This is a genomic window from Faecalibacterium sp. Marseille-P9312, assembly GCF_902497445.1.
Lineage (GTDB): Bacteria > Bacillota > Clostridia > Oscillospirales > Ruminococcaceae > Faecalibacterium > Faecalibacterium longum.
On the sequence record NZ_CABVEW010000009.1, the window covers coordinates 56,303 to 106,527 of the forward strand.

The following is a 50,225-nucleotide window of genomic DNA, read 5'->3' on the forward strand; positions in this document are numbered from 1 at the left end:
CGGCACCGGAACCCACGAAGACGGCCTCATAACCGTACTCACCCATCAGCTCGTCGATGGTGAGCACCTTGCCGATGACCATGTTGCACTCGAAATCGACGCCCATCTTCTTGAGGCCGTCGATCTCCTGCTGGACGATGGCCTTGGGCAGACGGAACTCGGGGATGCCGTACATCAGCACGCCGCCGGCCACGTGGAGGGCCTCATAGACTGTGACCTTATAGCCCAGCTTGGCGAGGTCGCCTGCGGCGGTCAGGCCGGCAGGGCCCGCGCCGATGATGGCGACCTTGTGGCCGTTGGACGCAGGCACGACAGGGGCAGTGTGGACATTCTCACGGTGCCAGTCGGCCACGAAGCGCTCCAGACGGCCAATGCCGACGGGCTCGTTCTTGATGCCGCGGGTACACTTGCCCTCGCACTGGCTCTCCTGCGGGCAGACGCGGCCGCAGACGGCGGGCAGGGAAGAGGAACGATTGATGACCTGATAGGCGGCTTCGAAGTCGCCCTCGGCCACATGGCCGATGAACTCGGGGATGTCGATGCCGACGGGGCAGCCGGTCTGGCAGGGTTTGTTCTTGCAGTGGACGCAGCGCTTGGCCTCGTTCACGGCCATCTCGGCGGTGTAGCCCAGAGCCACTTCCTCAAAATTCTTGTTGCGGACGTTGGGGTCCTGGGTGGGCATGGGACACTTTTTGGGGTCCATATTGAAAGCCATTTTACATTCCCTCCTGAGTCTTGAACAGATTGCAGGCCTTTTCCCGGGCCTTGGCCTCAAAGGGGCGGTACATGGTGCCGCGGGCCATTGCCTCGTCGAAATCCACGAGGTCGCCGTCAAAGTCGGGGCCATCCACGCAGGCGAACTTGGTCTCGCCGCCCACGGTCAGGCGGCAGCCGCCGCACATGCCGGTGCCGTCGATCATGATGGGGTTCATGGAGACGATGCTCTTGAGGCCGTGCTTCTGGCAGGTCTTGACCACAAACTTCATCATGATGAGCGGACCGATGGTGATGACCAGGTCGTACTGGTTGCCGGCAGCCACCAGCTCGTCGAGGGCAGCGGTGACGACGCCCTTGGTGCCGTAGCTGCCATCGTCGGTCATGATCCGCAGCTCGTCGCTGCAGGCCTTGAACTCATCCTCGAGGATGAGCAGGTCCTTGCTGCGGAAGCCGACCACGCTGTGGACAACGCAGCCCTGCTCGTGGAGTTCACGGGCGATGGGCAGCGCAATGGCGCAGCCCACGCCGCCGCCGACGACGCAGACCTTCTTCAGGCCTTCCACCTCGGTAGCGCGGCCCAGCGGGCCGACGAAGTCGTGGACGCTCTGCCCCACTTCGAGGCTGTTCAGCTCCATGGTGGTGCCGCCGACGATCTGGAAGATGATGTCCACAGTACCCTTCTCGCGGTCATAGCCTGCGACGGTGAGGGGGATGCGCTCGCTGTCTTCAAACGGGCGCACAATGATAAACTGGCCGGGCTTTGCCTTTTTGGCAATGAGCGGGGCTTCAATGACCATCTTTGTAACGGTGGGGTTCAGCGCCACCTTTTCCGTGATCTTGTACATTGCGTTTGCTCCTTATTCCTATATTCTCCCCTGCATGAAAACACGCCTGTTCCTCGGTGCAGCAGCCCGAAGCGGCAGGCGCGAAAGTTCAGCAACGATTTGACAATCTTAATTATAACGACATTAAGAAAGGAAAGCAATTAAATTTTCTTCGCGTCAGCTGCGGCAAACTTGAACGGCGGCGCAGCTTTGTACGCAGTGGGGAGACGGAAATGTCCCTTTTTTCAAAAAATGCAAATTTGTAGTTGACAAGAGGCGAAAGCTGCGGTATAATAATCGACGTCGCCGGGAACGCCCGGCGCGCCACAATGGATATGCGGCCGTAGCTCATCTGGTAGAGCGCCACCTTGCCAAGGTGGAGGTAGCGAGTTCGAGCCTCGTCGGCCGCTCCATTTTTGTGGAAGTTTAGCTCAGCTGGGAGAGCATCTGCCTTACAAGCAGAGGGTCAGCGGTTCGAGCCCGTTAACTTCCACCATGTGGCCCGGTAGCTCAGTTGGTTAGAGCACCAGCCTGTCACGCTGGGGGTCGTCGGTTCGAGCCCGATCCGGGTCGCTTCGTCGGAATGTCAGCGGCTTGTCGGGCAATCTTGCAAGCAAGATTGCAGTGACAAGCGCTGAAATTCCTCCTCTTCCCCACAAAACCTTGCATTCGCAAGCTTTTGCGGGGACCCCGATTCAGGAGATGGATTCGGGGAAGTGCAGGGATAAATGCACTTTCTATGCCTCTGTAGCTCAGTCGGTAGAGCAGGGGACTGAAAATCCCCGTGTCATTGGTTCGATTCCGATCGGAGGCATCCCTAAACGGTGCAGTGATGTGCCGTATCTGCGGCCGTAGCTCATCTGGTAGAGCGCCACCTTGCCAAGGTGGAGGTAGCGAGTTCGAGCCTCGTCGGCCGCTCCAACATGAAGCCATCGTTTGTGCAGAGATGCACGACGATGGCTTTTTTCAACAGAAACTGCATCAAATGTTGACAATGCAGTGTGCTGAGCCGTATACTGAGACTATCGTGCAACAAACAGAGGCGGGCTGACCGCCTGCGGGAGTTCGGCCCGCGGGCGTTGGCTCGCCTCTGTGCTATGGGAAAGGGAGGGAAAACCAGTGATATTCGGCAAGTACATCAACCGCTATTATCTGCGCCACGCGCCCGCGCTGCTACTGGGCATCCTTGCGCTGCTGATGGTGGACTATATCCAGCTGCTTGTGCCGCAGCTCTATCGTCTGGTCATCAACGGCGTCAACCTTGGACAGGTGGTGGTGAGGGGCGAGACGATGCCTTTCACGAAAGAGGTGCTGTTCCAGCACATCTGCCTGCCCATGATATGGATCGTGCTGTTCATGGTGGTGGGGCGCTTTTTGTGGCGCATCTGCTTCTTCGGCACCAGCATCCGGGTGCAGGCGGATCTGCGGGAGAAGATGTTCGACCACAGCCGCCGTCTGTCCCAGCAGTACTATCAGGTGAACAAGGTCGGCAACCTCATGAGCCTCTACACCAACGACCTCGACACCATCCAGGAGTGCTTCGGCGACGGCATCCTGATGTTCTTTGACGCATTGGTGCTGGGTCTGCTGGCCCTCTACCGGATGTGGTGCATGGACAGACGCATGACCATGCTGGCCCTCATCCCGGCAGCGTTCATGTTTGCCATCGGCACCGTGATGGGCAAGACCATGACCAAAACGTGGGAGAAGCGCCAGCAGGCGTTCTCTGACCTGTCCGACTTTGCGCAGGAGAACTTCTCCGGAATCGCGGTCATCAAGGCGTTTGTCAAGGAGCTCAAAGAGCTCATCGCTTTCCGCAAACTCAACAAAGACAACGAAGAGGTCAACGTAAAGTATACCCGCATCTCGGTATTGCTCGAAGTAATGGTGACCTTCTTCGTGGAGTCGGTCATCTGCGTCATCCTCGGCTACGGCGGCTATCTCGTCTACAAGGGAAATTTCAATGCGGGCCAGCTGGTGGAGTACATCGGCTATTTCGAGGCGATCGTCTGGCCCATCATGGCGATCTCAATGCTCATCGAAAAGACCTCCCGCGGCAAAGCCTCCCTCAACCGCATCACCGAGCTGCTGGATGCACCCATTGATGTGGCCGACCGCGCCGGTGTGCCGGACCTCGAAAACCCCAAGGGCGGCATTGAGTTCCGCAATCTGACCTTCCGCTACCCGGACGGCGAGTTCGATGTGCTGAAAAACATCTCCTTCACGATCCAGCCCGGCGAGAGCGTGGGCATCGTGGGCAAGACCGGCGCAGGCAAGACGGCGCTGGTCGATTTGCTCCTGCGCACTTATAACGTCCCCGACGGCACCCTTTTCGTGGACGGGAAGGACGTCAACGGCGTCTCCATCCACTCGGTGCGACAGGCATGTGCCTATGTCCCGCAGGAGAACTTCCTCTTCTCGGATACCATCGCCCACAACATCGCCTTTGGCGTGGACGATGCTACCCCCGAGGACATTGAACGGGCAGCCAGCCTTGCTGACGTCCGGGATAACATTGTGGACTTCAAGGATGGCTACGAGACTGTCCTGGGCGAGCGCGGCGTCACCGTTTCGGGCGGTCAGAAGCAGCGCATCTCCATCGCCCGCGCCCTGCTGAAAGATGCGCCCATCCTGATCCTCGACGACTCGGTTTCGGCGGTGGATACCAAGACGGAAAAAATCATCCTCGATAACCTCAAGCAGAGCCGTGCAGGCAAGACCACTCTGCTCATCGCGCACCGCATCTCGACGGTGGAGGGACTGGACAAGATCATCTTCCTCGAGGATGGCAGAGTGGAGGCCGTCGGCCCCCACGACCAGCTCTATGCATCCTGCCCGGAGTACCGCAAGATGGTCGATCTGCAGAAGCTTGAAGACGAAGTGGGAGGTGGCAACGCATGATGAGTCTGAATCCGCTTCTTCTCGTGGGCGGCGTCATCGGCACCGTGTCGGTGCTGCTGCTCATCGCCTACGCCTGCGTCAAAGACAAGAAAACGGCTATGGGCTTCGAGCGCAGCATGGCCGACGGCGAGATCCTGCGCCGCCTCTTCGGCTACGCCAAGCCCTACCTCAGGCAGTTCGTCGTCGTGGGCTTTCTCGTCCTCTTCTCCATCTCCTACGACATCGCGTCGCCCCTCATCGTGGGCTACATCGAAGAGCTTGTGGTGGGCGATTTCGAACTGAAAAGCCTCTATGTCAGTGTGGCCGTGTACGCGGGTGTGCTGGTCTTCTCGATGGCCAGCACCTATTTGCAGGCCGTCATTCTGCAGCGTGTGGGCCAGCGCATCATCTCCGATTTGCGTGAAGACCTTTTCAACCACATTGAAAGCCTCTCCCACGGCCAGCTGAACGACATCCCGGTGGGCAAGCTCGTCACCCGCGTGACCAACGACACCAACGCCATCTCGATGATGTTCACAAACCTCTTCGTCAACCTCACCAAGAACGCCTTCGTCATTTTGGGCATTCTGGTGGCGATGCTCTGCCTGAACTACGAGCTGACCCTGATGGTGCTTTGCTTCGTACCCTTCATCCTCCTGTTCACGGTCATCTTCCGCAAGTTCTCCCGCCGCGCCTACCGCAAGGTCAAGGACGCGACCACCGACATCAACACCTACCTCTCCGAGAATCTCTCCGGCATCAAGGTCACCCAGATCTTTGGCCGCGAGGACGAGAAGATGGAGGAGTTCCGCCAGAAGAGCCAGACCCTCGCCAAGGCCACGCAGGAGCAGATCTTCGTCTTCGGCGTCTTCCGTCCGCTGGTGTATATGCTGTATATCAGCTCGATCCTCTGCCTGTTCTATCTCGGCGGCATGGGCCATCTGAACCATGTCACCTTCCTCGGGCAGACCATTTCCAGCGGCACCATCGTCACCTTTTATATGTATATCTCCAAGTTCTTCACCCCCATCCAGAACCTCGCCGAGCAGTTCAACTGGCTGCAGTCGGCGCTGGCGTCGTCGGAGAAGGTCTTCTCCATCATGGACATCCAGCCCCAGATGGTGGACGCCCCCGATGCCGTTGAGCTGGACGAGGTGAAGGGCGACATCGAGTTCCGGGACGTCTGGTTCAGCTACATCCCCGGCGAGTGGGTGCTGCAGGGCGTTTCCTTCCATGTGGAGCCCCGCCAGACCGTGGCCTTCGTCGGCTCCACCGGCTCGGGCAAGAGCACCATCCTCTCCCTCATCTGCCGCAACTACGAGTTCCAGAAGGGCGAGATTTTGATCGACGGCATCGACATCCGCAAAATCAAGATCTCCTCCCTCCGCCGTCACTTCGGCCAGATGCTGCAGGACGTCTTCCTCTTCTCGGGTACTATCCGCAGCAACATCGTCCTGCGGGAGGAGAACATTCCGGACGAAGAAATCATGAAGGTCTGCCGGTATGTCAATGCCGACCACTTCATCAACAAGCTCGAGCACGGTCTCAACGAAGAAGTCCGGGAGCGCGGCAATAACTTCTCGGCGGGCCAGCGCCAGCTGCTCAGCTTTGCCCGCACCATCCTGCATAAGCCCAGCGTCATGATTCTGGACGAGGCCACCGCCAACATCGACACCGAGACGGAGCTTCTGATTCAGGATTCGCTGGAAAAGATGCGCAGCGTCGGCACGATGCTCATCGTGGCACACCGCCTCTCCACCATCCAGCACGCAGATAACATCATCGTGCTGTCGCGCGGCAAGATCTTGGAGCAGGGAACTCACCAGCAGCTTCTCGCCGCACATGGCCGATATTATCAGCTGTACACGCTGCAATACCACAAAGAACAAATGGATAAACAGTAAAGCAAAAGCAGGTGCATCCAGCGGATGCGCCTGCTTTTTTGCATAGGCTCAATATTGATACGGCACGATGTCCGGCTGGTCGGGGCGGTGCTCGCCGATGACTTTTTCCATCCAGATCATGTCGTACCAGCGCCCGAACTTATAGCCGCAGTTGTGGAAGGTACCGGCCAGTGTGAAGCCCAGATGTTCGTGGAACTGGGCGCTGTTTTTGGTGAGGTATTCGTCCTCCACCTGCGGGTAGCCGATGCAGGCGTAGAGGTTGAGGGCACCCATGGCCTTGAGCCGGTCGGCCAGCGCCTCATAGAGGGCGCGGCCCAGTCCGCCGCGCCTGGCGTCGTGGTCGAGGTAGATGGTCAGCTCTGCGGCCCAGTCGTAGGCGGCACGTCCCACAAAAGCGTGGGCATAGGCGTAGCCCTCGATGCGGCCATCCCGCTCGATGACGAGGTAGGGGTATTTTTTCATGATGTCCCGCATCCGGCCCTCGAACTCGGCAAGCGACGGCACATCGTACTCGAAAGTGATGACCGTGTGTTCGACGTAGTAGGCGTAGATTTCCAGAATGCGGGGTGCGTCGGCCAATGTGGCGTTGCGGATGGTAATATTCTGCATTGTCTTTTACCTCTGTAAAGAATGGCTGGCACCTGCCCTCGTAAGCGAGGCCCGGCCTTTTATGGTAGTGTGTGCTTTTGGCAGGCAGTACAAAGTGACCCGACTTGCCAAGGGCTCCCCTGATAGGGGAGCTGTCTGCGAAGCAGACTGAGAGGTTAGAACATCGTAATGATAAGCGCACACAGCGGCAGGAACACGATGCTGAGCAGGGTGGTCAGCACGACGCTGCCGGCGGCAAACTGCTCATCGTGGTGGAACTGGACGGCGAACACCGAGGTGATGGATGCAGCCGGGCAGCATTCCAGCAGCAGGATGACCTGCGTGACCATGCCGTAGCGGAAGAGCCCCAGCGCGGCGAAAGCTGCGATGGTCAGCACCGGAATGAAAAGCATCCGGACCACGGTAAGCTTCCAGATGTGCTGATCGGTGAGGGTGCGGTGCAGGTCGCCCGAGGCGATGAGCATACCGGTGATGAGCATGGAGAGGGGAGTGTTCATGTCGCCCAGAAGCTCCATGGGCTGGACGATGAGGTCGGGCAGCGGGATCTGGAGCAGGTAGAGGACGAGACCCACGACGATGGCGTAGATGGCCGGGCAGTGCAGCAGGCTCTGGGCGACCTTTTTGGGGTCGGAGCTGCCGCTGACCATGCTGTAGCCCACCGTCCAGAGCAGGAGATTGAACATGGTGAAGAAGGCGCTGGCATAAAGCAGGCCCTCGGAGCCGAAGAGTGCCGAAATGAGGGGCAGGCCCATGTAGCCCGCATTGGAGAAAACACAGGCGAACCGGAAGATGGGCGTCCGGCTGTCCCTGCTGCGGGCCGTGAACAGCAGGGTGATGATGAGTCCCAGCAGGATGGACAGGGTGCTCAGGGCGAACGCGGCCATGAGGTTGTGCAGAATTTCAGCGCTGAACTCCATGCGGTAGGAGTTGATGATCATGGCCGGGACGACGAGGTTGACCAGCAGGTTCGAGAGGGTCTGCTTGCCCTCGGGGCGGAGCAGGCCGGTCTTGGCACCAAGAGCCCCCAGCCCGATGAGGATGAACAGTTCCGCCACCTGCTGGGCGGTGATGACAGCGAGGTCCATAATAAGATCCTTTCCTTACAGGATGACGTTCTTGATGAGCAGCGAAACACTGCCGTCCTCGGCGTGGAGAAATTCCACCGCAGAATCCTCAGAGAGGATCTCGGTAGGGATCTTTACCTCGATGCCGCTGGCGGTGTGGATGCTGCGGCTCTCCATCCGGCGGATGCGGGCGGGGGAGACAGTGACGGGCTGCTGGGCCTGCGCCGGCTCGAGGACGTCGCTTTTCTCCACATAGTCGTCGAAGGGGACAGCCGCCAGCGGGTATTCCTCAGCAAGCTGCCGGCGCACCTGCTCGACCGTCACCTTGTTGTCGTTGTCAGCGGCCTGATTGGCAATGAGCATGGCCACCTGTGCCTCCACATGGGGCTCATCCTGATAGTTCTCCTGCACGGCCTGGACGGCGGCGTCCTGAATGGCCTGCAGCTTTTTCTTTTCCGGCTCGGCGGTGGTGTACTGGAAAACGACGGTGGAGAGGTAAAACTCCTTGTGGCCGTCGATGTCGAACTTTTTCTCCAGCAGCTTCATGGAGTAGTCGGTCAGGTCCACCAGTGCGCCTTCCTCCACCTTGCCGCTCTGGGTGGGCAGGCAGGCCCGCTGCTGGATGATGGAGTTGACCGGCGCACCGTCTACGCTCTCGGTGTAGTGGGTGTAGCCGTTTTTATAGTTGAGCTTGAGGATGCCCAGCCACGGCTGGCCGTCTCGGGTGAAGTCCACCACGGCGAGGTCGGCCCCCGGAATGGTGGTATGAGCGTGCATATAGTCGAACAGGACGCCCGCAATGCGGCAGGACAGGTCGATAAAGTCCTTGTTCTGTTCCAGCTCGTACCGAAATGCCGAGTCCGGCAGGGGGCGGCACTGGCGGATGTCGTCGCTGGCAAGCAGCTTTTCGATGTGGTATTGCAGATAGGCCGTCTTTTCGGCTGTCATCTCCATGCAGCTGCCGCTGAGCACGGGGGCATCCAGCGTGGTATCCAGAACGTGGAGAATGGCCTGATGTACGATGATCTCCATAGGTGAACCTCTTTTTTGTATACAAGAAATCTCAAATCACCTGTCAGTATAACACAACCCGGCCCAAAAGGCGAGAATGACTTGAAGCTCTGTGGCAGAAATGTTATACTTGGCCCAGAAACACCTATTATATAGGGCAAAAGAAGGGAGACTTCCGGTATGGAATTTCGGGAAAAGCCGATGCAGAACCTCATCCGCATCAAGGAGAAGGAGATCTGCAAGAATGTGCAGGCGCTTTTGCTGGACGGCGAAAGCATCGTGGGCGCATACAAGACGGTGCGCGATCAAGCCGTTTTTACGAGCCACCGCATTTTCATGGTGGATATGCAGGGCGTTACCGGCACCCGGCAGGAGATCTTCGTCCTGCCCTACCGGAAGATCGTCCACTTCGGCATCCAGACGGCAGGCTTCGGCGACCCATTGCAGACTTCGGAACTGACGGTTTGCTACGCCGACGAGCACGAGATGAAGTTCGGCTTCATCGGGCAGGAAGAGCTGCTGGCTGTGGCGCAGGCCATCAGCCGGTGCATCCTGTAAAATAAAAATGCAACAAAACGGGACAGCCCTGCTCTGAGATGTGCCAGAGCAGGGCTGTCCCGTTTTGCTGTGATGATGAATAATGAAGAATAGATGATGGCGTTTTCAGCAGGCGCGGCCAGCCTCGAGCATATAGCGCAGGAAGCCGGTGACATCAGCGGGGTCGCTCACGCTGATGCTGAAGCCCTTCTTGGGAGCGTCCAGGGTCTGGAAGATGGCGGAAGCCTCGTTGTCCTTCTTGAGGTCGCAGGTGGAGCCATTGTCCAGGTGCAGGATGACGCTGCCGCGGCTTGCGGCGACCTGTTTCATGAAGCGGTTTTTATCAAAATATTCGATGCGAAGCATAATAAATACCTCCGTGTTCGGTAAAGTGTGTAAGACTTCTGTAAAAGCCTTGTGGGTCGGGGTGCGGGCGGCATCGCGGCCTTGGAGCTGTGGGACAGTGCGCAAGACCCTTGGAAGTGGGTTGTATCTGCCCCGTTTCAGTGCTATACTGAGCTTATCAGCTCCGATGAAATAATACCACGAAACCGGCACAAATGATAGAACAAAAACACATACTTTGTACAACAAAATCGGCTTTGATAAAAAATCTTCAATGTATTGGGGAAAGGAATTGGCGAATATGGCACTAAATATCAGCTCCAACATCGTCGCCAGCGAAAAGGGCAGGGAACTTGTGCAGCACGGCAGCGCGCTGTTTCCCATCGCCTGCTATGCCGAGGATCTGTCCAGCTATTCGGTGGCGTGGCACTGGCACGAAGAGTTTGAATATGTGCTCTGCACGAAGGGACCGCTCCATGTGGACGTCAACAAGACCCGCCTCACCTTGCAGACCGGGCAGGGAGTGTTCATCAACTCGGGCGTCCTCCACGCGGTGGAGCAGGCACCGGAAGGCACAGCCCTGCTCCACTCGGGCGTGTTCCATCCGCGCCTTGTGGGCGGCATGGATACCATCTTCTGGCAGAAGCTCATCCGCCCCATGACCCAGCCCGACGCCCCGCCATTTTTCCTTCTGGATGGGTTGGTGCCGTGGCAGAAACAGGTGCTGGACTGTCTGCACGAGAGCTGGAAAGCCGTGTCGGATGAGCCATTCGACTACGAGAACCGGGTGCGCTACTACCTCTCGCTGGCCCTGCGGCTGCTGAGCACCCAGTGCGTGGGCGGGCGGACGAAAGTCTCCCAGCAGGAGCAGATCGCCTCCGAGCGGATGAAGCAGATGCTCCGCTTCGTGGAGGAACACTACGCGGAAGAGCTGACAGTCCAGCTCATCGCGGGCAGCGTGGCCCTCAGCGAGAGCGCCTGTCTGCGCAGTTTCAGGCAGATGCTGGGCATCACGCCCATCCAGTACGTCAAGCAGTACCGGGTGGAAAAGGCCGCTGAGCTGCTTCGCTCCACCCGGCTCAAGACCGGCGAGATCGGCGCGGAGTGCGGCTTCACCGATGGCAGCTACTTTATCAAGATCTTCCGGGAGATAAAACACTGCACTCCCAAAGAATACCGTATGAAATTTTGTTGAGATGTGAAAAAAGGAGAAATCTACCCCGTGCAGAGTACATTGACATCCGGCCCCATCACCGGCAGCATCCTGCTGGGCCTCTGCATCCTGATGGTGCAGGGCCTCGTGAACAGCTTCGGCATTGGTTACTATCTGGTGAAACATAGAAAGGAGACACTATGAAGATCGAGCACATCGCCCTGTACGTCAACGACCTCGAAGCCGCAAAGGACTTCTTTGTGCGCTATTTTGACGCCGTGCCGAATGCGGGCTACCACAACCCGAGGACGGACTTCCGCTCCTACTTTCTCACTTTCGCGGACGGCGCACGCCTGGAGCTGATGAACAAACCCGGGATGTCCGACGAGCCGAAGCCTGCCGCCCGCACCGGATACGCGCACATCGCGTTCAGCGTCGGCAGTCGGGAGAAGGTGGATGCGCTGACGGCTCGCCTCAAGGCCGACGGCCTCGAAGTCCTCAGCGGCCCCCGCACCACCGGAGACGGCTATTATGAAAGCTGTGTCCTTGCGGTGGAAGGAAATCAGATCGAGATCACGGTGTAACACAAAAGAGCAGAGCCTGCGGTGAAAACCCGCAGGTCTCTGCTCTTTTTATTTGCATATCAGCCCAGAAGCACCACGATGCCCGCCACGGCCAGCGAGATGATGAGGAACATATTTTCTGGGCCGAATATAGCACAGGGGCCGGGAAAAACTACAAAAAGCCCGAAATACACGACGAAAATATTGTATTGGTTGCGCAACGACCTGTGAAAGAAATGAGAAAACTAAAACTTTTTAGATAAAACCATTGACAATCCCGGACGGCCGAGTATAATGACCTTGTTGAATCACTCAAAACGTTTAACTAAACAACCTGAGATGATTCGTCCGTATCAGACACAATATCACAACACATACAAGATAAAAGGAGAAGATCACCATGACTTTTGAGGATATGAAGAAGATCGTCGTTGACACCCTGAACTGCGAGGAGGAGAAGGTCACGATGGAGGCCAGCCTGACCGAGGACCTCGAGGCCGACAGCCTGGACGCTGTGGAGCTGAACATGGCTCTGGAGGATGCCTTCGGTGTCTCCATCCCCGACGAGGAGCTGGCCAACATGAAGACCGTCGGCGACATCTTCAACTACCTGACCGCACACGCTGAGGCATAACGATGAACGACATCAGAGACCTGCTCCCGGGCCGGATGCGGGAGCGTACCTTCCAGCTCAAAGCCCGGCGGGACACCGGTGTGGCGTGGCATGAGCCGCAGTTTGTGGAATGCAAGCAGTGCGGCCGCCGTGCCACCCGCCAGATCTGGGCCAAGAGCCTTTTCGTCTGCCCCAACTGCGGCAATCACCAGCCCATCGGCGCGTACTACCGCCTGAGCCTTGTGCTGGACAGCGGCAGTTTCCGGGAGCTGGACGCAGAGCTGGCCCCGCAGGACGTGCTGGGCTTTCCCGGCTACACCGACAAGCTTGCCGCCCAGACCCAGAAGACGGGCCTCAGCGAGGCCGCTGTCGCGGCAGTGGGCCGCATCGGCGGCGTGTCGGTGGTGGCCGCCGTGCTGGACAGCCGCTTCTTTATGGGCAGCATGAGCACGGCCGTGGGCGAGAAGATCACCCGCGCCATCGAGTACGCGGCGGCGAAAAAACTGCCGCTGGTCATCTTTTCGGCCAGCGGCGGCGCCCGGATGCAGGAGGGCATTTTCAGCCTGATGCAGATGGCCAAGACCAGCGCCGCCATCGAGCGCTTTTCGGCTAAGGGCGGGCTGTACATCAGTGTGTTGACCCACCCCACTACCGGCGGCGTTACCGCCAGCTTTGCCAGCCTTGGCGACATCATGCTGGCCGAGCCGGGCGCACTCATCGGTTTTGCAGGCCCCCGCGTCATCGAGCAGACCATCGGCGAGCGCCTGCCCGAGGGCTTCCAGCGCAGCGAGTTCCAGCTGGAACACGGCTTTGTAGACAAGGTCGTCCCCCGCAGTGAGCTCCGCGCCACCCTCATCCAGCTGCTGCAGCTCCACGCAGGCGGGAGGAAAACGGAATGATAAAAGAACTTCTGGAGCAGCTTGCTCCTTTGGACGCCCAGATCGCTGCCCTGCGGGGCGGCGCACAGGACGAGGAGAGCCAGATGGCCGCCATCACGGCCCACGCCTCTGAGCTGGCCGAGCTGGCCGTGGAGGAGGATGAGATCCTCCGCTGCTGCGGCCCGCTGACCGCCGAGGACCGGGTCTTTCTGGCCCGCCATCCCGAGCGCCCCCACATCGACGAGACCATCAATGCTCTGTTCACCGATTTCTTTGAGCAGTGCGGCGACCGTCAGTGCCGGGAGGACAGCGCCATCCTGGGCGGCATCGCCCGCTTCCACGGGATGCCTGTGACCGTCATCGGCCACCGCAAAGGTTCCACACTGGAAGAGAACATGGCCTGCAACTTCGGTATGCCGGGACCGGAGGGCTACCGCAAGGCCCTCCGTCTCATGAAGCAGGCCGAAAAGTTTGGCCGCCCCATCATCACCTTCATCGACACGCCGGGCGCATACCCCGGCAAGGAGGCCGAAGAGCGGGGACAGGGCGAGGCTATCGCCCGAAACCTGATGGAGATGAGCGGTCTGACGGTTCCCGTCATCGCTGTCGTCACCGGCGAGGGCTCTTCCGGCGGCGCACTGGCGCTGGGTGTGGCAAACCACATCCTCATGCTGGAAAATGCCGTCTACTCGGTGCTCAGCCCTGAGGGCTTCGCCAGCATCCTGTGGAAGGATTCCTCCCGCAGCGGCGAAGCCTGCGAGATCATGAAGCTGACCGCACAGGACCTCTACAAGGACGGCATCGTCGAGGAGATCATCCCGGAGCCTGTGGGCGGCGCACAGCGCAGCCACGCGGCCCTGTTTGCTGCCATGGATACGGCTCTGAAAAACCACCTCACCGCCCTCTGCAAGATGAGCGGCAAGGCATTGGCCGACCAGCGGTACAAAAAATTTCGTCAGATCGGAGAAGCGAAACGAGAATGAACGGTTTGCAGTTGATCGCCACCGGCGGAGCTCTGCCCGGCCGCACGGTCACCAATGAAGAGTTGAGCCGCACCGTGGACACCAGCGACGAGTGGATCACCACCCGCACCGGCATCCGCGCCCGCCACTGGTGTACGGAGGAAGAATCCGCCGCCACGCTGGCCATCGCGGCGGCAAAGCAGGCGCTGGAGCGCAGTGGTCTTTCGCCGCAGGATATTGCCTGCTGTGTCTGCGCGACCCTTTCGGCCCCTGACGCCACCCCAAGTGTGGCCTGTCAGGTGCAGCGGGCGCTGAATCTGCCCGAAAACCGCCCCGCGCTGGATGTCAACGCCGCCTGCTCGGGCTTCATCTACGGCACCGCCGTGGCCCGCGGCCTGATGGCGACGCTGGGCGGACGGTACGCCCTCGTGGTGGGCTGCGAAGCGCTGTCCCGCCTGATGGACCAGACCGACCGCTCCACCTGTGTGCTCTTCGGCGACGGTGCGGGCGCAGCGATCTTTGAACTGTGCGACGCACCGTTTGCGATCACGCTGGGCGCACGGGGCGACGAGGCTATCCACGCAGGAGGCCCCTGCCGCACCGGCTCGGCCCCCATCAGCATGGACGGGCGTGCCGTCTTCCGCTTTGCGGTGGACGCGCTGCCCCGCTGTCTGCACGCGGTACTGGACGAGACGCAGCTGGCACTGGACGATGTGGACTGGGTGGTCTGCCATCAGGCCAACAGCCGCATCATCGACCACTGTGTGAAAGCGCTCCACGCCGACGCCGCAAAGTTCTACAAGAACATGGACCGCCACGGCAACACCAGCGCGGCCAGCATCCCGGTGGCCCTCAACGAGATGGCCGAAGCCGGTCTGCTCAAAGCCGGGCAGAAGGTATCCTGCATCGGCTTCGGCGGCGGATTGACCTGGGGCGGGATGCTGGTGACGTATGAACCTCTCCGTCAGCGCTGATGCGCTGACACCTCCCCTATCGAGGGGAGGCCTTGGCAGGCCGGGCCACTTTGCACTGATTGCCGAAAGCTTTTTATGGCGCAAAAGAGCGGGCCTTGCTTACGAGGGCAGGAACTTCTGGACAAACGCACCTTGTCAAGCCGGTGCTGACCTGGACAACAGGGCACTACCGTTTCCGAAATACTGAGCTTTGCTCGTCCAGCGTGGACTTGACCGGCACGCCAGTGGCTCCCCTATCAGGGGAGCTGTCTGCGAAGCAGACTGAGAGGTTCTTCCCGGGTGAGCGCTCTAAAGTAAAACCTATCAATAGGACGATTTACATGAAATTACTCAACGAGATATTAGGCACGAAATACCCCATCATTCAGGGCGGAATGGCCAACATCGCCACCGGCGAGTTTGCCGCTGCCTGCTCCAACGCCGGTGCGCTGGGCCTTATCGGCGCAGGCGGCATGAACGCTGAGACGCTGCGGGAGAACATCCGCCGCTGCAAGGCGCTCACCGACAAGCCCTTTGGCGTCAACATCATGCTGATGCACCCTCAGGCCGACGAGTTTGCGAAGATCGTCGTGGAAGAGGGCGTCAAGGTCGTCACCACCGGCGCAGGCAACCCCGGCAAGTACGTCCCCATGTGGAAGGAAGCCGGTATCAAGGTCATCCCCGTGGTGGCGGCGGCCGTTCTGGCTAAGCACCTTGCCCCTCTGGGCGTGGATGCCGTCATCGCCGAAGGCACCGAGAGCGGCGGCCATGTGGGCGAGATGACCACCATGGCCCTTGTCCCCCAGGTGGTGGATGCTGTAGATGTCCCTGTCATCGCGGCGGGCGGCATCGCCGATGGCCGCCAGCTGGCAGCAGCCTTCGCACTGGGAGCCTGCGGCGTTCAGGTGGGTACCTGCCTGCTGGTCAGTGAGGAATGCCCCGTCCACGAGAACTACAAGGCCGCGCTTCTGCGCGCCAAGGACAGCGACACCATCGTCACCGGCCGCATCGGCGGCACCCCCGTCCGTGTGCTGAAAAACCGGATGAGCCGCGAGTATGTCCGGCAGGAAAAGGCCGGTGCCGACAAGATGGAGCTGGAAAAATACACGCTGGGCAGTCTGCGGCGCGCCGTCTTTGAGGGCGACACCGCCACAGGCAGTCTGATGGCCGGTCAGGTGGCCGGTATGCTCCACGAGGTGCGGCCTGTGGCTGAGATCCTCGACGAGCTGTGGGAGAGCGGGAGGCAGCGGATGCATTCGCTGAGCGAGTTATGCTGACCCTCGCAGGCAAGCCGCTGGCCGTGCCTGTCTTACAGGGCGGCATGGGCGTGGGCGTTTCCCTCGGCGGGCTGGCCGGTGCGGTCGCGGCCTGCGGCGGCATGGGGTGCATCTCCACCGCCGACACAGGCTACCGCGAACCCGATTTTGCCCGTGACCCTTACGCAGCGAATCTCCGTGCGCTGAAAAAAGAGATCGCCAAAGCGAAAGAGATCGCAGGCGGCGCGGGACTGGTGGCCATCAACGCGATGGTCGCCACCCAGAACTACGCCGACGCCGTCCGCACGGCTGTGGAGGCAGGTGTGGATGCCATCGTATCGGGTGCGGGCCTCCCGCTGGAGCTGCCCGGCCTGGTGGAAAAAGCGGATGTTGCGCTGGCACCCATCGTGTCCAGCGGACGTGCTGCAAAACTCATCCTCCGCCGGTGGGCAAAAGCCTTCAACCGCACCGCCGACTTCGTGGTCATCGAGGGCTGCAAGGCTGGTGGGCATCTGGGCTTTTCGGAAGAAGAGCTTCTGGCCGGAAAATGCCAGACCCTCGACGAGATCCTGCCCGAAGTGCTGGCCGAGGTGAAGCCTTTCGAGGCTCAGTTCGGCCACGACATCCCGGTCTTCGTGGCCGGAGGTGTCTACACGGGCGAGGACATCGCCCACTATACTAAGATGGGTGCTGCGGGCGCACAGCTCGCCACCCGCTTCATCCCCACCTACGAGTGCGACGCCAGCCAGACCTATAAAGATGTCCTGCTGGCGGCCAGGCCCGAAGATGTGCGCATCATCCACAGCCCTGTGGGAATGCCGGGCCGTGCGCTGGCCACTCCGCTGGTGCAGAAGCTTGAACAGGGCCTGCGCTTCCCGCCGAAGCACTGCGCCCGCTGCCTCAAAGCCTGCGAGCCGGCCAAGGTGCCTTACTGCATCACCCACGCCCTCATCGAGGCCGTGAAGGGCAATGTGGAAGAGGGACTCTTCTTCTGCGGGGCCAACGTGGGCCGTCTCGACCGGATGCGCAGTGTCCGGGAGCTGATGGATGAACTGATGGATGATTGGAGGAAACACCAATGAAGCTTGCCATTCTGTATGCCGGTCAGGGCTCTCAGCACCCCGGCATGGGCAAAGACCTTTACGAGAGATACCCCGCGTTCCGGGAGGCGTTCAACGCCGCAGACCTTGACTTTGATTTGGAGAGCGTCTGCTTCGACGACCCGGAAGGCGTTTTGAATCTGACTCAGTACACCCAGCCCTGCATGGTGGCCTTCGCCGCCGGTGTCACGGCTGTCCTGAAGGAAAACGGCGTCAAGGCCGACTATCTGGCCGGTCTGTCGCTGGGCGAATACTCCGCGCTGGAAGCCGCCGGTGTCTTCACGGCCAAGCAGGCTGTGGAGCTGGCTGCCTTCCGCGGCAAGGCCATGGCCGACGCCGCCAAGGGCATCGAGTGCGGCATGACCGCTGTGATGAACCTTGACCGCGACGCACTGGCAAAGTGCTGCGAAGAGGCGTCCGCTCTGGGCTGTGTCCAGATCTGCAATTACAACTGCCCGGGCCAGCTGGTCATCGGCGGCGAAAAAGCCGCCGTGGAAAAGGCCGCTGAGCTGGCAAAAGCCGCAGGCGCACGCCGCTGCATCCCGCTGAAGGTCAGCGGCCCCTTCCACACCAGGCTGATGCACCCCGCCGGTGACGCACTGGCAAAGCGCTTTGCGTCTGAGCATTTCGGCGAGATGGAGACGCCTGTCCTTTTCAACTGCCTCGGCCACGAAAAGGCAGACAGCGACAGCATCCCCGCTCTGCTGGAAAAGCAGGTGCAGAGCAGCGTCTACATGGAAGATACCCTCCGCCGTCTGGGCGAGCTGGGCGTCACCGACATTCTCGAAGTCGGCCCGGGCAAGGCCCTGAGCGGCTTCGTGAAAAAGACGCTGGGCGCAGACGTCCACTGCACCGCTGTCGAGACGGCAGAAGAGCTGGAAGCTTTCCTCACCAGCTGGAAGGAGGCACAGGCATGAGCGAAGAAAAGCTGACCCGTGCCGCCGTCGTCACCGGCGGAAGCCGGGGCATCGGCCGGGCTGTCTGTGTCGCACTGGCAAAGCAGGGCTGCAACGTGGTGGTCAACTACTGCCACGGTGAGGCCGCTGCCGCCGAGACTGCCGCACTGTGCAAAGAGCTTGGCGTCGAGGCCGTCACCGTGCAGGCCGACGTCTCCACTGCCGAGGGCTGCAAGAAGCTGTTCGAAGAGGCAGTGAATGCCTTTGGTCGGGTGGATATTCTCGTCAACAACGCGGGCGTCACCCGCGACAACCTCATCCTCCGCCTTTCCGAGGAGGACTTCGACACCGTCCTGAACGCCAACCTCAAGGGTGCGTTCCTCTGCTGCAAGGAAGCTGCACGCCGGATGGTGCGCCAGCGCTATGGCCGCATCGTCAACCTGAGCAGCGTGGTGGGTCTGCGGGGCAACGCAGGCCAGACCAACTATTCCGCCAGCAAGGCGGGCCTCATCGGCCTGACCAAGAGCCTCGCCAAGGAGCTGGCCAGCCGGAACGTCACCGTCAACGCGGTGGCCCCCGGCTTCATCGCCACGGATATGACCGCCGCTCTGCCGGAGGCTGTCCGCACCGAGATGTGCAAGACCATCCCGGAGGGACGCGCCGGCCAGCCGGAGGACGTGGCAAACGCGGTGGCTTTCTTCGCCGCCGAACAAAGCAGCTATCTCACCGGGCAGGTGCTCTGTGTGGACGGCGGCATGGCAATGTAAAAAGGAGCTTTTTCTATGGAAAAACGCAGAGTCGTCATCACCGGTCTTGGCACCGTGAACCCTCTTGGAAATAACACCGCCGACAGCTGGGCCGCAGCCCGCGCAGGCAAGTGCGGCATCGGCCCCATCACCCAGTTCGACGCCAGCGAGTTCAAGTGCAAGCTGGCAGGCGAGGTCAAGGGCTTCGACCCCGAGACCGTCGTGGATAAAAAGGAAGCCCGCAAGATGGCCCGCTTCACCCTGCTGGCGCTGGGCGCTGCCGCTGAGGCCATCCAGGACAGCGGCATCGACTGCGAAGCCGAGGCCGAGAACATCGGCGTCATCGTGTCCAGCGGCATCGGCGGCCTGCCCACCATCGAGGAGCAGCACAGCCGCGGCGAGGAAAAGGGGATGGAGAAGGTCAGCCCCTACTTCGTCCCCATGGCGATCGCCAACATGGCGGCAGCACAGATCGCCATCCGCTTCGGCCTCAAGGGGATGTGTACCTGCCCGGTGACGGCCTGCGCAGGCGGCACCAACGCTGTGGGCGATGCGTTCCACCGCATCCGCGACGGCTACGAGCCGGTCATGGTCTGCGGCGGTGCCGAGAGCTGCATCAGCCCGCTGGGCATCGGCGGCTTTACCAGCATGAAGGCCCTCTCCACTGCTGCGGACCCTGATGCAGCCAGCCTTCCCTTCGACGCACGGCGCGGCGGCTTCGTCATGGGCGAGGGCAGCGGTGTGCTGGTGCTGGAAGAGCTGGAGCACGCCAAGGCCCGCGGCGCACACATCTATGCCGAAGTCGTGGGCTATGGCGCCAACTGCGACGCCTACCACTTCACGGCTCCCGCACCCGGCGGCGCAGGCGCCATCGGCTGCATGAAGCTGACCCTCAAGGACGGCGGCATTGCCCCCGAGCAGATCGACCACATCAATGCCCACGGCACCGGCACCCACATGAACGACAGCTGCGAGACTGCCGCCATCCACGCCGTCTTCGGCGACCACGCCAAGGACATCGCCGTCGTCAGCACCAAGAGCATGACCGGCCATCTGCTGGGCGGCGCAGGCGGCATCGAGGCCGTGTTCACCGCACTGGCCCTCCGCGACCAGTTCGCGCCCCCCACCATCCACTACGAGCAGCCCGACCCGGAGTGCGATCTGGACTATGTGCCGAATGTGGGCCGTGAGATGAAGATGGAGTACGCTCTGAGCAACAGCCTGGGCTTCGGCGGACACAACGCCTGCCTGGCCTTCAAGAAGTGGGAGGGCTGAGCGATGGCAGAACCCCGCACCGTGCGTGAAAACGCAAACAGCCTGACCAGCGAGGAGATCGCGGCCATCCTGCCCCACCGGTATCCCTTCGCCCTTGTGGACCGCATTCTGGACTACGAGCCGGGTCAGTGGGCCATTGGCCGCAAGTGCGTCACCCGCAACGAAGAATTCTTCTGCGGCCACTTCCCGGGCCAGCCGGTCATGCCCGGCGTCCTGATCCTCGAAGCGCTGGCCCAGACCGGCGCTGTCGCGGCCCTGAGCCTGCCCGAGAACAAAGGCAAGCTGGCCCTCTTTGGCGGCATCAAGAACGCCCGCTTCCGCAAGCAGGTCACCCCCGGCGACGTGCTCACCCTTCACTGTGAGCTGGTCGAGCAGCGCGGCCCGGTGGGCATCGGCAAAGCGTCCGCCTATGTGGACGGCAAGTGCGCCGCCACCGCAGAGCTGACCTTCGTATTAACGTAAAAAAGCATAAAAACAGAGAGGATAGTCATTCCTGAACTATCCTCTCTGTTTTTTTTTTTTATGCTTGATGAATTTATTTGACTGTGAGCCGTTTCCAAAAGGCTCTCCCTCTGGGAGAGCTGGCGCGTAAGCGCCTGAGAGGGCAAGCCCGTTGCGAAAGGGGCAGCGCGTTGCGATAGGCAGACTCTTTGTCGGAGGGATACTATCGCTGCGCTTATATTTGATCGTCAGCATCCTTGCCCTCTCCGTCACCTTCGGTGACACTGCCCGGGTTGCGGCTCCCAGCGTTTGCTTCGCTGCCGCTCGCATCCTGCTGGCCGCGGCCCCAACAGCGACTCCCTGTTTCCGCCACTGGCGGCGGTCGTCGTTGTTGCTCCTAACGAGGGGAGGCTTTGGCATTCCGTAAAGCTTCACCTCTTCGCCAGAGGCTCCCCTCGGTAGGGGAGCTGTCGAGCGAATGCGAGACTGAGAGGTTATCCCTTCGTCGCATACGTCACATCCAGCACCGGGCCGAAGGGGTCGAAGACGAGGCCCTCGATGCCGTTGGCCACCAGCAGCCGCTTCTGCTGGGTGAAGAGCGGTACGGCCACGGCCTGCTCGAGGAGCTGGCGCTCACAGGCGGCCAGCAGAGAGCAGCGGGTGCTGCCGGTGGCTGTGGCACTGGCCGAGAGCTGGGTGGTGTAAAGGGCGTCGCTGTAGCCGGTCAGCCCGCCGCCGATGGGGGAGAACTGGGCCAGCGCGGTGTAGACACTGCCGCCCTCGGCCTGCACGGGGGCGAGGGCGATGGTGTAGCTGCCGTTTTCGAGCCGCTTCTGGAACTCCTCCGGCTCCACCTCTTCCACCGAGAAGAAGAGCGAAAATTCCTTCTGCCATGCGCTGTTGATGAGCTCGGCGGTGTCACTGAGGCCGCTGCCGGAGGGCAGCAGCAGGGAGACGCGGCCAAAGTCGGAGGGGGAGACGCCGCCGTCGCGGGCGGCGATGTAGAGTGCGCGGGGGTCGCCGAAGGCCGGGCGGACATCGCCTGCCGTCTGCCGGTAGTCGATGCCGTCCACGGTCAGGCCGTCGGGGATGAGGCCCTTTGCCTCCGCGAACAGCCCGCCGCCGGGGACTTCCGCCGCCGAAGCGGCTGCACTGCCCAGTGCCTGCCGAAGCTCAGTGGAAGCAAAGATGGAGTCGCAGTTGAAGAGCAGCGCCCATGTGGTGTCGGAGTAGGACACGCTCTGCAGCGAGGTGGGGGTGCCGCTGTCGTCGAGGGCGGCGGTGCATTTTTCGTTGTTGATGAGCTCTTCGGCAGACTGGCCGGAGCTCGTGGTGTTCTCCACGAGGCGCAGGCTGTCGATTTGATTCCCCGAAGCCGCCCGGCGGAGGAAAAGGCCGCTGGACGTCCAGTTATAAAGGTAAAAGTGTCCGCTGGAAAGGGTGGAAGCGCTGGTCAGACCGTAGGTGCCTCGGGTGCTGTCAAAAAACGCTTCGTCGCAGGGCATCGCGCCGGGCAGCGTCAGCTTGGAGAGAAACGTCTCGTCGGGCGAGGAGAGTCGGAACACCAGTTTCAGCGGTTCCGCAGCGGTGACGCCCAGCGCGCTGGCGGGCTTCTGACCGGCCAGAACGGCGGCGCTGTTCTCGAGGGCAGAGAACTCCACGGCGTAGGGGGAGTTGGTGCCGGGGAGGAACATCCGCTGGAACGCGAAGACGAAGTCCTCGGCGGTGATGGCGTAGTCGGAGGGATCTCCCTTCGAGGCGGTATAGGTCAGACCGTCCTTCAAATAGAATGTATAGGTGAGCCGGTCGGCAGATACCTCCCACCGCTCACACAATTCCGGCGCGAGGCTGCCGTCCGGTGTACGGCGGACGAGGCCGCTGTAGAGGTTCTCGCAGGCGATGATGTCCGAGGCGCTGGACGCCACCTGCGGGTCGAGGTTCGCGGGGATGGAGTCCACGAACCAGGTAAAGCTGTTGGAGCCGGAGCCGCAGGCGGTCAGGCTCAGAACGAAAAACGCAGCCAGCAGGGCCGCGACAAAGCGAAGCTGTTTCAAGAAATGCATCCTTTCGGGTCGGTGCGGCCCTGTTTGTCTCAGAAAGTGATAAGAAATAGGAAAACTGCACCCGGACAGGCGCAGGAAAATTCTGGTGTCGAGTCGGCGCAATGCTGTTGATGCTGCGCCAAAAATCGAAATCGCTATAAGTGTAACAGAAACAGGCAGAAAAGACAATCGACATTTTGTTGATTTGGGTGGACATTTTGAGCCACGGTTTGTGTTTTTCCGTTGCCAATCGGAAACAAATGGTCTATAATGGGGGACGGCAATGCATTTTCTCCTGCGGCTGTGTGCGGAGGGGGTGCTACGGTAATATACATTTATAGAGGAGGTTCTTTTTTATGCAGAAGGAACAGCAGGAGCTTGCAAACCTCATCAAGGGCAAAAAGGTTGCCTTTATCGGCGCGGGCGTCAGCCATAAGACGCTCATCAAGGAGTTCGTGGAGCTGGGTGCGCACGTCACCCTCTGCGACCAGAAAAAGAGCGTGGAAGATTTCGGCGACTACGCCGCCACCATCAAGGAGCTGGGCATCGATCTGAGCCTCGGCGAGAATTACCTCGACGGCTTCAAGGGGCAGGACATCATCATGCGCACCCCGGGCTTCGTGGGCTATTTCGAGAAGCCTTTGCAGGACGCCATGGCCGCCGGCACCATGGTCACCAGCGAGGTGGAGCTGTTCTTCCAGTTCTGCCCCTGCGAGATCGTGGCCGTGACCGGCTCTGACGGCAAGACCACCACCACCACCCTTATCTCCAAGTTCTACGAGGCCGCAGGCCGCAGGGTGCATCTGGGCGGCAACATCGGCGCAGCCCTGCTGCCCATGCTGCCCGAGGTGAGCCCCGACGACGTGGCCGTGGTGGAACTGTCCAGCTTCCAGCTCATCAGTATGCACCAGAGCCCCAACATCGCCGTCGTCACCAACGTGACCCCCAACCACCTCGACCACCACAAGGATATGCAGGAGTACATCGACGCCAAGCGCAACATCCTGCTCTACCAGAAGCAGCCCTGCCGCGCCGTCCTCGGCTATGAGAACGAGATCAGCCGCTCCATGCAGAAGGACTGCAAGGGCAAGCAGGTCTGGTTCACCCGCCTGCACGAGACGGACAACGGTGCGTTCCTGCGGGAGGACGGGATGCTCTGCATGGCAGAGAACGGCGTCGTGACCCCCTTCCTCGCCCAGAAGGACGTGAAGCTGCGGGGCCTGCACAACATTGAGAACCTGCTGGCCGCTGCCGCCGCCGTCTGGGGCGAGGTGCCTGTGGAGGCCATCCAGCTGGTGGGCAGCAGCTTCACCGGCGTGGAGCACCGCATCGAGCCGGTGCGCGTGCTGGACGGCGTCACTTATTATAACGACTCCATCGGCACCAGCCCCACCCGCACTATCGCCGGTCTGCGCAGCTTCGACCAGAAGGTCATCCTCATCGCAGGCGGCTACGACAAGCACATCCCCTACGAGCCGCTGGCCCCTGAGATCACGGCCCATGTCAAGAACCTCGTGCTGATGGGTGCTACCGGCCCCCGCATCGAGAAGGCCGTGCGCGAAGACCCGAACTTCAACGAGGCCGAGCTGCCCATCCAGCACGCCGACAACATGCAGCACGCCGTGGAGCTGGCCCGCGCCTGCGCAAAGCCCGGTGACATCATCATTCTCTCGCCGGCCAGTGCTTCTTTTGACCTCTACCCGAACTTTGAAGTGCGCGGCCGCGAGTTCAAGAGCATCGTCAACGCGCTGAAGTGATCGCCCAAATCAAAATGCCCCGCCAGAAGCAGCGCTTTTTGAACGCCTGCCGGGGCAAGCTCTGTCTCGGGGCGACCATGCCGCTGGCGTTCGCCCTCTTCGGCAAGAGCCAGCCGGGCCGCTTTTTCGCCGGGCCGACGCTGGCGCTGGATGTCGGCGGCAGCACCGCGTGGCTGGCGGGTCACGCCAACCCCGAGGAGCTGGCGGGCTTTCTGGCCTTCTGCGGCTGTGAGGCCGTGGTGCTGGATGAAGCCGAGTGTCCGCCGCCCACGGGCTGGAAGCGGGCCAAGACGCACAGCGTCTTCGGCCTTGCGCCGGGGCGTCAGCTGCCGCTGCCTGAGGCGGACGCTTCCCTCTGGCAAAGTCTTGCCAAAAACACAGAACCTGCCGCCGGAAAAGCAGCGGATCTGCTTTTCCCTGACAGGCCCTCAAAACGGGACGACTTTTACTCTGAGCTCTGCTCCAAGCGCAGCCGGGGCCTTGCCCGGGTCTGGACGCTGGAACGGGAAGAAAACATCATCTGTACGGTGGGAGCCTACGCGCTGGCAAATGGTCAGGCATACATGGCCTGCGGCGAGACCGTGGAAGCTCTGCGGGGCAAAGGCGTCGGCGGGCGGCTCATCGTCGAGATGGCAAATGCCCTCGCCGCCGAAGGCTGGATGCCTGTCTTCCTGTGCAGCCCCGAGCGGGTGCATTTCTATACCCGGCTGGGCTTTGAAAAGATGGGGGAGTATGCACGATATGAAGTACAATAACAATTAAGGATTCATTATAATGTCAATGTTAAATCACTTTTTCGATTATAAACCCGAAGTTCTGGCGCTGGATGAAAAAGCCCTCGAGCTCTGCCAGCCCTACTTCAAGCAGATGGAGGACATCCGCGACTACAACCAGCTCAAGATGCTGAAAGCCTTTGCGGACACCCAGATGTCCTCCACCGATATGCTGGGAACCACCGGCTACGGCCTGTGGGACACCGGCCGCGCCAAGCTCGAGCAGATCTTTGCCGAGGTGATGGGCGCCGAAGATGCACTGGTGCGCAGCCAGTTCCAGAGCGGCACCCACACGCTGGCCGTGGCCCTCTTTGGTCTGCTGCGGGCAGGCGATACCCTGCTGGCCGCCACGGGCCGTCCGTATGACACGCTGGAAGGGGTCATCGGTCTGGATGGCAAGGGCAAAGGCACCGGAACCCTGATGGATTACGGCATCAAGTACGACGAGGCCCCGCTGAAGGCCGACTTTACCCCGGACTATGAGCTCATCGCCCAGAAAGCCCCGGGCGCGAAGGTCTGCCACATCCAGCGCAGCCGCGGCTACCTGCAGCGCAACGCCTTCGACCTCGACACCATCCGCAAGGTGGCCGACACCGCCCGCGCCGCCAACCCCGACATCATCATCTTTGTGGACAACTGCTACGGCGAGTTCACCCAGAAGGAAGAACCCTGCCAGGCCGGTGCAGACCTCGTGGTGGGCAGCCTCATCAAGAACCCCGGCGGCGGCATCGCCCCCACCGGCGGCTATATCGCAGGCCGGAAAGACCTCGTGGAGCTCTGTGCCTACCGCCTGAACGCCCCCGGCCTCGGCAAGGAGCTGGGCTGCACCCTCGAGACGCCCCGCGATATGTATCTGGGCTTCTACTACGCCCCCGGCGTGGTCTGCGAGGCCATCAAGACGGCCATCTACGCCCAGTGCCTGCTGGAACTGGTGGGCAAAAAGCCCATCCCTCGCTACTGCGAGGCCCACAACGACATCGTCACCTGCTTTGATGCCGGTACGGCGGACGCCCTCATCGGCTTCTGCCGGGGAGTTCAGGCCGCAAGTCCCGTGGACAGCTACGCCGCCCCGGAACCTTCTCCGGAACCGGGCTACACCGACGAAGTCATCATGGCCAGCGGCAGCTTTACCCAGGGCAGCACCATCGAGCTTTCCTGCGACGGCCCGCTGCGTGAGCCGTATACCTGCTACCTGCAGGGCGGCCTGAACTTCGCCGCCAGCCGCGCAGGCGTCCTGCTGGCTGTGCAGAATGCGTATTTTAAGGACTGAACCTCTCAGTCACCTTCGGTGCCAGCTCCCCTCTCGAGGGGAGACTAAGATGAAAAGGATCAAAAAATGCCACGATTAAGCGACCGCGTCGGCACCTTTACCGACTCCGTCATCCGCCGGATGACCCGCATCAACAACCAATACGATTCCATCAACCTGTCGCAGGGCTTCCCTGATTTCGACCCGCCGCAGGAGCTGACCGACGCGCTGGCCAAAGCCGCCCACGACGGCCCCCATCAGTACGCCGTGACCTTCGGCGCGCAGAACTTCCGGGAGGCGCTGGCAAAAAAGACCAGCCCGGCCCTCCACCACGAGGTGGACCCCAACACGGAAATCTGCGTCACCTGCGGCGGCACCGAGGCCATGATGGCCGCCATGATGACCATCTGCAACCCCGGCGACAAGGTGATGGTCTTCTCGCCGTTTTATGAGAACTACGGCGCAGACGCCATCCTCTCGGGGGCTGAACCCATCTACATCCCGTTGGTGCCGCCGGAGTATGAGTTCGACTTGAGCCTCATCGAGAAGGGCTTTGCCGAGGGTGCCAAGGCGCTCATCCTCTGCAACCCCTCCAACCCCTGCGGCAAGGTCTTCCGCCGCGACGAGCTGGAAGCCATCGCCAGGCTTGCCATCAAGTACGACGCTTTTGTGGTGACGGACGAAGTGTATGAGCACATCGTCTATGCCCCGGCAGAGCACATCTGCATGGCCAGCCTGCCCGGTATGTTCGAGCACACCATCACCTGCAACTCCCTCTCAAAGACCTACTCCATCACCGGCTGGCGTCTGGGCTACCTCATCGGCCCGGCCTACGTCATCGAGGGAGCCCGCAAGGTGCATGACTTCCTGACTGTCGGTGCAGCCGCACCCCTGCAGGAGGCCGCCGTCGCCGGTTTGACCATGCCCGCAAGCTATTATGAAGGGCTGCGCGCTCTTTATACCGAGAAGCGCGACCACTTCCTTGCCGGGCTGGATGCCATCGGCCTCAAGCACAACGTCCCGCAGGGTACTTATTTTGTCATGATAGACATTTCAGATTTCCTCGCCCTGCCCCAGTTCAAGGGCTGGACCGACCTGGAATTCTGTGAGTGGATGATAAAAAACATCGGTGTGGCGGCTGTCCCCGGCTCGAGCTTCTTCAAAGAGCCGGTCAACCACCTCATCCGGATGCATTTTGCCCGCGGCACCGACGTGCTGGACGAGGCGATGCATCGTCTGGCAAAGCTGACGGAGCTGCTGAAATATAGCAGTTTGCGTTTTTAATGCACAAGCAACAGCCGCAAACTGCATATCGCAAAGATGCAGTTTTGACCGGCACTATTTTTGAAAATTGCGATAAGAAAGAGGACATCATGCGATTTTTTGCGTGATGTCCTCTTTCTTTATCGAGAGATAGATCTTATCAGCGGCCTTACCCTCTCAGTCTGTAAGTAAGGGGAGCCGCAGCGTGAAAATGCTGCCCTTGCCGACTTCACTTTGCAATGTGATCTCGCCGTGGTGGAGGTGGGCCAGCTCCTGCGCGATGGTCAGGCCGAGGCCGGTGGAGTCGTGTTTTTTGTCGGCGGTGGTATGGAAGTATCGGTCAAAGACGGCGCTCTGGTCTTCCGGCGCGATGCCGCAGCCGGTGTCCTGTACGCTGACACAGGCCGTTTCGCCCTCGGCGCGGCAGTCCACATGGATGCTGCCCCCGGCGGGAGTATAGTGGATGGCGTTGGTGACAAGGTTCTGGATAATTTGCTGTAACCGCACGCTGTCGCCCCAGACAGGCAGAGGAGTGTCGGCGCTGACATGGAGTTCGACGCCCTTCTGGTCGGCCTCGCTCCGGCAGGCGGCGCAGACGGCGGCGGCTTCTTCGTTGAGGGCGGCGCGGTCTTCGTTGAGCAGGATCTGCTTCTGCTCGAGCTTTGCCGCGAGGAAGAGGTCTTCCGTCAGCCGCCGCAGGAATTCAATGCGCTGACGCAGAGCCGGAAGCAGGGCCGGAAGGGCCTCGGGAGCCGATTCCAGCGTTTCCAGCCCGCCGCTGACGGCAAAGAGAGGGCTGCGCAGGTCGTGGAAGATGTTGAGCATCATGCTCTTGCGGGCCTCGGTCTCGGCGGTCAGCTCTTTTGTCCGCTCTGCCACCCGGGCGTCCAGCTCCCGGGCCAGCTGCTCGGTGCGGTCGAAGAGGAGAGCGAACCGCCGGCAGACGAACACCATGCAGCCGATGGCAAAGGGAAGGTCGTAGAGGCGGGCGCAGCGCAGCAGGTAGAAGGGGACAGACTCCACAAAAAGCACGCTGTCCAGCCCGGGCATCAGCGCCCAGACCCGGAAGCCGGTGGTGACAGCACCGGGCAGGAGCATCAGAGCGGCACCCTCATAGTCTGCGTTCACGGCGGCCATTAAGTAATAAAGGCAGAGGCACATGCCCGCTACCAGCATCCCGACCCGCAGCGGGGGATAGCTGCTCGTGGACAGCGCAAAGAAGACGACGCATCCGGCGGCAAGCGCAAGGAGCCCCCGCCCGGAGCGGGGCAGTTTTACCCCCAGCAGCCCTGCCGCCAGCAGTGCCGAGGCCAGCACAGTGAGGGAGAAGAAGGAGCGGAGGATGCGCTGGAGCAGACGGTTCCGGATGGCCGGGAAGAAGAAGACCATCAGCGCCCAGACGCTCATAATGACGAGGTAGAGCAGAAAGTACCCCAGCTCCGGCAGGTGCTTATAGTGGTAGAGTGCCAGCAGCACCATCCCCATGGTCACAAAGGCCGTCAGAGCGATGAGCTGAGTCATGGTGCGGAAGCGGAATGCCCGGGAGGCGAAGGCGGAAGTCATCAGCCATGTCTGGGGGCTGCGGCCGCAGGTGAACACCAGCTCCACCGTCTCGCCGGGCGTGACGTCCAGTGCATACAGCTCCCCCGAGCGCTCGAGGCTGGTGAGGCTCTCAGGGGCCAGCGGCGCCGCTGTGTTGGTGACGCAGAGGGTGAGGGACGGGATGTCTTCCCCCACCGTGAAAGTAAAGTGCCACTGGCCGGGGGCTTCCTGCCGCCAGCCGTCCAGCGCGATACCCTGGGCGGCGTGCTGGGCTGTGAGCACACTGCCGCTGTGCAGATGCTCGAACTGCGCGTTGCCCCAGATACCGGCCAGCACGATAGAGGCCGTGAGCAGGGCGGAGAAAATCAGAATGGGCCATTTTTGCTTCATGGCGATGCCTCCCCTTGTAGATGTGCAAAAAATAAGGTATACTATAGTATATCAAATCGTGCGAAAAAAGGGGAGGGCTGACAGGATGATCCGCGTATTGTTGGTGGAAGATGACCCCGTGATCCGCGACACCACATGCTATTTTCTGAAAAGTCAGCAGAATTTTGAGGTGGTCTGTGCAGAGACAGGCGGCGACGCTTTGAGCCATGCGCGGGAAAAGTTCGATGTCATCCTGATGGACATCCTTCTCCCGGACACCAACGGCGTGGACCTCTGCCAGCGTCTGCGCAGCTGGCACCACTGCCCCATCATCTTCACATCCTGTCTGGACGATACCGATACCATCGTCCGCGCGCTGGAAATGGGCGGCGACGACTTTCTGGCAAAGCCCTATCATAACAAGATCCTGCTGGCCCGCATCATGGCCAACATCCGCCGGGTGCAGATGGACGGCGCAGAGCCCAGCGTCAACGGCTACCACTGCGCGGCCTTCACGCTGGATGCCAACAGCCACAGCGTGGAGAAGGATGGCCGCAGCGTCCATCTGGCCGACATGGAATATCGCATCCTCACCCTCTTCGTCCGCTACCCGAACACCTTCTTCACGGCCAACGAGCTCTACCAGAAGATATGGGGCAAGGAAAGCCTCGGCGATGTGCGGACGGTGCAGGTACATATCCACAACCTCCGCAGCAAGATAGAACCCGACCCGGCAAAGCCCGTCTACTTAAAAAATGTCTGGGGCAAGGGTTATGTCTTCCAGCCGGACGGCGGCAAGGTTTAAGAATCGTTTTGATGAGAGCGCCGACTTCTTAAGGAAACTTAAGCGGTCGGCGCTCTTTTTGGACTTGTTAAGCAAATAATTAACGAGAATGTCCAGAATTGAACGAAGAAATGGCCAGGATGTTTAAGGATTCTTAAAAGACAGACCCTTGAATTTGTGTTAAATTATTATCGAACGATGTGGGCGGCAGTGCAAGAAGGTCTGCCGCTGCACGGAGCTATGAGAAAGAATAGAGAAGAAGAAAAAGACACGAAGAAAGGAACCACGCAAAATGAACAAGATCTCCCGCAAAGGTTTTCTGAAGATCGCTGCCGCAGCCGCCATGTCTGGTGTGACTGCCGGTGCTCTGGCTGCCTGCAATGCTGCCAGCTCTTCCACCGCCGCACCTGCTGCTTCCGGTGCAGCAGGCACCTACATCCCCGGCACCTATGAGGGTACTGCTGAGGGCATCTCTTCTACCGTCAAGGTCACCATGACCTTCTCCGACAGCGCTGTGACCGACGTTGTGGTCGATACCTCCGGCGAGACCGCTTCCTACGGCGCTGCTGCTGCCGACCAGCTGCGTGAGCAGCTGATGGCTGCAGGCTCTGCTGAGATCGATGGCGTTTCCGGCTCCACCATCACTTCCGACGCTGTCATGAAGGCTGCCAAGAGCTGTTACGCTCAGGCCAAGGGTGAGGCTACTGTGACCTCCGTCCAGCTGCCCACCGGTGACGAAAACGATTGGCTGGGCAAGGAGCCTGACATCGACGAGGCTGCCATCACCGAGACCGTGGACACCGACATCCTCATCGTGGGTGCTGGCAACGGCGGCATGGGTGCAGCTGCTTACGCTGCTGCTCACGGCCTGAACTTCCGCGTCATCGAGCAGAACGGCAACGTGCAGGATACCCGTCACTGGGTCGGCGCTGTGGACGGCTTCGGCGCACAGGCACAGGGCATCAAGATGGACCGTGCAAAGCTGCTGAGCGAGATCTCCCGCTACGCTTCCGGCAAGTGCGACCAGCGCGTTGTCAAGACCTGGATCAACGAGTCCGGTGAGATGATCGAGTTCATCCGCTCCATCATGGAGGACAAGTACGGTGTCAAGATGGTCTACACCTACGGCGATGAGGCTAAGTGGCCTGCCGAGAATGCCGAGCACAACACCGACTATATGTACCCCGAGATCGAGTACACCTATGACCGCAGCTCCGGCGCAGCCCGCAACGAGCTGCTGCTGCAGTACATTCAGGAGCTGGGCTACGATGTGGACTTCAAGACCTCTCTGGCAAAGCTGGAGAAGGACTCCACTGGCCGCATCACCGGCATCATCGCCCAGAGCACCGAGGATGACCACTTCATCCGCTACAACGCCAACAAGGGCGTTCTGCTGGCCTGCGGCGGCTTCCCCGGCAACCCCTACATGATGGAGCAGCTGGACCCGCTGGGCACCTCTGTCACCACTGCCTGCTCCTACTCTCCGGCCGATAAGGGCTACGGCATCCGTGCCGCTGTCTGGGCCGGCGCAAACCTCGACAAGGAAGCTGCGCCCATGCTGTTCGACCGCGGCATCGTGGCTCCCGGCGTGGACGGCGGTTATGTGGCAAGCGACTCCGCTTTCGGCGGCAAGGCCTTCCCTGGCCCCATCCGCCAGTACAACCCCGGCACTCAGCCTTTCCTGAAGGTCAACCGCAACGGTGAGCGTTTCGCCAACGAGAGCAGCCCCTACAACGACATCGTCTACGCTGCTGCTCATCAGCCGGGCCGTGTCTACGCACAGATCTGCGACGCAAACATTCTGGAGGACGCAAAGCGCTTCCACACCATCGGCTGCTCTGCCCAGACCCGCAATGCCGGCGCAGAGTATATCCAGAAGCAGATGGACAATGCAGAGAAGGAGGGCGTCTTCTTCAAGGCCGACACCATCGAGGAACTGGCCGACAAGCTGGGCTTCACCGGTGAGGCCAAGGACACCTTCCTCGCTACCGTTGAGCGTTACAACGAGCTGTACGACAAGCAGAATGACGAGGACTTCGGCAAGCCGGCTTACCGTCTGAGCGCCATCCGCACCGCTCCCTTCTACGGCTGCTGGCTGGGTGCCTCTCTGCTGTGCACCGAGCAGGGCATCGCCATCAACGATAAGGGTCAGGCTCTGGACAACGACAACAAGCCGATGCCCGGCCTGTATGTCACCGGCGATATGTCCGGCTCCTTCTTCGCCAACAACTATCCCTGCCTGATGGCAGGCGTGGCTATGGGCCGCACCCTGACCTACGCCATCAAGGCCATCAAGCAGATGGGCGGTCTGGAATAAGTCATCTCTCAGTGGTATCTGAGCGCATAAGATAAAAAGACACCGCAGAAGTGTGAAAGCTTCTGCGGTGTCTTTCTTTGTCGAAAACCCTCTATACACAAAACCACAAATGGCAGAAAAGTCTTAAAAACAGGCTCAGCACACGGCCCGATGGACGGGCAGCGGCTCCACGATGTCGGGATGGATGCCCTCACGGTAGTCGAGGTCGCCCTGGTCGAGGCCGCGCAGCAGCACTTCGGCGGTGGCGATGTTGGTGGAGATCGGCACGCTGTGCATATCGCACAGCCGCAGCAGGTTCTGCTCGCTGCTGCTGCCGCTCTCGGCCTTGAGCGGGTCGCGGAAGAAGAGCACGAGGTCTACTTCGTCGCAGGCCACCCGGGCCGAGATCTGCTGGATGCCGCCCAGCTTCCCGGAGAGGTAGCAGTGTACGGGCAGGCCGGTGGCCTGCGCCAGCATCCGACCGGTGGTGCCGGTGGCAATGACTGTGTTGCGGGATAGGATGCCGCTGTAAGCTGTGCAGAACTGCAGCGCCAGCTCTTTGCGGGAATCATGTGCAAGAATAGCAATCGTCATAACGCTCTCTCCTTCATTCCAAGTATAGTGTTGTGAGTGGGCGGATATGCTCGGAAGAGTGTTCTCCGCAGTAAAACGGTCTGAAAAGTTGAAGTCTTGTGGAGAACAATTCTCGATAAACAGACTAAACCAGTGAGATTGTGTCGAATCACACTCTCATTTTAAATTTAACCCGCAGAAGGCCCGTATGTCAAGAGGTTTGTTGTGATTTTTGCAAGATAAAATGGCAAAAGTATGACTATAGCTTTGTGGAGAATGGAGAAAATTTGGATACAAGGAATTATTCTCAGATGAATTTGCAAAACTTTTTCAGCCAAAAGTGTGCTTGATAGAAAAACGGTCCATCTCGATGAAACAAAAATACAGGCCGGGGCATTTGGCCCCGGCCTGCAGAGAAAATTTTTACCGAAAGGGGGATGCGTCCCGGAAAAACCCGAAAATTACCGGGTCTGACCGTTGCCGTGGATGATGTACTTGTAGCTGCACAGCTCGCCGAGGCCCATGGGTCCCCGGGCGTGGAGCTTCTGGGTGGAGATGCCCATCTCACAGCCAAGGCCGAACTCTCCGCCGTCGGTGAAGCGGGTGGAGCAGTTGACGTAGACGGCGGCACTGTCCACTGCCGCCGTGAAGAGGGCAGCGTGGGCGTCGGTCCGGGTCAGGATGGCTTCGCTGTGGCCGGTGGAGTGAGCCGCGATGTGGGCGATGGCTTCCTCCACGCTGTCCACGACTTTCACCGCAAGGATGTAGTCGAGGAACTCGGTGTCGAAGTCCTTCGGCCCGGCGGGGGTGCCGGGGATGAAGGCGGCGGCGCGCTCGTCCAGCCGCAGCTCCACCGGGTGCAGACCCTTGGCGGTGCGGTCGGGGCCGAGGCGCTGGGCCAGCTTCGGCAGGAACTCAGCGGCGATGGCGCTGTGGACGAGGCAGACTTCCTCGGCGTTGCAGACGCTGGGGCGGCTGGCCTTGGCGTTCTCGATGATGTCCAGCGCCTTGGTCTGGTCGGCGGTGTCGTCCACGAAGATGTGGCAGATGCCGGTGCCGGTCTGGATGCAGGGGACTTTCGCGTTCTCGACGCAGGCGCGGATGAGTCCGGCCCCGCCGCGCGGGATGAGCAGGTCCACATAGCCGACGGCGGTCATCAGGGCGTTGGCCGAGGCATGGGTGGTGTCCTCGATGAGGCAGACTGCTGTTTCAGGCAGACCGGTTGCCCGCAGGCCCTGCCGCAAGGCCTGAACGATGGCGTTGGCCGAGCGCCACGCCTCTTTGCCGCAGCGGAGGATGCAGGCATTGCCGCTCTTGATGGCGAGGGCGGCAGCGTCGCTGGTAACGTTGGGGCGGCTCTCGTAGATGATGGCGATGACGCCCATCGGCACGGCGGTCTTCTCGATGACGAGGCCGTTGGGACGCTCGATGCGGCTCAGCACCCGGCTCACCGGGTCGGGCAGGGCGGCAACGTCCCGGATGCCCTTGGCCATGGCCTCGATGCGCTGGGGCATCAGGGCGAGGCGGTCCAGCATGACGTCGCTGATGCGGCTCTTGGCGGCGGCCATGTCCTCGGCGTTGGCGGCGAGGATGGCGTCCATGGATTCCGGTGCGCAGAGGGCATCAGCCATCCCGAGAAGGGCAGAATCACGGGTGCCGCTGTCCGAAAGGGCAACGGCAGTCTTGGCCCCGCGGGCGGCTTCCAGAATTTCCTGTGTGGTCATGTTATGCCTCCTGTCTGTGGGCCGCAAAGCGGGTGCCTGCGGCACGGCCCTCGGCGATGTCATAGAGCAGTTCGGGGTGGGCGCCGTTTGCGATGACCATGTCAGCTCCGCTGGAGGTCACCATCCGGGCGGCCCGGAGTTTGGTGGACATTCCGCCGGTACCCAGCGCTGAGCCGGCTCCGTCGGCCAGCGCCATCACCTCGGGCGTGATGTCCTCCACCAGCGGGATGAGCTTTGCGTCCGGGTGGGTGTGGGGGTTGGCAGTGTAGAGGCCGTCGATGTCGCTCAGCAGCACCAGCAGATCAGCCTTGATGCAGCAGGTGACGATGGCGGCGAGGGTGTCATTGTCGCCGATGGAGGTGATCTCGTCGGTGGCGACGGTGTCGTTCTCGTTGATGATGGGCAGTGCGCCCAGCTCCAGCAGACGGGTGAGGGTGTTCTGGATGTTCTCGCGGCGGCTGGCGTGCTCGATGTCCACGCCGGTGAGCAAAATCTGCGCCACCGTGTGGTCGTAGGCGCTGAACAGCCGGTCGTAGGTGTACATCAGTTCACACTGACCCACGGCGGCACAAGCCTGCTTGGAGGACATATCGGTAGGGCGGGCGGAAAGCGACAGCTTGCCCACACCCATGCCGATGGCACCCGACGACACGAGGATGACCTCATGTCCGGCGTTCTTCAAATCGCTGAGCACTTTCACCAGCTCTTCGGTGTGGCGGATGTTCAGCCGCCCGGTGGAGTGGGCCAGTGTGGAGGTGCCGACTTTGACTACGATGCGCATAGATCAACCCTTTCCCATCTCTTTGGTCTTGTTGTAGGAGGCGATGACAGCGTCCATCACCGCGCCCCGCAGGCCCTTTTCTTCCAGCACCCGCACGCCCTGGATGGTGCTGCCGCCGGGGCTGCACACGGCGTCCTTGAGTGCGCCGGGGTGCTGGCCGCTCTCAAGCACCAGCTTTGCGCTGCCCAGGACCATCTGGGCGGCGTACTCCTGCGCCTTGGCACGGGGCAGGCCGCAGGCCACGCCGCCGTCGGCCAGCGCCTCGATGAACTGGTACACCCAGGCCGGGCCGCAGCCGGACACGCAGCTGGCCGCGTCGATGAGGCTTTCCGGCACAGCATCCAGCCGCCCGGCGGGGGCCATCAGCTTCAGGAACTCGGCCTCTTCCTCGGCGGTGACGTTGGAGGTGCAGTACTGGATCATACCGGCCCCCACCGAAGCGGGCGTGTTGGGCATGATGCGGATGACGGGGCAGTCGCCGCCCGCCATCTCCTGAATACGGGCGATGGACAGGCCCGCCGCCATGCTGCACAGCACGAAGCGGCTGGGCCGTTCGGCCAGCGTGAAGCGGAGCGGTGCCAGCAGCTCCTCCATCATCTGGGGCTTGACGGCTAAGAAGATGAGGTCGCAGCGGCCTGCCACCTCGTCGTTGATGGTGGTGTTGCAGCCCAGCTCAGCGGCCAGAGCCTCTGCCTTGGCGGCGGTGCGGTTGGCCAACCAGACGTTCTGCGGGTCTGCCGCCTTGCAGACGGCCCGGGCGATGGCTCCGCCCATGTTGCCGCAGCCTAAGAAACCGATGGTATTCAGCATAAGAAAAAACCTCTTTCCCAATCAAAAGAACAGGGGAGATTCCCCCCTCTGTGTCTCCATTGTAAGCAGGGCCGGGGGAGAAATCAAGAGGAAAGCCGGAAAATGTCAAAGCTTTTCGGAAAGCTCCTGATCGACGCGCTGCGGCGGCGCAGGCTTTTTTGCTGTCCGAATCTTAAGAAAACATAAAAAGTTCATGAAAAGGTCGAAAAAGGTGCTTGCACCTGTACGGGCGGATGAGGTATCATAATAGATAGAAGTTGGGAAACTCCGCACAGAACGGGGCAAACGCGAAAGGATGGGCATTCTCGTGGCACAGACGACAAAACGCGCGCTGGAAGCATCGCTCAAAAAGCTGCTGCTCCGCAAGCCGCTGAATAAGATAACGATAAACGACATTACCGAGGACTGCGGCGTGAACCGCATGACCTTTTACTACCATTTCAAGGATATTTACGATTTGGTGGACTGGATCCTGGTGGAGGATGCCACAGAGGCACTGGAAGGCCATCAGGACTATGAGACGTGGAGCGACGCCTTCCGCGATATGCTGGAAAAGGTGCAGGCCAACCGGGTGCTGGTGCTGAATGTCTACCGCTCCATCAGCCGGGAACAGGTGGAGCAGTATCTCTATAAAATGCTTGACCCTCTGCTGCGGATGTTTATAGAGCGTGAAAACATCCCGGTGCAGGAAGAGGACAAGCAGTTCATCATTGATTTTTATAAGTATGGCTTTGTGGGCATGGTGCTGGAATGGATACGCCGCGATATGAAGACCGAACCGGCCATCATGGCCGAACGGCTCAACACCATGATGCAGGGGGATCTGAAGCGGGCGCTGCTGCGCTTCAGCACCGACGGCAGAGCATCAAAAATCGACGACTGATAAAAATTTGAACAAGCAGAGCAGGATGATAGAAAAACTATCACCCTGCTTTTGTTGTTTATAGAACCTTTGTCGGAAAAATGTTAAAGTATTGTCAAAACAAAGGGCCGGCAAAGACCCACACAAGGAGGCAGACTTTTATGAGTATCGCGTTGGAGCCGTTGAGCCATAAGGTACAGCGTACCGCTGTCGGAACGATGGTGGATGTGGCACTGGCTCATGCCAGAAAAGACCGTCAGAAGGCGTTTGCCGAGATGGTGGACGTCGCCAAGCAGTTCTATGGCGACTCGTTCAGCGAGGAGACGTATGAGCACGCCCGCGCAGTGCTGACCGATGCGGACAGCAAGTGGTCAAAGCTCATCAACTGTGTGCTCGACCAGACCGCGCCCAACGTGGCACGCACCACGGCGCTCAACCTTGGCTATGAGGCGTTCTTCCGGGGGACAAAGACCATCCGCGAGAACCGCACAAAGTACCACTGCAATATCCCGTGGCTGATCCTGTTCGACCCCACTTCGGCTTGCAATATGCACTGCGTGGGATGCTGGGCGGGCGAGTACGGCCACAAAAACAACCTCAGCTTTGAGGATATGGATAAGATCATCACCGAGGGCAAGGAGCTGGGGGTCTATCTCTATATGCTCACCGGCGGCGAGCCTCTGGTGCGGAAGGCGGATATTCTCCGTCTGGCAAAAAAGCACAACGACGTGCAGTTTGCGATCTACACGAACTCGACCCTCATCGATGAGCCGTTCTGTGAAGAGGTCGTAAAACTGGGCAATATCGCCTTCATGCTCTCGATCGAGGGAACTCCCTCTACCAATGATGCCCGGCGGGGCGACGGCCACTATGCCGCTGTCATGAATGCAATGGACTTGCTCAAGGCCCACGGGATCCTTTTTGGCACCTCCATCTGCTATACCAGAGACAATCTCGAAGCCGTTACCAGCGACCACTTTATGCGGATGCTCTGCGACAAGGGCGCGCACTTCGGGTTCTACTTCCACTATATGCCGGTAGGCAACGAGGCCGCACCGGAGCTGATGCCCACGCCTGCTCAGCGCAAGTACATGATCGAGCGCATCCGGTATCTCCGCTCCGAAAAGAGCGATATTCCGTTCTATCCGATGGACTTCCAGAACGATGGCGAGTTTGTGGGCGGATGCATCGCAGGCGGACGCAACTATTTCCATATCAACTCGGCGGGCGATGCAGAACCGTGCGTCTTCATCCACTACTCCAACGCCAACATCCACGACAGCAGCATCCTCGATATTCTCCGCAGCCCGCTCTTCATGGCCTACCACAACGGCCAGCCCTTCAATAAAAACCACCTGCGTCCCTGCCCGATGCTGGAGAACCCCGAGCTTCTGCGCCAGATGGTGCATGACACCGGTGCTCACAGCACCGACTTGCAGTCGCCCGAGAGCGTAGACCACCTCTGCGACAAATGCGGTGCATATGCTGCCGACTGGCAGCCTGTAGCCGACGAGATCTGGTCGCACGTCACCCTCAGGGAGAGCCGGTACGAGAATTACAAGGATTGGGAACCGGCGCATTCCACTGCTCACGCGAAATGACTTTATCGGTCTTTCAAAGATAAAATTGCGCAGAAAAGCCCCCATCTTCACCGGCTGAGGCAGCCGGGAGGATGGGGGCTTTATCTTGTTATTTTATTCTTCGCCGGAATCCATAACGATCTCGGTTTCCGTTTCTTCATCTTCCACAGGTGTGGGAGCCGGGTCGCCGGGATCGCCGAACTCGTCGTGGTAGACGGTCATCTGGTCGAGCTGGCCGTTGCGGCGCAGGCCGTGGAAGACCAGCTTCTTGATGATGTCATAGATGACGGCGAACAGCGGCACACCCACGATCATGCCCACGAAGCCCCACAGACCGCCGAACAGCAGGATGGAGAAGAGCACCCAGAAGCTCGAAAGGCCGGTGGTGTTGCCCAGGATCTTCGGGCCGATGACATTGCCGTCCAGCTGCTGGAGCACCAGAACGAAGAGCACGAACCAGAGGGCCTTGATGGGACTCTGGATGAGGATGAGCAGCGTTGCAGGCACGGCACCGATGAAGGGACCGAAGAAGGGGATGACATTGGTGACGCCGATGATGACCGACACCAGCAGTGCGCTCGGGAACTTGAAGATGATGCAGGCGAAGTAGCAGAGCACACCAATGATGGCGGAGTCCATGATCTTGCCGTTGATGAAGCCGCCGAACATCTTGTCAGCGTAGAGGACTTCCTCCTGGATGAGCTGCGCCCAGTGGGGCTTGACGACGCTGTAGAGGATCATCTTGGCCTGCTTGGCGAACTTTTTGCGGCTGGCCAGCAGGTAAACAGCGACGATAAGGCCGATGAGCAGATTCTTGAACCAGGTCACCACACTCATGACGCCGACGCCCACACCGCTCAGGATGCCTTGTATATTCTGCAGCGAGGGGAGCAGGGTGGTGCGCAGAGCGGTCAGATTGTCAGCAATGGCATCGTAGGCATTGTTGAAATAGCCCATCAATGTCTCATTATCCAAGAAGACTTCCTGTGTGTTCACCCACCGCATGAACCGGGTGATGCTGGTCTGCGCGGTGTAGTAGAGGGAGGTGACGCTTGTGATGAGCTGCGGCACCACCATCATCACGAGGGCGTAGACCACCAGCACACCGAACAGCAGCGTCGCCGCAATGGCAAGCATATTGGCCATGCTGTGGAGCTTTTCGGGGAAGATGCGGTGCAGAAAGCCCTCAATGGTGTTGCACACCGGCTTGAGCAGATAGGCGATGACGGCACCGTAGATGAAGGGCATCAGGATGCCGGTCACCTTGGAGACCGCGTCGCCGAACCCGTCGAAGCGGTAGATGAAGAAGAAGAACAGGATGCTTAGACTTATCGCACCAAAGCCCGCGAGCATTCCGTAGAGATAGGGCTTGATGTGCGGCTTTTTGTCCATCATGTGTGACTCCATTCCTGCCGCAGACGGCAGGAGCCGGTACGGCGATGTTTAGATTTTGTTGCTGCGGCGCCAGATGTGCATCTTCTCGGCCTCTTTGATAAGCTCCTCGCGGAAGTCGGGGTGTGCCACATTGATGAGGGCTTCGGCCTTCTCCCAGGTGGTCAGACCCTTGAGGTTGACGCAGCCGTATTCGGTGCAGAGGTAATGCAGATTGGCACGGGTATCGGTGATGATGCTGCCGTTTTCCAGCGTGGGACGGATGCGGCTCTCGAGCTGACCGGTCTTCTTATTAAAGAAGGTAGAGGACAGGCAGATGAAGCTCTTGCCACCCTTGGAAAGGTATGCGCCCAGCACGAAGTCCAGCTGGCCGCCTGCACCGGAAATGTGCTTGACGCCGGCGCTCTCCGCATTCACCTGGCCGAACAGGTCGATGTCCACCGCATTGTTGATGGAGATGAAGTTGTCCAGTGCGGAGATGCTGCGGATGTCGTTGGTATAATCGACGGGAGCAGACATACACTCGGGGTTGTTGTTGAGGTAGTCGTACATCTTCTGAGTGCCGGCACCGAAGGCGTAGACCTGACGGCCCTTGTCCAGCTGCTTGTGTGCGCCGGTGATCTTGCCGGCCTTGGCGATGTCCACGAAAGCGTCAACATACATCTCGGTGTGGACGCCCAGGTCCTTCAGATCGCTCTGGGCGATGAGGCTGCCGATGGCGTTGGGCATACCGCCGATGCCCAGCTGCAGGCAGGCACCGTTGGGGATCTGCGGCACGACGAGGTTTGCGACCTTCAAATCGACCTCGGAAGCGGGGCCGGCAGCGGCCATCTGGCCGATGGGCGGATTGTCGCCCTCCACGATGCCGGTGACCTGGGAGATATGGACGCAGTTCTCCATACCGCCGAGGCAGCGGGGCATATTGGTGTTGACCTCCACGATAATCTTCCTGGCCTTCTCACAGACGGCACCCAGATGGGAAGCGCTGGGGCCGAAGTTGAAGTAGCCGTGCTCGTCCATCGGAGTCACCTGGAAGACGGCGATGTCCAGCGGGTCGGGACTCTCGCGGTAGTAGCGGGGCAGCTCCGAATAGCGGATGGGGGAGTAGAACGAGAAGCCCTGTGCGATGGCTTTGCGCTCGATGCCGCCCATGTGCCAGCTGTTCCAGGTCATGTGGGCAGCGGGGTCGTCGATCTGGAAGATCTCAGGCACCCACATCAGGATGCCGCCGCGGAAATTGACGTTCTCCAGTTCGGGCAGGCGCTTGGCAAGGGCGGCGTCCACAGCCACGGGGGTGTTGACGCACCAGCCGTAATCCACCCAGTCGCCGCTCTTGACCAGAGAAGCAGCCTGCTCGGCAGTCATCTTTTTCTGGGCATACATTTCCATGAAATCCATTATAAACCATCCTCTCCTTTAAGAACATAAAAGAATTGTAAATTTATTATTCACAATTCTACGGGACAAAATCTTAGCCGGAAATTTACCGTTTCTTTCCAGTCCGGACACTGTCTTATCACACCCCGGCGGTATCCTTGGGGTCGGCAGGACAGGAGCCTCCAGCAGCGGCACACCTGCACAGCTTAGTTATAACATTAACAAACATTATAATCAAGCCCTCTTCCGCGAAAAAATGCTTTGCAGGACAATTTGACTAAATTTCTTAGGTATTTGTGGCGATTGTTTGGTATAGCAAAAACAATTTTTTTCGAAAAAGTACTTGATAAAATTTTGACGATATGGTTTACTAAGGGTGTACCAAGATGATGCGCCCCAGTGCAACGTTGATTGACTAAAAATTAACGATATTGCGATGGCGATGCGGCCTGGTACTTGAAGCAGGAACTGAAAAGTGCTATCATGGCAACACCAAATGCGCTTTTCCAAAGCGCGCAAATAAAGGAGACCATATCGATGGCAACAGCAGTTTACCCCGGGTCCTTCGACCCGGTCACGAGAGGACATCTCGACATCATCAAGCGAGCTGCAAAGATAAACGACCAGCTCATTGTGGCAGTGCTCATCAACAGCGCAAAGAACCCTCTGTTCACCGTAGAAGAACGGGTGGCGCTGCTGCGGGAGTGCTGCAAGGACATCCCGAATGTGACGGTGGAGAGCTTCGACGGCCTGACCGTGGAGTTCGCCAAGAAGCGCCACGCTTCGGTGATGGTGCGGGGTCTGCGGGCGGTGACGGATTTCGAAAACGAGATACAGCTCGCCCAGACGAACCACGCACTGATGCCCGGCATCGAGACGATGTTCCTTGCCACCAGCATCAAGTGGAGCTACCTTTCCTCCACCATCGTCAAGGAGGCTGCCCGCTACGGCAGCAACATCTCCAAGTTCGTGACGCCCAACGTAGAGAATGCCATCCACGCCAAAGTGGAGCAGCTCCGGGCGGAAGGAAAGACGATCTGATACCTTTTATAATGCAGAAAGGCCCTCGGGCTTTTTGATAAATAGTTTTACGAAACCCCGAAACAGATAAATTCAGGAGGCTATTAACATGAAGAAAATTGTTATCGCATCTGCTTGCCGTACCGCTATTGGTAAGTTTGGCGGCACCCTGGCAAACGTCCCTGCTGCAGAGCTGGGCTCCATCGTTATCAAGGAGGCCCTGAACCGTGCTAACGTGAAACCCGAGCAGGTCGATCATGTTTACATGGGCTGCGTCATCCAGGCTGGTCTGGGCCAGAACGTCGCTCGTCAGGCTTCCCTGAAGGCTGGCCTGCCCGTCGAGACTCCTGCTGTCACCGTCAACGTGGTCTGCGGCTCCGGTCTGAACTGCGTCAACATGGCTGCTCAGATGATCGAGGCCGGCGATGCTGACATCGTGGTCGCAGGCGGCATGGAGAACATGGATATGGCTCCCTTCGCAATGATGAAGGGCCGCTACGGCTACCGCATGGGCGCTCCCATGGGCAAGAGCGAGATCGTGGATACCATGGTCAACGATGCTCTGTGGGATGCCTGCGGCTTCAACAAGCACATGGGCATGACCGCTGAGAACGTCTGCACCAACGAGACCTATCAGAAGAAGTACGGCTACAGCCCCATCACCCGCGAGATGCTGGATGATTTCGCTTACCACAGCCAGCTGAAGGCTGATAAGGCCATCAAGGACGGTGCTTTCAAGGATGAGATCGTTCCTGTTGTCATCAAGGGCAAGAAGGGCGATACCGTGTTCGATACCGATGAAGGCCCCCGTCTGAGCGCTCCCGAAGTGCTGGCAAAGCTGAAGCCCGCCTTCACCAAGGACGGCATCGTCACCGCTGCAAACTCCTCCGCTATCAACGATGGCGCAGCTGCTCTGGTCATCATGAGCGAAGAGAAGGCCAAGGAGCTGGGCGTGAAGCCTCTGGCTACCTGGGTCGCAGGTGCTCTGGCAGGCGTCGAGCCTGAGGTCATGGGTCTTGGCCCCATCGCTGCTACCAAGAAGGTCATGGCTAAGACCGGCCTGACCGTTGCTGATATGGACCTGGTCGAGGCCAACGAGGCATTCGCAGCACAGTCCATCGCAGTCGGCGAGGCTCTGGGCTTCGATAAGGACAAGCTGAACGTCAACGGCGGCGCAATCGCTCTGGGCCACCCGGTCGGCGCTTCCGGTGCTCGTATCCTCGTCACCCTGCTGTACGCTATGAAGCATCGTGGTGCTCACAAGGGTCTGGCTACCCTGTGCATCGGCGGCGGCATGGGCTGCGCAACCATCGTCGAGATGGACTAATTTCCCTTTGAAGGGTCACTCCGGATATTGATACAGCCCGGACAGTGGGCGAGACCGGAGACTTGCCCCTTGTCCGGGGGCTGTTTTGAATAAGATATAACCTGAATGGAGGTTTTCACAATGGCATTTGTAAAAACCGAGGTGCAGGGCGCAGTCGAGATCATCACCATCGACCGCCCGAAGGCACTGAACGCCCTGAACCCCGAAGTTCTGGCAGACCTGAAGGCTGCTTTTGAGGCAGTTGACCAGTCCGCCATCCGCTGCATCGTCCTGACCGGCGAAGGCGACAAGAGCTTCGTGGCAGGCGCTGACATCGGCTCCATGAGCACCATGACCAAGGCCGAGGGCGAGGCTTTCGGCAAACTGGGCAATGATGTGTTCCTGATGATCGAGAGCTTCCCCATCCCCGTCATCGCAGCCGTCAACGGCTTTGCACTGGGCGGCGGCAATGAGCTGGCTATGAGCTGCGACATCCGCATCTGCTCCGACAACGCTGTGTTTGGTCAGCCGGAAGTCGGTCTGGGCATCACCCCGGGCTTCGGCGGCACCCAGCGTCTGGCACGTCTGGTTGGCATGGGCATGGCAAAGCAGCTGGTCTACTCTGCACTGAACATCAAGGCTGACGAGGCTTACCGCATTGGCCTGGTCAACGCAGTGTATCCGCAGGCTGAGCTGATGGAGAATGTCCTGAAGCTGGCCAACAAGATCGCCAAGAACGCTCCCATCGCCGTGCGCAACTGCAAGAAGGCGATCAACGACGGCATCAGCCTCCCCATCGAGAAGGCTGTCGAAGTCGAAGAAAAGCTGTTCGGCGACTGCTTCGAGACTCATGACCAGAAGGAAGGCATGGCCTGCTTCCTGAGCCGTGAGAAGCCGAAGCCCAAGGCAGTGTTCACCAACAACTAAACTAAACCATAACGCCTCTGCAGCGCCTCCCCGGAAAGGGGAGGCACGGAGAGGCACTACATTCAAAAGATATAATAAAGGAGAGATTTCCCATGAAGATCGGTGTTATCGGTGCTGGCACTATGGGCCAGGGCATCGCAAAGGCATTTGCTCAGGTCGAGGGCAACACGGTTGCTCTGTGTGACATCAAGCAGGAGTGGGCCGAGAATGGTCTGGCAAAGATCAAGAAGGGCTATGAAAAGCTGGTCGCTAAGGGCAAGATGACTCAGGAGAAGGCTGACGCTATCGTCGCTGCTATCACCCCGGGCCTGAAGGAAGACCTGTGCGCTGACTGCGACCTGGTCGTTGAGGCTGCTTTCGAGGATATGAAGGTCAAGCAGACCACTTTCGGCGAGCTGGATAAGATCTGCAAGCCCGAGTGCATCTTCGCTTCCAACACCTCTTCTCTGTCCATCACCGAGATCGGCAAGGGTGTCAGCCGTCCTCTGGTCGGTATGCACTTCTTCAACCCCGCAGACCGCATGAAGCTCATTGAGGTCATCGCTGGCTGCAACACTCCCGCTGAGACTGTCGAGAAGATCAAGGAGATCTCCGTTGCCATCGGCAAGCAGCCGGTCCAGGTCAACGAGGCTGCCGGCTTCGTCGTCAACCGCATCCTGATCCCGATGATCAACGAGGCTGCCTTCATCAAGATGGAGGGCGTTTCCAACATCGCCGGCATCGACACCGCTATGAAGCTGGGTGCCAACCACCCGATGGGACCCCTGGAGCTGGGCGACTTCATCGGCCTGGACATCTGCCTCGCCATTATGGACGTCCTGTACAAGGAGACCGGCGACAGCAAGTATCGTGCATGCCCGCTCATCCGTAAGATGGTCCGCGGCGGCAACCTGGGCTGCAAGTCTGGCAAGGGCTTCTACGTTTACAACGCAGACCGCACCAAGACCCCTGTCGACGAGCTGTAAATTAGTTTGAAATTTCTCTCGGTCGTCCCGAAGAAAACGGCCGGGAGGAATTTGTTTGCACAGGACATGAGTGTAGCTGCCCTGTGCTGAAAGAAAAACATCCGTTAGGAGGATATAGCGATGGATTTTACTCTGTCCAAGCAGCAGCAGATGGTGCAGAAGATGTACCGCGAGTTTGCTGAAAACGAAGTCAAGCCTCTGGCAAAGAAAGTCGATGCCGAAGAGTATTTCCCCAAGGAGACCGTCGAGAAGATGGGCAAGCTGGGCATGATGGGCATTTACTTCCCCACCTCCGTTGGCGGTGCAGGCGGCGACGTCCTGTCCTACGTCATGGCTGTTGAGGAGCTGAGCAAGGTCTGCGGCACCACTGGTGTTATCGTTTCCGCACACACCAGCCTGTGTGCAGCACCTATTTATGAGAACGGCACTCCCGAGCAGAAGGAAAAGTACCTGCCCAAGCTGTGCAGCGGCGAGTGGCTGGGTGCTTTCGGTCTGACCGAGCCGGGCGCTGGTACTGATGCTCAGGGCCAGCAGACCACTGCTGTGGAAGATGGCGATTACTGGGTGCTGAACGGCTCCAAGATCTTCATCACCAACGCAGGCTACGCTGACGTGTTCATCGTCATTGCTGTTACCGATAAGGTCCTCGACAAGAAGGGCCGTCCCACCAAGCTGTGCTCCGCTTTCATCGTGGAGCGTACCGACCCGGGTTTCTCCGTCGGTAAGGCTGAGGATAAGATGGGCATCCGTGGTTCTTCTACCTGCGAGCTGATCTTTGAGGACTGCCGCATCCCGAAGGACCGTATGCTGGGCGTGCGCGGCAAGGGCTTCCAGCTGGCTATGGCTACTCTGGACGGCGGCCGTATCGGTATCGCTTCCCAGGCTCTGGGCATCGCCGAGGGCGCTCTGCAGGAGACCGTCGCTTACGTCAAGGAGCGCAAGCAGTTCGGCCGCAGCATCTCCGCTTTCCAGAACACCCAGTTCGAGCTGGCCGAGATGAAGGCCCGTATCGAAGCTGCAAAGTATCTGGTCTACGCTGCCGCTCTGAAGAAGCAGGAAGCTATGAATGGTGCAAAGGTCCGCTACAGCGTCGAGGCTGCTCAGGCTAAGCTCATCGCAGCCCGCACCGCAAGCGACGTGACCCGCCGCTGCCTGCAGCTGTTCGGTGGCTACGGCTACACCCGTGACTACCCCATCGAGCGCATGATGCGTGATGCCAAGATCACTGAGATCTACGAGGGCACCAGCGAAGTGCAGATGATGGTCATTTCCGGCGCGCTGCTGAAGTAAGGGAGGCAAGATTTACAATGAAAGCAATCGTTTGTGTAAAGCAGGTTCCTGATACCTCCGGTAAGGTGGCTGTCAAGGCGGATGGTACTCTGGACCGTGCCTCTATGGCAACCATCACCAACCCCGATGACCTGAATGCTCTGGAGGCCGCTCTGAAGCTGAAGGACGAGACCGGCTGCGAAGTCGTTGTCGTCACCATGGGTCCCCCGCCGGCCGAGGGTATGCTCCGTGAGCTGCTGGCCCGCGGTGCTGATAAGGCTGTTCTGGTTTCTGGCCGTGAGTTCGGTGGTTCTGATACCTTCGCAACCAGCCAGATCCTCGCTGCCGCTGTCAATAAGATCGGTGTCGGCCCCGAGGACGTCGTGTTCTGCGGCCGTCAGGCAATCGACGGTGATACCGCACAGGTCGGTCCTCAGATTGCTGAGAAGCTGCACCTGCCTCAGGTGACCTATGTTGCTGACATCCAGAAGGATGGCAACAGCCTCACGGTCAAGCGTATGCTGGAAGACGGCTACATGATGGTCAAGGTGCAGACTCCCTGCCTGCTGACCTGCATCAAGGAGCTGAATCAGCCCCGCTACATGAGCGTCAACGGCATCTTCACCTGCTACGACAAGCCGATGGAAGTGTTCGATTACAACGCTCTGAAGGACGATCCGCTGATCGAGGTCGATACCATCGGTCTGAAGGGTTCTCCGACGAACGTCTTCAAGTCCTTCACTCCTCCGCAGAAGGGCGCAGGCACTATGCTGACTGGCGACGATACCGCTGCACAGCTGGCTGGTATCCTGGCCAAGAAGCACCTGATCTGATGAAAGGAGCATAGGATTACAATGGCTGATTTTAACGAATACAAGGGCGTCTGGGTCTTCTGCGAGCAGCGCCAGGGCGCACTGATGTCCACTGATTTTGAGCTGGTCAGCGAGGCCCGCAAGCTGGCTGATGAGCTGGGCTGCGAAGTCACCGGCCTGCTGCTGGGCGACAACGTCGAAGGCATTGCAAAAGAGCTGGGCGGCTATGGTGCCGATAAGGTCATGGTCTGCGACAGCCCGCTGCTGAAGGATTACACCACTGACGCATACGCCAAGGTCGTCTGCGACATGGTCAACGAGTACAAGCCTGAGGTCCTGCTGATCGGTGCTACCAACATCGGCCGCGACCTTGGCCCCCGCTGCGCAGCTCGTCTGCACACCGGTCTGACCGCTGATGCTACCCATCTGGACATCGACACTGCAAAGTATGTCGAGTTCCTGAAGGAGAGCTCCACCATCGACCTGTCCAAGCAGAAGTTCGATTACGAGGACCGCAACCTGAAGATGACCCGTCCTGCTTTTGGCGGCCATCTGATGGCTACCATCATCTGCCCCCGTTTCCGTCCTCAGATGTCTACCGTCCGTCCCGGCGTCATGAAGAAGGCTCCCTTCGATCAGGCCAAGGCCGATGCCTGCCAGATCGTGAAGCCCGCATTCAGCCTGACCGCTGACGACATCAAGACCGAGGTCCTGAGCGTTGAGAAGGCAGCTGAGAAGCTGGTTGACCTCATCGGTGCAGACGTCATCGTCTCTGTTGGCCGTGGTATCAGCAAGGACGTCAACAAGGGCATCGAGCTGGCTGAGCAGCTGGCTGCAGCTCTGGGCGGCGGCGTTGTCGGCGCATCCCGTGCTGTCACCGATGCCGGCTGGATGACCGCTGACCATCAGGTCGGTCAGACCGGTAAGACCGTCCATCCCAAGATTTATGTGGCTCTGGGCATCTCCGGCGCTATCCAGCACACCGCAGGTATGCAGGATTCCGAGTGCATCATTGCCGTCAACAAGAATGAGTCCGCCCCCATCTTCGGTGTGGCTGACTACGGCATCGTGGGCGACCTGTTCAAGGTCGTTCCCGAACTCATCAAGCAGGTCGAGGCAGCAAAGGCTGCTCAGTGATCAGCTGAGAAATAAGGTCCAGGAGGGCAGCTCGAGAGAGCTGCCCTCTTTTTGTATTTTACTTTTATAAATAAGAAAGAAAACTCTATGATTTTCCCCATTGACAGGAAAGAAGAAATATGGTATATTCTATCCAGAGAGATGAAGGTGCTCAGGCACTGGAAAATCACTTGAATGTGATCGACTCAAAAAAGAGTTTGCGAATAGAATATTTAGCAAAGCAGTTGAAAAGCTGTGACGCAAAGCTAAAGGGCCTGTAAAATGGTAGCCAGTTGCATTTTTAAGGAATTGCCTTTACTTTGTTTTTGAGTATCGTGATTCCTTTTTTTAGTCGCCGGAACAGTTCATGTGATGATGTCTCTCGAACCCCCACAGATGAGCAGGAAACATCTGTGGGGTTTTTTGTTTTTGTCTACGGTGTCGGGATGCCTTACACAAAGAATCCAAGAGGATGAAGCGGATTTGAGTCAGCACGAAAAAACCTGAAAAAACTTGCAAAAAAGTGTTGACATCCGGCCCGGCATATGGTATTATACTTGAGCGCCAAGCGCTGAGACAAAAGAATGACTTCTGAGTCTCAGCTGGAAGTAAAGCGAAAAGAACCAATAGACGTCCGAAAGTTCCGGCCAGCGCCGAGAAACTGAGAATGCTCCAAGTTCACCAGAGAAATCTGAATCACGAAAAACTTCGAAAAAAGAGCTTGACAAAAAATCACTTCTGTGATAGAATAATCAAGTCGTCAGCCGCAAGGCTGAGGCGCTACAGGACCTTGAAAATTGAACAATATCGAAAAACTTGTAACGGAACCTATTTTCGTGTTGGAAAAACACGTTAAACAATTCCAAACAAAGTAATTCACACAGGACGCAAGCGATTGCGTGCTGAGCG

General features: G+C 59.5%; 45 protein-coding genes, 5 tRNA genes and 1 riboswitch (1 of these 51 cut by a window edge). Of the genes, 36 read left to right on the top strand and 14 right to left on the bottom strand.

Annotated features, from left to right (window positions below; genetic code table 11):
- Positions 1 to 715, bottom strand: the 5' portion of a protein-coding gene (gltA, locus tag F3G95_RS08455) for an NADPH-dependent glutamate synthase (protein ID WP_149794600.1). The gene continues 680 nt to the left of window position 1, outside the view; only the first 715 of its 1,395 coding nucleotides appear in the window; the start codon lies at positions 713 to 715; its stop codon lies off the left edge, out of view.
- A gap of 1 nt (position 716) precedes the next feature.
- Positions 717 to 1,562: a sulfide/dihydroorotate dehydrogenase-like FAD/NAD-binding protein gene (locus tag F3G95_RS08460; protein ID WP_015565127.1), complete on the bottom strand. Its 846-nt coding sequence runs from the start codon at positions 1,560 to 1,562 to the stop codon at positions 717 to 719.
- A gap of 316 nt (positions 1,563 to 1,878) precedes the next feature.
- Between F3G95_RS08460 and F3G95_RS08465 the strand changes: the two genes are divergently transcribed.
- The 7 genes from F3G95_RS08465 (at position 1,879) to F3G95_RS08495 (ending at position 6,325) form a co-directional block, all read left to right on the top strand.
- Positions 1,879 to 1,954: transfer RNA gene (locus tag F3G95_RS08465), tRNA-Gly, on the top strand.
- Between the two features lie 7 nt (positions 1,955 to 1,961).
- Positions 1,962 to 2,037: transfer RNA gene (locus F3G95_RS08470), tRNA-Val, on the top strand.
- 3 nt (positions 2,038 to 2,040) lie between these two features.
- Positions 2,041 to 2,114 (top strand) — tRNA-Asp (locus F3G95_RS08475).
- A 168-nt stretch (positions 2,115 to 2,282) separates the two neighbouring features.
- A tRNA-Phe gene (locus F3G95_RS08480) sits at positions 2,283 to 2,355 on the top strand.
- Positions 2,356 to 2,386: 31 nt separating this feature from the next.
- Positions 2,387 to 2,462, top strand: a tRNA-Gly gene (locus F3G95_RS08485).
- 198 nt (positions 2,463 to 2,660) lie between these two features.
- Positions 2,661 to 4,442: an ABC transporter ATP-binding protein gene (locus F3G95_RS08490; protein WP_149794601.1), complete on the top strand. Its 1,782-nt coding sequence runs from the start codon at positions 2,661 to 2,663 to the stop codon at positions 4,440 to 4,442.
- A complete protein-coding gene (locus tag F3G95_RS08495; RefSeq protein ID WP_149794602.1) occupies positions 4,439 to 6,325 on the top strand; it encodes an ABC transporter ATP-binding protein in 1,887 nt (628 codons plus the stop codon). The genes F3G95_RS08490 and F3G95_RS08495 overlap by 4 nt, the downstream gene beginning before the upstream one ends.
- Before the next feature lie 48 nt (positions 6,326 to 6,373).
- On the opposite strand, the gene F3G95_RS08500 is transcribed toward F3G95_RS08495, so the two are convergent.
- The 3 genes from F3G95_RS08500 to F3G95_RS08510 all read right to left on the bottom strand — a co-directional run bounded on the left by F3G95_RS08500 (position 6,374) and on the right by F3G95_RS08510 (position 9,030).
- Positions 6,374 to 6,934: a GNAT family N-acetyltransferase gene (locus tag F3G95_RS08500; protein WP_149794603.1), complete on the bottom strand. Its 561-nt coding sequence runs from the start codon at positions 6,932 to 6,934 to the stop codon at positions 6,374 to 6,376.
- A 155-nt stretch (positions 6,935 to 7,089) separates the two neighbouring features.
- Complete coding sequence (locus tag F3G95_RS08505; protein ID WP_149794604.1) at positions 7,090 to 8,019, bottom strand: AEC family transporter; 930 nt, start codon at positions 8,017 to 8,019, stop codon at positions 7,090 to 7,092.
- Positions 8,020 to 8,034: 15 nt separating this feature from the next.
- On the bottom strand, positions 8,035 to 9,030 hold the full coding sequence (locus F3G95_RS08510; RefSeq protein WP_015565123.1) for a nucleoid-associated protein: 996 nt from the start codon (positions 9,028 to 9,030) through the stop codon (positions 8,035 to 8,037).
- A gap of 159 nt (positions 9,031 to 9,189) precedes the next feature.
- On the opposite strand from F3G95_RS08510, the gene F3G95_RS08515 reads away from it, so the two are divergent.
- Positions 9,190 to 9,567 carry a PH domain-containing protein gene (locus F3G95_RS08515; RefSeq protein WP_015565122.1) on the top strand — a complete coding sequence of 126 codons (378 nt, stop codon included), beginning with the start codon at positions 9,190 to 9,192 and terminating at the stop codon, positions 9,565 to 9,567.
- Between the two features lie 105 nt (positions 9,568 to 9,672).
- Here the strand turns inward: F3G95_RS08515 and F3G95_RS08520 are convergent, their stop codons facing one another.
- Positions 9,673 to 9,912 carry a hypothetical protein gene (locus F3G95_RS08520; RefSeq protein WP_149794605.1) on the bottom strand — a complete coding sequence of 80 codons (240 nt, stop codon included), beginning with the start codon at positions 9,910 to 9,912 and terminating at the stop codon, positions 9,673 to 9,675.
- A gap of 280 nt (positions 9,913 to 10,192) precedes the next feature.
- On the opposite strand from F3G95_RS08520, the gene F3G95_RS08525 reads away from it, so the two are divergent.
- The 13 genes from F3G95_RS08525 to fabZ all read left to right on the top strand — a co-directional run bounded on the left by F3G95_RS08525 (position 10,193) and on the right by fabZ (position 20,748).
- On the top strand, positions 10,193 to 11,086 hold the full coding sequence (locus F3G95_RS08525; RefSeq protein WP_188117535.1) for an AraC family transcriptional regulator: 894 nt from the start codon (positions 10,193 to 10,195) through the stop codon (positions 11,084 to 11,086).
- A gap of 27 nt (positions 11,087 to 11,113) precedes the next feature.
- On the top strand, positions 11,114 to 11,248 hold the full coding sequence (locus tag F3G95_RS14060) for a hypothetical protein (RefSeq protein ID WP_279240234.1): 135 nt from the start codon (positions 11,114 to 11,116) through the stop codon (positions 11,246 to 11,248).
- Positions 11,245 to 11,628: a VOC family protein gene (locus F3G95_RS08530; protein ID WP_149794607.1), complete on the top strand. Its 384-nt coding sequence runs from the start codon at positions 11,245 to 11,247 to the stop codon at positions 11,626 to 11,628. The genes F3G95_RS14060 and F3G95_RS08530 overlap by 4 nt, the downstream gene beginning before the upstream one ends.
- A 379-nt stretch (positions 11,629 to 12,007) precedes the next feature.
- Positions 12,008 to 12,241: an acyl carrier protein gene (gene acpP, locus F3G95_RS08535; protein ID WP_149794608.1), complete on the top strand. Its 234-nt coding sequence runs from the start codon at positions 12,008 to 12,010 to the stop codon at positions 12,239 to 12,241.
- 2 nt (positions 12,242 to 12,243) lie between these two features.
- On the top strand, positions 12,244 to 13,119 hold the full coding sequence (gene accD, locus F3G95_RS08540) for an acetyl-CoA carboxylase, carboxyltransferase subunit beta (protein WP_149794609.1): 876 nt from the start codon (positions 12,244 to 12,246) through the stop codon (positions 13,117 to 13,119).
- On the top strand, positions 13,116 to 14,081 hold the full coding sequence (locus F3G95_RS08545) for an acetyl-CoA carboxylase carboxyltransferase subunit alpha (protein WP_149794610.1): 966 nt from the start codon (positions 13,116 to 13,118) through the stop codon (positions 14,079 to 14,081). Before accD ends, F3G95_RS08545 begins: the two co-directional genes overlap by 4 nt.
- Positions 14,078 to 15,034 carry a beta-ketoacyl-ACP synthase 3 gene (locus F3G95_RS08550; protein WP_149794611.1) on the top strand — a complete coding sequence of 319 codons (957 nt, stop codon included), beginning with the start codon at positions 14,078 to 14,080 and terminating at the stop codon, positions 15,032 to 15,034. Before F3G95_RS08545 ends, F3G95_RS08550 begins: the two co-directional genes overlap by 4 nt.
- Before the next feature lie 224 nt (positions 15,035 to 15,258).
- Complete coding sequence (locus tag F3G95_RS08555; RefSeq protein ID WP_279240235.1) at positions 15,259 to 16,290, top strand: nitronate monooxygenase; 1,032 nt, start codon at positions 15,259 to 15,261, stop codon at positions 16,288 to 16,290.
- Complete coding sequence (locus F3G95_RS08560) at positions 16,284 to 17,351, top strand: nitronate monooxygenase family protein (RefSeq protein ID WP_149794613.1); 1,068 nt, start codon at positions 16,284 to 16,286, stop codon at positions 17,349 to 17,351. Before F3G95_RS08555 ends, F3G95_RS08560 begins: the two co-directional genes overlap by 7 nt.
- The gene (fabD, locus tag F3G95_RS08565) at positions 17,348 to 18,286 is read left to right on the top strand and encodes an ACP S-malonyltransferase (RefSeq protein ID WP_149794614.1); all 939 of its coding nucleotides are present in this window, start codon (positions 17,348 to 17,350) and stop codon (positions 18,284 to 18,286) included. The genes F3G95_RS08560 and fabD overlap by 4 nt, the downstream gene beginning before the upstream one ends.
- Entirely contained in the window at positions 18,283 to 19,032 is a 750-nt protein-coding gene (fabG, locus tag F3G95_RS08570; RefSeq protein WP_149794615.1) for a 3-oxoacyl-[acyl-carrier-protein] reductase, read from the top strand. The genes fabD and fabG overlap by 4 nt, the downstream gene beginning before the upstream one ends.
- Before the next feature lie 15 nt (positions 19,033 to 19,047).
- On the top strand, positions 19,048 to 20,286 hold the full coding sequence (fabF, locus tag F3G95_RS08575) for a beta-ketoacyl-ACP synthase II (protein WP_149794616.1): 1,239 nt from the start codon (positions 19,048 to 19,050) through the stop codon (positions 20,284 to 20,286).
- 3 nt (positions 20,287 to 20,289) lie between these two features.
- Positions 20,290 to 20,748 carry a 3-hydroxyacyl-ACP dehydratase FabZ gene (gene fabZ / locus F3G95_RS08580; RefSeq protein ID WP_149794617.1) on the top strand — a complete coding sequence of 153 codons (459 nt, stop codon included), beginning with the start codon at positions 20,290 to 20,292 and terminating at the stop codon, positions 20,746 to 20,748.
- A gap of 473 nt (positions 20,749 to 21,221) precedes the next feature.
- Here fabZ and F3G95_RS08585 read toward each other — a convergent pair whose 3' ends face one another.
- On the bottom strand, positions 21,222 to 22,790 hold the full coding sequence (locus F3G95_RS08585; protein ID WP_149794618.1) for an ABC transporter substrate-binding protein: 1,569 nt from the start codon (positions 22,788 to 22,790) through the stop codon (positions 21,222 to 21,224).
- Positions 22,791 to 23,125: 335 nt separating this feature from the next.
- On the opposite strand from F3G95_RS08585, the gene murD reads away from it, so the two are divergent.
- The 4 genes from murD (at position 23,126) to F3G95_RS08605 (ending at position 27,832) form a co-directional block, all read left to right on the top strand.
- A complete protein-coding gene (gene murD, locus F3G95_RS08590; protein WP_149794619.1) occupies positions 23,126 to 24,526 on the top strand; it encodes a UDP-N-acetylmuramoyl-L-alanine--D-glutamate ligase in 1,401 nt (466 codons plus the stop codon).
- Positions 24,527 to 24,540: 14 nt separating this feature from the next.
- The gene (locus F3G95_RS08595; protein WP_243130335.1) at positions 24,541 to 25,281 is read left to right on the top strand and encodes a GNAT family N-acetyltransferase; all 741 of its coding nucleotides are present in this window, start codon (positions 24,541 to 24,543) and stop codon (positions 25,279 to 25,281) included.
- Positions 25,282 to 25,306: 25 nt separating this feature from the next.
- Positions 25,307 to 26,569, top strand: coding sequence for a methionine gamma-lyase family protein (locus F3G95_RS08600; RefSeq protein ID WP_149794636.1), 1,263 nt, complete (start codon positions 25,307 to 25,309; stop codon positions 26,567 to 26,569).
- Positions 26,570 to 26,635: 66 nt separating this feature from the next.
- Complete coding sequence (locus F3G95_RS08605) at positions 26,636 to 27,832, top strand: pyridoxal phosphate-dependent aminotransferase (protein WP_149794621.1); 1,197 nt, start codon at positions 26,636 to 26,638, stop codon at positions 27,830 to 27,832.
- 156 nt (positions 27,833 to 27,988) lie between these two features.
- On the opposite strand, the gene F3G95_RS08610 is transcribed toward F3G95_RS08605, so the two are convergent.
- The gene (locus F3G95_RS08610) at positions 27,989 to 29,743 is read right to left on the bottom strand and encodes a HAMP domain-containing sensor histidine kinase (protein ID WP_149794622.1); all 1,755 of its coding nucleotides are present in this window, start codon (positions 29,741 to 29,743) and stop codon (positions 27,989 to 27,991) included.
- Positions 29,744 to 29,828: 85 nt separating this feature from the next.
- Between F3G95_RS08610 and F3G95_RS08615 the strand changes: the two genes are divergently transcribed.
- Both F3G95_RS08615 and F3G95_RS08620 read left to right on the top strand, forming a co-directional pair.
- Positions 29,829 to 30,527 (top strand): response regulator transcription factor, encoded by a 699-nt coding sequence (locus F3G95_RS08615; protein ID WP_149794623.1) that lies wholly within the window; start codon positions 29,829 to 29,831, stop codon positions 30,525 to 30,527.
- Between the two features lie 271 nt (positions 30,528 to 30,798).
- Positions 30,799 to 32,823, top strand: a complete 2,025-nt coding sequence (locus F3G95_RS08620) for an FAD-binding protein (RefSeq protein WP_149794624.1) — start codon at positions 30,799 to 30,801, stop codon at positions 32,821 to 32,823.
- A gap of 135 nt (positions 32,824 to 32,958) precedes the next feature.
- On the opposite strand, the gene F3G95_RS08625 is transcribed toward F3G95_RS08620, so the two are convergent.
- The 4 genes from F3G95_RS08625 to proC all read right to left on the bottom strand — a co-directional run bounded on the left by F3G95_RS08625 (position 32,959) and on the right by proC (position 36,690).
- Entirely contained in the window at positions 32,959 to 33,396 is a 438-nt protein-coding gene (locus F3G95_RS08625) for a methylglyoxal synthase (RefSeq protein ID WP_149794625.1), read from the bottom strand.
- Positions 33,397 to 33,836: 440 nt separating this feature from the next.
- The gene (locus tag F3G95_RS08630) at positions 33,837 to 35,099 is read right to left on the bottom strand and encodes a glutamate-5-semialdehyde dehydrogenase (protein WP_149794626.1); all 1,263 of its coding nucleotides are present in this window, start codon (positions 35,097 to 35,099) and stop codon (positions 33,837 to 33,839) included.
- Between the two features lies 1 nt (position 35,100).
- Positions 35,101 to 35,880: a glutamate 5-kinase gene (gene proB / locus F3G95_RS08635; protein ID WP_015565101.1), complete on the bottom strand. Its 780-nt coding sequence runs from the start codon at positions 35,878 to 35,880 to the stop codon at positions 35,101 to 35,103.
- A 3-nt stretch (positions 35,881 to 35,883) separates the two neighbouring features.
- Positions 35,884 to 36,690: a pyrroline-5-carboxylate reductase gene (proC, locus tag F3G95_RS08640; protein WP_149794627.1), complete on the bottom strand. Its 807-nt coding sequence runs from the start codon at positions 36,688 to 36,690 to the stop codon at positions 35,884 to 35,886.
- A gap of 307 nt (positions 36,691 to 36,997) precedes the next feature.
- Here proC and F3G95_RS08645 point away from each other — a divergent pair, with 307 nt between their 5' ends.
- Entirely contained in the window at positions 36,998 to 37,573 is a 576-nt protein-coding gene (locus F3G95_RS08645) for a TetR-like C-terminal domain-containing protein (protein WP_149794628.1), read from the top strand.
- Positions 37,574 to 37,713: 140 nt separating this feature from the next.
- Positions 37,714 to 39,153: a radical SAM protein gene (locus tag F3G95_RS08650; RefSeq protein ID WP_149794629.1), complete on the top strand. Its 1,440-nt coding sequence runs from the start codon at positions 37,714 to 37,716 to the stop codon at positions 39,151 to 39,153.
- A 93-nt stretch (positions 39,154 to 39,246) separates the two neighbouring features.
- Here F3G95_RS08650 and F3G95_RS08655 read toward each other — a convergent pair whose 3' ends face one another.
- Positions 39,247 to 40,527 carry an AI-2E family transporter gene (locus F3G95_RS08655; protein ID WP_149794630.1) on the bottom strand — a complete coding sequence of 427 codons (1,281 nt, stop codon included), beginning with the start codon at positions 40,525 to 40,527 and terminating at the stop codon, positions 39,247 to 39,249.
- A gap of 48 nt (positions 40,528 to 40,575) precedes the next feature.
- Positions 40,576 to 41,922, bottom strand: coding sequence for a butyryl-CoA:acetate CoA-transferase (locus F3G95_RS08660; RefSeq protein ID WP_149794631.1), 1,347 nt, complete (start codon positions 41,920 to 41,922; stop codon positions 40,576 to 40,578).
- 516 nt (positions 41,923 to 42,438) lie between these two features.
- Here F3G95_RS08660 and coaD point away from each other — a divergent pair.
- The 7 genes from coaD to acrA all read left to right on the top strand — a co-directional run bounded on the left by coaD (position 42,439) and on the right by acrA (position 49,337).
- Positions 42,439 to 42,942 (top strand): pantetheine-phosphate adenylyltransferase, encoded by a 504-nt coding sequence (coaD, locus tag F3G95_RS08665; RefSeq protein WP_149794632.1) that lies wholly within the window; start codon positions 42,439 to 42,441, stop codon positions 42,940 to 42,942.
- Positions 42,943 to 43,030: 88 nt separating this feature from the next.
- The gene (locus F3G95_RS08670; RefSeq protein ID WP_149794633.1) at positions 43,031 to 44,248 is read left to right on the top strand and encodes an acetyl-CoA C-acetyltransferase; all 1,218 of its coding nucleotides are present in this window, start codon (positions 43,031 to 43,033) and stop codon (positions 44,246 to 44,248) included.
- A 120-nt stretch (positions 44,249 to 44,368) separates the two neighbouring features.
- Positions 44,369 to 45,154 carry an enoyl-CoA hydratase-related protein gene (locus F3G95_RS08675; protein ID WP_149794634.1) on the top strand — a complete coding sequence of 262 codons (786 nt, stop codon included), beginning with the start codon at positions 44,369 to 44,371 and terminating at the stop codon, positions 45,152 to 45,154.
- Between the two features lie 92 nt (positions 45,155 to 45,246).
- Positions 45,247 to 46,119 carry a 3-hydroxyacyl-CoA dehydrogenase NAD-binding domain-containing protein gene (locus F3G95_RS08680; RefSeq protein WP_149794635.1) on the top strand — a complete coding sequence of 291 codons (873 nt, stop codon included), beginning with the start codon at positions 45,247 to 45,249 and terminating at the stop codon, positions 46,117 to 46,119.
- A 120-nt stretch (positions 46,120 to 46,239) separates the two neighbouring features.
- Positions 46,240 to 47,409: an acyl-CoA dehydrogenase gene (locus tag F3G95_RS08685; RefSeq protein ID WP_015565091.1), complete on the top strand. Its 1,170-nt coding sequence runs from the start codon at positions 46,240 to 46,242 to the stop codon at positions 47,407 to 47,409.
- A gap of 17 nt (positions 47,410 to 47,426) precedes the next feature.
- The gene (gene acrB, locus F3G95_RS08690) at positions 47,427 to 48,221 is read left to right on the top strand and encodes an acryloyl-CoA reductase electron transfer subunit gamma (RefSeq protein WP_015565090.1); all 795 of its coding nucleotides are present in this window, start codon (positions 47,427 to 47,429) and stop codon (positions 48,219 to 48,221) included.
- Positions 48,222 to 48,242: 21 nt separating this feature from the next.
- Complete coding sequence (acrA, locus tag F3G95_RS08695) at positions 48,243 to 49,337, top strand: acryloyl-CoA reductase electron transfer subunit beta (RefSeq protein ID WP_015565089.1); 1,095 nt, start codon at positions 48,243 to 48,245, stop codon at positions 49,335 to 49,337.
- A 204-nt stretch (positions 49,338 to 49,541) separates the two neighbouring features.
- Positions 49,542 to 49,617: riboswitch (cyclic di-GMP riboswitch) on the top strand.
- The last annotated feature ends 608 nt before the right edge of the window (positions 49,618 to 50,225 follow it).

Excerpts from the sequence above, each read along its gene's own strand:
- F3G95_RS08655 (WP_149794630.1), bottom strand. The coding sequence starts at position 40,527 with ATGATGGACAAAAAGCCGCACATCAAGCCCTATCTCTACGGAATGCTC.
- fabD (WP_149794614.1), top strand. The coding sequence starts at position 17,348 with ATGAAGCTTGCCATTCTGTATGCCGGTCAGGGCTCTCAGCACCCCGGC.
- F3G95_RS08625 (WP_149794625.1), bottom strand. The coding sequence starts at position 33,396 with ATGACGATTGCTATTCTTGCACATGATTCCCGCAAAGAGCTGGCGCTG.
- acrB (WP_015565090.1), top strand. The coding sequence starts at position 47,427 with ATGAAAGCAATCGTTTGTGTAAAGCAGGTTCCTGATACCTCCGGTAAG.
- F3G95_RS08680 (WP_149794635.1), top strand. The coding sequence starts at position 45,247 with ATGAAGATCGGTGTTATCGGTGCTGGCACTATGGGCCAGGGCATCGCA.
- proB (WP_015565101.1), bottom strand. The coding sequence starts at position 35,880 with ATGCGCATCGTAGTCAAAGTCGGCACCTCCACACTGGCCCACTCCACC.
- F3G95_RS08530 (WP_149794607.1), top strand. The coding sequence starts at position 11,245 with ATGAAGATCGAGCACATCGCCCTGTACGTCAACGACCTCGAAGCCGCA.
- F3G95_RS08520 (WP_149794605.1), bottom strand. The coding sequence starts at position 9,912 with ATGCTTCGCATCGAATATTTTGATAAAAACCGCTTCATGAAACAGGTC.
- F3G95_RS08560 (WP_149794613.1), top strand. The coding sequence starts at position 16,284 with ATGCTGACCCTCGCAGGCAAGCCGCTGGCCGTGCCTGTCTTACAGGGC.
- murD (WP_149794619.1), top strand. The coding sequence starts at position 23,126 with ATGCAGAAGGAACAGCAGGAGCTTGCAAACCTCATCAAGGGCAAAAAG.
- F3G95_RS08615 (WP_149794623.1), top strand. The coding sequence starts at position 29,829 with ATGATCCGCGTATTGTTGGTGGAAGATGACCCCGTGATCCGCGACACC.
- F3G95_RS08630 (WP_149794626.1), bottom strand. The coding sequence starts at position 35,099 with ATGACCACACAGGAAATTCTGGAAGCCGCCCGCGGGGCCAAGACTGCC.
- F3G95_RS08670 (WP_149794633.1), top strand. The coding sequence starts at position 43,031 with ATGAAGAAAATTGTTATCGCATCTGCTTGCCGTACCGCTATTGGTAAG.
- F3G95_RS08620 (WP_149794624.1), top strand. The coding sequence starts at position 30,799 with ATGAACAAGATCTCCCGCAAAGGTTTTCTGAAGATCGCTGCCGCAGCC.
- fabF (WP_149794616.1), top strand. The coding sequence starts at position 19,048 with ATGGAAAAACGCAGAGTCGTCATCACCGGTCTTGGCACCGTGAACCCT.
- coaD (WP_149794632.1), top strand. The coding sequence starts at position 42,439 with ATGGCAACAGCAGTTTACCCCGGGTCCTTCGACCCGGTCACGAGAGGA.
- acpP (WP_149794608.1), top strand. The coding sequence starts at position 12,008 with ATGACTTTTGAGGATATGAAGAAGATCGTCGTTGACACCCTGAACTGC.
- F3G95_RS08600 (WP_149794636.1), top strand. The coding sequence starts at position 25,307 with ATGTTAAATCACTTTTTCGATTATAAACCCGAAGTTCTGGCGCTGGAT.
- acrA (WP_015565089.1), top strand. The coding sequence starts at position 48,243 with ATGGCTGATTTTAACGAATACAAGGGCGTCTGGGTCTTCTGCGAGCAG.
- accD (WP_149794609.1), top strand. The coding sequence starts at position 12,244 with ATGAACGACATCAGAGACCTGCTCCCGGGCCGGATGCGGGAGCGTACC.
- F3G95_RS08510 (WP_015565123.1), bottom strand. The coding sequence starts at position 9,030 with ATGGAGATCATCGTACATCAGGCCATTCTCCACGTTCTGGATACCACG.
- proC (WP_149794627.1), bottom strand. The coding sequence starts at position 36,690 with ATGCTGAATACCATCGGTTTCTTAGGCTGCGGCAACATGGGCGGAGCC.
- F3G95_RS08460 (WP_015565127.1), bottom strand. The coding sequence starts at position 1,562 with ATGTACAAGATCACGGAAAAGGTGGCGCTGAACCCCACCGTTACAAAG.
- F3G95_RS08660 (WP_149794631.1), bottom strand. The coding sequence starts at position 41,922 with ATGGATTTCATGGAAATGTATGCCCAGAAAAAGATGACTGCCGAGCAG.
- F3G95_RS08505 (WP_149794604.1), bottom strand. The coding sequence starts at position 8,019 with ATGGACCTCGCTGTCATCACCGCCCAGCAGGTGGCGGAACTGTTCATC.
- F3G95_RS08500 (WP_149794603.1), bottom strand. The coding sequence starts at position 6,934 with ATGCAGAATATTACCATCCGCAACGCCACATTGGCCGACGCACCCCGC.
- F3G95_RS08585 (WP_149794618.1), bottom strand. The coding sequence starts at position 22,790 with ATGCATTTCTTGAAACAGCTTCGCTTTGTCGCGGCCCTGCTGGCTGCG.
- F3G95_RS08610 (WP_149794622.1), bottom strand. The coding sequence starts at position 29,743 with ATGAAGCAAAAATGGCCCATTCTGATTTTCTCCGCCCTGCTCACGGCC.
- F3G95_RS08675 (WP_149794634.1), top strand. The coding sequence starts at position 44,369 with ATGGCATTTGTAAAAACCGAGGTGCAGGGCGCAGTCGAGATCATCACC.
- F3G95_RS08550 (WP_149794611.1), top strand. The coding sequence starts at position 14,078 with ATGAACGGTTTGCAGTTGATCGCCACCGGCGGAGCTCTGCCCGGCCGC.
- fabZ (WP_149794617.1), top strand. The coding sequence starts at position 20,290 with ATGGCAGAACCCCGCACCGTGCGTGAAAACGCAAACAGCCTGACCAGC.
- F3G95_RS08650 (WP_149794629.1), top strand. The coding sequence starts at position 37,714 with ATGAGTATCGCGTTGGAGCCGTTGAGCCATAAGGTACAGCGTACCGCT.
- F3G95_RS08495 (WP_149794602.1), top strand. The coding sequence starts at position 4,439 with ATGATGAGTCTGAATCCGCTTCTTCTCGTGGGCGGCGTCATCGGCACC.
- F3G95_RS08685 (WP_015565091.1), top strand. The coding sequence starts at position 46,240 with ATGGATTTTACTCTGTCCAAGCAGCAGCAGATGGTGCAGAAGATGTAC.
- fabG (WP_149794615.1), top strand. The coding sequence starts at position 18,283 with ATGAGCGAAGAAAAGCTGACCCGTGCCGCCGTCGTCACCGGCGGAAGC.
- F3G95_RS08545 (WP_149794610.1), top strand. The coding sequence starts at position 13,116 with ATGATAAAAGAACTTCTGGAGCAGCTTGCTCCTTTGGACGCCCAGATC.
- F3G95_RS08605 (WP_149794621.1), top strand. The coding sequence starts at position 26,636 with ATGCCACGATTAAGCGACCGCGTCGGCACCTTTACCGACTCCGTCATC.
- F3G95_RS08525 (WP_188117535.1), top strand. The coding sequence starts at position 10,193 with ATGGCACTAAATATCAGCTCCAACATCGTCGCCAGCGAAAAGGGCAGG.
- F3G95_RS08595 (WP_243130335.1), top strand. The coding sequence starts at position 24,541 with ATGCCCCGCCAGAAGCAGCGCTTTTTGAACGCCTGCCGGGGCAAGCTC.
- F3G95_RS08515 (WP_015565122.1), top strand. The coding sequence starts at position 9,190 with ATGGAATTTCGGGAAAAGCCGATGCAGAACCTCATCCGCATCAAGGAG.